The sequence below is a fragment of the Trujillonella endophytica genome (genome assembly GCF_900110555.1).
Taxonomy (GTDB): Bacteria; Actinomycetota; Actinomycetes; order Mycobacteriales; family Geodermatophilaceae; genus Trujillonella; species Trujillonella endophytica.
In genome coordinates this window covers 55,389-112,499 of sequence record NZ_FOEE01000014.1, presented here as the reverse complement: position 1 = coordinate 112,499, position 57,111 = coordinate 55,389, and the positions used below count along the sequence as shown (strand labels likewise).

The following is a 57,111-nucleotide window of genomic DNA, read 5'->3' as shown; positions in this document are numbered from 1 at the left end:
GCTCCCGCCTCCCCGCGACGCGGAGCGGGCGCGGCTCCCGGCGAGGGAGCCGCGCCCGCCCGGGCGGGGTGAGCCCTACGGGGCCAGCCAGGCCCCGTCGAGGAGCACCGAACCGGTTCCGTAGAGCCCGACGCCCTGCAGGTCGCCGAGGACGTTCTCGCGCGTCGCGCTCCAGATGATGAACGGGTAGAGCTCGGCCACCCGCTCCTCCACCGACCGGTAGAGCTGGACGCGGGCCTCGTCGTCCGTCGCCACCCGGGCCGCGTCCAGCGCCTCGTCGATCTCCGGGTCGGAGATCTTGGAGAAGTTGAGGAACGACGTCGAGTACAGGCCCGAGTACAGCTGCGGCTCGGGGTCGACGAACTGCAGGCCGGCGATGCTGGCCTGGAACTGGCCACCGGTCAGCGCACCCTGGGCGCCGGCGAAGTCGCGGTTGTCGATCTCCATGGTGACGTTGTCGAACGCCGCCAGCTGCGACTGCATGGACTGGGCGACGGCCAGGGACTCCGTGGTCGGGAAGGTGACCATGGTGAACTCGACCGGACTGCCCTCGTCGGCGAGCTCGTCGAACAGCTCCTGCGCCCGCTCGGGGTCGGCGCCCGAGAGGTACTCCCCGGTGTAGAACGGCGAGTCCTCGCCGAACAGCGACAGCGGCACGGTGCCCTCGCCGTTGAAGACCGCGCTCTGGACGACGTCGAGGTCGATCGCCTTGTAGACCGCCTCCCGCGCGCGGGGGTCGTCGAACGGGGCGACCTGCGTCTGGAAGACGACGGTGCTGCCACCGTTGGGCCGGCTCGGCACCGCGACCGTGATGCCGGCCTCCTCGGCACGCTGGGTGATCACCGGGCTGTTGTTGAGAATGGCGTCCACCTGGTCGCTCTGCAGCGTGTTGAACCGCTGCTGCGCGTCGTTCTGCGCGGTGAGCGTCAGGCCGTCGAGGTAGGGCTTGGGCGCATCCCAGTAGGCGTCGTTCCTGACCAGCTCCATCGCGCCGCCACGACTCCAGCTCTCGAGGACGAACGGACCCCCGCCGATGGGAGCCGCGTCGAACGAGGCCTGGTCGCCCTCGAGCGCCGCAGGCGAGGCGATCCAGTTGAGCGCGCTGGTGGCGACCGTCTGGTCGAACGCGAGCGTCGGCGTGTTGAGCGTGAACTCCAGCGTCCGGGGGTCCACCACCGTCGTCGTCCTGATGTTGATCGCGACCGCGATGACCGGCGCCCGGAGCTCGATGCTGCGGTCGCGGTCCCAGTTGGCCTGCACCGCCGCCGCGTCCAGCGGGGTGCCGTCGGAGAACGTCAGCCCCTCCTGGAGCACCAACCGGTACGTCGTCCCCCCGTCGGTCGTCTCCACGCTCTCCGCCATCGACGGGCTGACCTCGCCGGTCACGGGGTCGTTGGTGACCAGCGCGCCGTAGAGCGCGTTGCCGACGAGCGAGTTGGTCGTCAGGTTGTTGCTCAGGTAGGCGGGGTCCAGCGTCCGCGGCTCGCTGACCATGCCGATGGCCGCGGTGCCGCCGGCCACCGGTTCACCGGAGCCCGAGCCGGCGGAGCCGCCTCCGTCGTCGTCCCCGCCGCCGCAGGCGGTGAGCGCCAGTGCCGCGGTGACGGCCAGTGCAACCAGGGAGTTCCGTCTGCGGTGCATCGCGGGACCTCTTCGATCGGGGACGGGGGTACGGGCAGGGCGTCATCCGCGGAACTGCGCGGCCGGCCCGGCGAGTGCTCGATTGAGCGGGCGTTCACAGAAGTGTGACGTGGCACCGGTGAGGCACGCCACAGCCAAACTAGTAATGATGGTAACTATTGCGTAACAGCGGTGCCGGGCCCGCGCGGCGCCCGGGCAGGCGTCCGCGTCCCGTGGCGGGTCGGCTCAGTCGCCGGCCGTGCGGTCGAACCGGGCGCGCAGCGAGTCGCCGATCTGGTTGAGGGCGAACACCGTGAGGAAGACGACCACCGCCGGCACGAGCACCAGGTACGCGGCGTCGTCGAGGGAGTCCTTGCCGTCGGCGATCATCCCGCCCCAGCTGGGCGTGGGAGCCGGGATGCCGAGCCCCAGGAAGCTCAGCGAGCCCTCGGCGACGATCAGGGACGCGATCACCAGCGGCAGGTAGGAGGCCACCGTCGGCAGCACGTTGGGCAGGATCTCGCGCCGGATGATCCGGGGGCTGGTGGCGCCCATGTTGCGCGCCGCCCGGACGAACTCCCGGGACCGCCAGGCGATGGTGTTCGCGCGGGACAACCGGACGAACGACGGGATGACCAGGATGGTCAGCCCCACCGTGAGGGTGAACAGGCTGGGCTTGGTGACCGCCGAGATCGACAGGAGCAGGATCAGCGGGGGGAACGCGAGCAGCGCGTCGGTCACGTAGGTGATGACGGCGTCCACCCAGCGCCCGAAGTACCCGGCGAGCAACCCGAGGAACGTCCCGATCACGAAGGCCACGGTCCCGGCGACCAGGCCCACGACCAGGGACACCCGACCGCCGTACAGGATGCGCGAGAGGACCGAGCGGCCGAAGTTGTCGGTCCCCAGCAGCAGGTCCAGCCCGTCGCCGAAGCCGGGGGTCGTCCGCGGCGGGCCGGCCGCGATGTCGAAGTCGCTCACCGGCAGCAGCGGCACCAGGGCGGCCAGCACCACGACGAGGGCGAGCCAGGAGTAGGCAAGGCCCACCGACAGCGAGCGGCGCCGGCGCACGACCGGCACGACGGGCTCGTGGGGACCCGATTCCGCCAGCACCCCGCCGGTCTGGTCGAGGTAGTCGATCTGGGTCACGCCCTGGCCTCCTTGCGCACGCGGGGGTCGAGCAGGCCGTAGCCCACGTCGACCGCGGTGTTGAGCGCCACGTAGACGACGGCGATGAAGGCCACGACACCCTGGACCACGACCACGTCCCGCGAGGTGATGGAGTTGACGACGAGCGAGCCCAGCCCCGGCAGGGAGAACAGCGTCTCCACGATGACCGTGCCGCCCAGCAGCCGGCCGGTGCTGATGGCCAGCAGCGTGATGAGCGAGAAGGACGACGGCCGCAGCGCGTGCCGCAGCATCACGAAGGTCGGCGACATGCCCTTCGCGCGGGCGGCCGCGATGTAGTCCTCGCGGAGCGTGCTGACGAGGTCGGTCCGCAGCAGCCGCTGGAACGCCGCGATCTCCGCCAGGGCGATGGCGAACGCCGGGAGCAGCGCGCTCTCCAGGTTGGGGCCGATCCCCTCGGAGAGGTCGTTCCAGCCGGAGACCGGGAAGAGGTCCAGCTGCAGGGCCAGGAAGTAGACGAGGATCGGCGCCGCCACGAACGCGGGGATCGAGAGCGAGGCCGAGGAGATCGCGCTGGTGAACCGGTCGACCACGCTGCCCGGACGCGCCGCCGCCGCGATCGCCAGCGGGACGGCGATCCCGAGGGCGATGACCTGCGCCAGGAGGGCCAGCTCGAGGGTGACGGGGAGGCGCTCCCAGATCGTCTCCGTCACCGGCAGGTCGGTGAGCAGGGACGTGCCGAGGTCGCCGTGCAGCGCGTTGGTCAGCCAGTCCCAGTACTGCACGAACACGGAGTCGTTCAGGCCGAGCTCCTCGTTGAGCGCGGCGACGGACTCCGGGGTGGCGGCGGGGCCGAGGATGACCGTGGCCACGGAGCCGGGAGCCAGGCTCAGCAGCGCCACGACCATGAAGGTCACGAGCAGGACGACGAGCAGGCTGCGCGCCACCTTGCGGAGCGTGCCGAGGAGGGTCACGCGGTGCTCCTCGCGGGGACGGGGACGGGGACGGGGATCGGGAGCGCGGCATCGCCGGAGCCCGTCGGGACCTCCGGGACGGGCAGCGGGTGGTGGCAGGCGGCGAACTGCCCCGGGCGCACCTCGGCCACCTGGGGTTCCTCGCTCGCGCACAGCTCGTCCGCCCGGGGACACCGGGTGCGGAACCGGCAGCCCGTCGGCGGGGACAGCGGGGAGGGCAGATCCCCCTCGAGAGCGGGTCCGGAGAAGCCGTCGACGGCGTCGGGCTGCGGCACGGAGTCCAGCAGGGCTCGCGTGTAGGGGTGGGCGGGGTACGCGTACACGGCCTCGGGCGTACCGAACTCGCAGAGTTTCCCGAGGTACATGACCAGCACCCGGTCGCTGACCGTCCGGACGACGTTCAGGTCGTGGGCGATGAAGACCACCGTCAGGCCGAGGTCCCGCTTGAGGTCCTCGACCAGGTTGAGGATCTGGGCCTGGACGGAGACGTCGAGCGCCGACACCGGCTCGTCGCAGATCAGCAGCTGCGGCTCCACGGCGAGTGCGCGGGCGATGGCCACGCGCTGGGCCTGACCTCCGGAGAGGCGGCGGGGCAGCAGGTCGCGGAACCGCTCGTCGGACAGCCCGACCGCCGCCAGGACCCGGCCGGCCGCCGCCTCCTGCTCCTTCCTGGAGGCGCCGGCGATGTCGAGGCCCTCGACGACGAGCTCGCGGACCGGACGACGCGGGTTCAACGACCCGACCGGGTCCTGGAAGATCATCTGCATCTCCCGGCGTAGCGCCCGCATCTCGCGCTCGTCGAGGTCCTCGATGGCGCGCTCGCGGAAGCGGATCCTCCCCGAGGTGACCGTGTCGAGGCGGAGCACCGCCCGGCCGGTCGTCGACTTGCCGCAGCCGGACTCGCCGACGATCCCCAGCGTCTCCCCGGGCAGGACGTCGAAGCTGACCTTCGACACCGCCTGGACGACGCCGGCCGACGTCCGGTACTCGACGACCAGGTCCTCGACGCGCAGCAGCGCCTCGTCCCCGCGCAGGTGCGCGACCCCGCTACCGGCCATCGTGCGCACCACCCGCGCCCACCAGGTGCGAGGTGACGACCGGGTTCAGGCAGGCGATCCGGTGGTCCACGCCGACCGACTCCATCTCGATCGGGCCGCCGGCACAGCCCTCCACGGCGGCGGTGCACCGCTGGTGGAACCGGCAGCCCGGTGGCGGCGCCGTGGGATCGGGCAGGCTGCCCTCGATCACGCGCAGGCGGGCGTGCCGCTCCTGGTGGAGCGTCGGCGTCGCGTCGAGGAGCGCGTGCGTGTAGCGGTGGCGGGGCGCGGCGAAGACCTCGCGCGTGGCCCCGGTCTCCGCGAGCCTGCCGGCGTACATGACGGCGACGCGGTCCGTGCGCCCGGCGACGACCGAGAGGTCGTGGCTGATGAGCATCATCGCCATGCCCCGGCTGCGCTGCACCCGGCGGAGCAGGTCGAGGATCTGCCGCTGGATGGTCACGTCGAGCGCGGTCGTCGGCTCGTCGGCGATGAGCAGGTCCGGCTCGCAGGCCAGGGCGATCGCCAGCATGACGCGCTGCCGCATGCCCCCGGACATCTGGTGCGGGTAGTTGCCCAGCCGGCGTTCGGGATCGGGGACACCGACCTCGTCCAGGAGCGTCACGGCGCGGGTGCGCGCCTCCGCGCGACCGACGCCGAGGTGTCGCCGCATGCCCTCGGTGAGCTGTCGCTCGACCCGGACGACGGGGTTCAGGGAGCGGCCCGGGTCCTGGAACACCATGCCGATCCGCTTGCCCCACAGGTCACGCTGCTGCTTGACCGGCAGCGCCATCAGGTCGCGACCCTCGAAGAGGATCGAGCCCGACCGGACGGCGCGCGGAGGGAGCAGGCCCATGATGGCCCGGGCGAGCATCGACTTGCCCGAGCCGGACTCGCCGACCACCCCGAGCGCCTGACCGGCGCCGATGGCGAGCGAGACGTCGTCCACCGCGCGCACCGCGCCGCGGGCGCTGCCGATGTGCATGTGCAGGTGGGAGACCAGGAGCAGCGGCTCGGTCATCGGACGGGTTCCTCCGTGTCGCCGTTCGGGAGTGCTCCGGTGCGCGGTGGTCCCCCGGGAGGTGCGGGGAGGACCCGGGTCGCCGGGGAGCTGCGACGTGGGTCACAGCATTGAACACGGCTTCACGACTGTCAACGCTAAAGCAGTAATGATTGACAAACGGGCGGGAGGCGCCCGGCCCCGACGAGCGGGCAGCTCGACTCCGGGGCGCCCGGCTACCGCGGGGCGGCGAAGGAGTCCCGCACGAAGGCGCGGAACTCGTCGTCGTCCACGACCACCGACGTACCGAGCAGGGTCGGGTCCATGCCGTGGTGGGCCGTCACCAGCGCCGACAGCAGGCGGACGAGGACCAGGGGGTCCCCGGCCCGGATGCTGCCCTGCCGCTGCCCGCGGGCGATGAGCTCGACGACCGGGGCGAGCGCCTCGTCGCGCCGCTCCGCGAACACCCCGAGCTGACGGGGGAACTCCTCGGCTCCCCCGGGCGCCACCATGCGGGCCGACAGCTGGCCGAAGCCGGGATGCTGCCGGTGGAAGCCGATGACGACGTCGACCCAGTCGACGAGGACGTCGATCGCCGGCCCGGCCCGCTCCGCGCACGCGCTGGTCAGCTCGGCCAGCCGCCCCCCGCGCCGGCGGAGCACCTCGGCGAACAGGTCCTCCTTGTTGGTGAAGAACAGGTACACCGCCCCGACCGAGAACCCGCACCGCTGGGCGACCTGCTGGAGGCTGGTGCCGCGGTAGCCCCGCGCACCGAACAACTCCTCGGCGGTGTCGAGCACCTCGTCCCGGCTGGCCTCGATCCGCGGACGCCGGTCGGGGCGCGGCACGTCCCCGGAGGCGCCGTCCGGGAGAGGCGTGGCCATGCGGCCAGGATCGCACGCGCCCGGTCCCCCGGACCCCGGATCAGGTCGACACCAGCGCGCGGATGCCCTCCACGCTGACCTTGAGCGAGCCGGTGCGCGGGAGCCGGTCGACGACACGGACCCGGGTCGGGACGCAGTAGGCCGGCAGCCGGTCCCGGACGAACTGCTTGAGCTCCTCCTCCGTCGGCGGCTCCGCTCCGTCGACGAGTTCCACGGCGGCGAAGGGCACCTCCCCCAACCGTTCGTCCGGGGTGCCCACGACGCCGGCGTCCTGCACCGCGGGGTGCTCGACCAGCGTCGAGATCACCGTCTCGGGCAGCACCTTGAAGCCGCCGCGGTTGATCGCCCCGTCGGCCCGCCCGTGCAGGTAGAAGAAGCCGTCCTCGTCCCGCGAGGCGAAGTCGTTGGTGCGGATCCAGTCCGGGCCGAGCATCTCGACCGCGGCCTCCAGGATCCCCCGCTCCCCGATCGGCACCTCCGCACCGGTGGCCGGGTCGACGATGCGCACCTGCACGCCGGGGTACGGCTTGCCCGAGCTGGCTCGCTTCGCCGCGCCGAACTGCTGGTACAGGTCCCAGGTCCAGGTGAGCACCCCGCCGGCGAACTCGGTGGCGCCGTAGGACCACAGCACCGGGATGCCGTACTCCTCCTCGAACCGCTGCTTGAGCTCCGGCTCCAGCGGTCCGGCACCGCCCATGTACAGCTGGACCGACGCAAGGTCCTCGCGCGGCACGCCGGCGCCGAGGATCATCCGGATCACCGCCGGCGGGCCGCCGAGCGCCTTGAGCCCGAACCGCTTGACGTTGCTCACCAGCTCCTCGACGGAGAACTTCTCCAGCAGCACCGTGCGCCCGCCGGAGAACGGCACCGCGATGAGGCTGCACACCCCGCTGATCCCGCCGAACGGCGCGAACAGCACCGACGGCGTCGGCTCTCCCGCAGGGCGGGCCATCAGGGCGCTCTGGGCGGCTCGCTCGAGCACCGGCATCCGGATGGCGATCCGCTTCGGGGGGCCCGTCGTGCCGCTGGTCAGCACCTGGACCGACGGCTCGGGCGGCGGCTCGGCGAACGGGCCGGGGCCGAGGACGTCCAGCCCGTCGACGACCGTGACCCGCTCGCCGTCCAGCGTCAGCGCGATCCCCACGGTCCCGCAGCGGCGGGCCGCCTCGACCACGGGCGGCGTCCAGTCCGCACGGTCGGCGACGAGCACCGCCGGCCGCAGCCGGTCGACGTCGCGGGCCATCGCCTCGGCCGACTGGAAGGCGTAGACGAGGGCGAACGAGCGCGCGGCGCCGACCAGCCCGATCATCGCCGCGGCGTGCGGGACCCGGTTGCGGACGACGAGGGCGACCGGCGCGTCCTCCGGCACCCCCGCGGCGCGGGCGAGCTCCTCGATCCGGGAGCTGATGCCGGCCAGGTCCTCGCCGGTGTACCAGACCCCCTCGAACTCGATCACCGGGTCGGCGCCGTAACCGGCGAGCCGTTCGCGGATGAGGGTGCTGAAGTCGGTGGCGGTGCTGCTCTCCACGCGGGGACCTCCTCGTCGCCTTGTGGGTGCAATCTAGCCAATGATGGTGAAGATGGGCAGTGGGCGGCGACGCCGATCCGCCCCGGCCCTACGCTGGCGGGATGGCCGATCCGTCGTCCGCCGGGAGCGCGCCCGCGGAGGGACTGCCCACCACCGCCTACACGGTGCTGGGCATCCTGGCGACGCTCGACGAGGAGCTGACGGCCGCGGAGATCAAGAAGCGCTGCGACTACACGCTGCGCTGGTTCTACTGGTCGCCGGCGGTCAGCCACATCCGCCGCGAGCTGTTCCGGCTGCGGGACCTCGGCCTGGTCACCGAGCGGGAGGTCCCCCTGGGGCGCCTGCGCCGCAGCGTCGTCTACCGCACCACCGGGCCGGGCGAGGAGCTGGTCCGCCGCTGGGCGGCCGCGCCCGCGGTCGACGAGCCGGCGGTGCTCAAGGACCCGGCGCTGCTGCGGGTGTACTTCGGGCACTTCACGCAGCCGCACGAGCTCGTCGGCATGCTCGACCGCCGGCTGGCGCAGCTCGAGGAGCAGATCGCCGACCTCGTGTGGAGCCGGCGCCGCACCCACGAGCTGGGCCTGGACGCCGAGCCCGACCTGCGGCACCGCCTCGCCCTGGGCGACTACCTGCTGCGTGCCGCGCACTTCGAGCAGGGCAACGTCCGCCAGCTGCGGGACGCCATCGCCGACGCCGACCCCGAACGACCCGGCCTGCGGGTCACCCGCCCCCGCGGCGAGCTCCGCCGCCGCCCGCCCCGCGAGGAGTAGCCGCGGGTCGAGCCGCGCCGGCACCCGGCCGCGGGTCGAGCCGCGCCGGCACCCGGCCGCGGGTCGAGCCGCGCCGGCGACCGTGGAGCCGCGCCACGACGCGGCTCCACGGTCGGCCGCGCGGGTCAACACCCGGCAGGCCGGGCGAGTCCTCAGTTCTCGTCGGAGACGACGCCCAGGTAGGTGCCGTAGGCGGCCATCGGCCGGCCGTCGTGCGCGTACCGCGCCAGCAGCCGGCTGCGGGAGGAGACCTCCTCGTCGTCGGCCACCAGGTCGAAGCGGACGTGCACCGAGCGCGATCCCGCCGGGTCGGTGAACTCGATCGTCACCGCGACCGTGCCCGCGGCCTCGTCGGGCACCGCCGCGGTGATCCGGTGCCGGGAGGTGAGCTCCAGGAAGGTCTGCGGGCCGGCCAGCTCGACGGTCACCGGGGCGCACAGCTCCCCGGGCCGCGGCGGCACGCAGAGGGTGGTCGGCAGCAGGGGCGCGCTCATCCGGTCACAGCCCCGCCGGCCGGGTGCCGACGACGCCGGCCTCGGCCAGCCGCGCCAGCTCGCCCGCGTCGAGCCCGAGCTCCCCGCCGAGGACGTCGTCGTTGTGCTGGCCGAGCGTCGGCGCCGCCGCGGTGATCCACGGGCCCGGCAGGCCGGCGAACCGGAAGGGCATCGCCGTCGTCGCGAAGGTGCCGAGCACCGGGTGCTCGACCTCCTCCCAGAACCCGCGCGCCGCCAGCTGCGGGTCGGCGACCAGGTCCGCCGGCGCGGCCACCCGCGCCGCCGCGATGCCGGCCGAGCGCAGGCAGGACTCGGCGTCGGCGACCTCCCGACCCGCGGCCCACGCCCGGAGCACCCCGTCGAGCTCGTCGGCGGCCGCGCGCCGGCCGGCCTCGGTGGCCAGGTCCGCGCGGGCGGCCAGGTCCTCCCGGCCCAGGACGGCGGCCAGTCGCGGCCACGCCGCGTCGTCCAGCACCGCGACCGCCACCCACTCGTCGTCGCCGGCGCAGCGGTAGACCCCCTGCGGCGCGGCGCCGGGGCCGCGGTTGCCGTCGCGCCGTGGCTCGGCGCCGAGCTGCGCCGCCAGGAAGGCCTCGACGGCGACGGTGAGAGCCGTCTCGACCATCGTCGCCTCCACCTGCATGCCGGCGCCGGTGGCGTCGCGGACCTCGAGCGCGACGATCGCCGCGAACGCGGCGTGCAGCCCGGCCAGCGGGTCGCACACCCCGCGCGGGATCAGCGGCAGCCCGTCGGCGCGGCCGGTCATCCACGCCATGCCGCTGGCCTGCTCCATGGTCTGGGCGAAGCCGACCCGGTCCCGCCACGGCCCGTCCAGCCCGAAGGCCGGCATCCGGACGACGACGGCGCGCGGGTTGGCCGCCCGGATGTCGTCGTACTCCAGCCCGAGATTGCCCAGCACTCGCGGCGAGAAGTTCTCCATCACCAGGTCGGCGCCGGCCATCAGCCGCAGCGCGAGCTCCCGCGCCTCGTTCCGACCGAGCTCCAGGGTGACCCCGCGCTTGCCGCTGTTGGAGGCCTGGAACAGGTGCCCGGTCTCCCACCACAGGTCCTCGGTGGCCGGCCGGGTGCCGGAGAACCGCATGCCGTCGGGGCGCGCCAGGCCCTCGACCTTGACGACGTCGGCGCCGAGCGCGGCCAGCGTGTGCGTGCCGGCCGGACCGGCCCAGAAGGCGGTGAGATCGACGACCCGGAGTCCGGCGAGCGGCCGGTCCGGCGCGGCGTCGGCCACCGGCCGGGGCCGCGCCGGCCAGTCCGGCAGGTCCCCACCCACCGCCGGGACCTCCCCCGGCGGCACCGTCGCGAAGGCGTCACTGCGGTAGGGCACCCGCGGCTGCAGCAGCCCCTCGCGGTTGCGCACGAACACGCCCCGCTCGCGGAAGTGGTCGATGCCGGCCACGGTGGCCGGCGTGCCGATGGGCGCCACCGGGATCCGCAGCGCGCCGGCGAACTCGACGATCTCCGCGGTGGTGCGGGTCGCCGCCCAGTCCTCGACCATCGGCAGGAACTCGTGCCGCCGGGCCACCCGCGAGCCGAACGACGCCAGCCCCGGGTCCCCGATCAGCTCGGGCCGGCCGATCAGCACGAGGAAGTCGGCGAACTGCTGCGCGGTGACGGTGCAGAAGCCGACCAGCCCGTCGGCGGTCGGCACGATGCTGGGCAGCTCGAGCATCCGCGGGGACGGCGCCAGGTCGGGACCGAGCAGCTGCCCTTGGACGGCGCCGAGCCCGCCCATCGTGACGACCATCGCCTCGAACGCCGACACGTCGACGGCGTCGCCCCGCCCGGTCCGCCGGGCCCGGCGCAGCGCGGCCGCGCCGGCGACCGCGGCGTAGACGCCGGCCACCCACTCGCCGATCCGCCCGCCCGCCTGCAGCGGCTCCTCCCCCGGCCAGCCGCGGGTGCCGAGCGAGCCGCACATCGCCTGGAGCACGAACTCGTTGACGGGCAGGCCCGCGTAGGGCCCGGTCGTCCCGAACGGCGTCACCGAGACGACCGTCGTCGCCGGGTGGCGGCGCAGGTCGACGTCCGCGACCAGCTCGCCGTGCGACCCGTCCGTGAGGACCACGTCGACGTCGGCCAGCAGCTCCGCCGTCCCCGGGCCGGCCGACACCGACCGCTTGCCGGCGGCCAGGAACCCGAACAGCGGGCCGCGCGCCCGCAGCGGCGAGCCGCCGAGCGGCTCGACCAGGACCACGTCGGCGCCCGCGTCGGCGAACAGCCGCCCGCCGTAGGCCGCGGAGACCCCGGCGGAGAACTCGACGACGCGGACGCCGGCCAGCGGCACCGGCCGGGCCGCGGTCACTTCCCGGCGGCGGCCTTCGCGGCCGCCTCCGCGGCGGCCTTGGCGGCCTGGCCCACCTGGGTCATCCGGCCCCACGCCTCGAGGTCGCGCTCGCCGGCCTCCCGGCCGACCCGGGTGACGACGTCGACGTCGGTGGCCTGGCTGCGCAGGTAGCCGGCGGTGGCCTGCTCCCTCGGGATGTAGCGGAACGGGTCGAAGGAGTAGGCCTTCATCGCGTTCAGGTGCGTGATCTTGTCGATCTGCTCGTCGGCGAGGAAGCCCATGGTCTCGATGACGTCCTCCGGCGCGAACGGCCAGCTCGTGTCCGAGTGCGGGTAGTCCGACTCCCAGCACAGGGCGTCCTCGTTGAACCAGTCGAGCAGCCGGACGCCGACCTTGTCGCTGATGAAGCACGTGTAGAAGTGCCTGCGGAACACGTCGGCGGGGCCCGAGTAGCCGGGCGGGAACTCGTGCTTGGTCCACCCCGAGTGCCGGTCGTGCACGTGCTCGGCGCGCCACAGGAAGTAGGGGATCCAGCCGACGTCCCCCTCGGTGAGGGAGAACTTGAGGTCGGGGAAGTCCTTGTAGAACCCGGCCCACAGCATCTCGACCAGCGTGAACATGCTCATCATCGACGACGACGCCATGCCGACGCTGGGCGGCGCGTCGTGCGACACCGCCGGCGTGCGCGACGACGAGCCGACGTGCGTGCACAGCACCGTGTTCGTCTCCGACGCCGCGGCGAACAGCGGGTACCAGTAGTCGGTGTGGATGCTCGGCATGTTCAGCGCCTGCGGGTTCTCCGAGAAGGTGACCGCGTGGCAGCCCTTGTCCGCCAGCCGCCGCACCTCCTTCGCCGCCTCCTCGACGTCGAACAGCGGGAGGATGCCGCAGGGGATGAACCGGCCCGGGTAGGCGCCGCACCACTCGTCGACGTGCCAGTCGTTGTAGGCCCGGATCATCACGAGGTTGGTGTCGCGGTCGGGGCCCTGGTTGAGCACCTGGCCGGAGAAGCCGGTCCAGTTGGGGAAGTTGAGGCCGGCGAGCTGGCCGCCGGCGTTCATGTCGCGGACGCGCTCGTCGACGTTGAAGCAGCCCGGCCGCATCTCGTCGTAGCGCAGGACGTCGACGTTGAACATCTCCCGCGGCTTGCCGGCGACCGCGTTGAGGCCGAGGTTGCGGCCCTTCAGGTCGCCGTAGAACCACTGCTGCGTGCCGTCCTCCTGCACGACCACCCGCGGCGCCCGGTCCCGGTACGCGGCCGGCACGTGCGCGTCGAACATGTCCGCGGGCTCGGAGATGTGGTCGTCGACGCTGACCAGGATGAGGTCGTCCTTGTTCACGGCGGGGTCTCCTCGGAGGGTGCGGGGGCGAAGTACGGGAGCGTGAGGTCGCCCGGGACGGCGACGAAGCGGACGGCGACCGGCATGCCGGCGGCGATCTCTTCCGGGGCGACGTCGACCAGGTTGGTGAGCAGCTGGAAGCCCTCGGCGACGTCGACGATCGCGGGTGCGTAGGGCACCTCGAACGCGGGCGTCGCGGGCCGGTGCACGACCGTCCAGCTGTAGACGGTCCCGCGGCCGGAGCTGACCGCCCAGACGAGGTCGGCGGCGAGGCACTCTCTGCAGTGCTCGGCGGGCGGGAACTGCACCGCGGCGCACGAGCGGCAGCGCTGGAACCGCAGCTCGCCCGCGGCGCAGCCGGCCCAGAAGGGGGCGCTCACCCCGCCCGGCGGCGCGTGCGGCAGGGCGTGGCGCTGGGGGTGCAGGGTCATGCCCGGTCCGTCCCGAGCAGGACGACGGTGGTGAACAGCGCACCCGCGCCGCCGCCGCTGCACAGCGCCACCCGGGCGCCGGGCACCTGGTTCGGCCCGGCCTGCCCGCGCAGCTGCTGCACGCCGCGGACCACCCGCTGGAACATCTGCGGCGCCGCGCCGGCATGGCTGAAGGCCATCGTGCCGCCGTCGGTGGTCACGGGGGTGCGCCCGGTGAGCTCGATGTGGCCGTCCTCGACGTAGGGGCCGCCCTCGCCGGGGCCGCAGAACCCGAAGGCCTCCAGCTGGCGGATCACCTCGAAGGAGAACGGGTCGTAGAGCTCGAGCACGTCGACGTCGGCCCGGTCCAGACCGGCGCTCGCGAAGGCGCGCCCGACCGCCCGCTCGCCGATGCGGCCGAGCACCGGCCCGCCGCGCCGTCCGGCGAGGTCCCAGGCCGGGGGGTTCCGGTAGGAGGGGCCCATGTGGTCCGAGCCCGAGCCGAGGACGTGCACCGGCGGCTGGGGGGCGTCGGCGAGGCGGTCCGCCGCCGCGATCACCAGCGCGCACCCGCCCTCGCTGGTCATCGAGCAGTCCAGCAGGTGGAAGGGGTCGGCGATCATCCGCGAGGCCAGGACGTCCTCGGCCGTGACGGTGCCCCGGCCGGCGTAGACCGCGCCCGGGGTGGTCGAGCCGTGGGTGCGGATGGTCGCCGCGACCCGCGCCAGCTGCTCGGGCGTGGTGCCGTAGGTGATCATGTGCCGGCGGGCGATCAGCGCGAACTCGGCGGCGGTGAACAGCCCGAAGGGCACGACGAACTCGTTCTCCGGCCGGGTCCAGGGGGCCGTGGCGGACCGGTCGGTGTAGCCGCCCGCCTCCGCCGCGACGACGAGGACGACGTCGGCCTCACCCGCCTCGACGGCGTGCACCGCCTCGGTGACCGCCTGGATGCCGAACTGGCGGCCCAGCCAGGCCGGGCCGAGGCGGAGGTCGTAGAGGAGCGCCGCGGCGGTCGCGTCCCCGCTGATCCCGTCGACGTCGTCGAGGGTCAGGCCGGCGTCGTCGAGCGCGGCGAGCGCGGCGGAGACGGCCAGCCCGCGGGAGGTCGCCCCCTCCAGGCGGCGGGCCTGGGCGGTGTTCGCCACGCCGACGATCGCTGCCCGGCGGTCCGTCCCCGGCATGCACGACCCCCAGCGACGAGTGACCCAGCTCTCGAACGGACGAGACTATTAGAACTATGTTTCACCGCCCGGTCAAGAGCGCCGCCGCACTGGACGGCGGGACAAGCCCGTACCAAGGCCGCGGACGATTGGACTAATAGTCCGACCGAACACGTCGGGATGGCCACGGCGGACCCGACCGTCAGTCAGCGTCGTGGAGCAGCGAGTCGGCGATCCGCTCGCCGATCATGAGGCAGGTCAGGTTCGTCGGAGAGCTGACCTGCAGCGGTATCAGCGAGGCGTCGGCGATCCGCAGTCCCGGCACCCCGAAGACCCGCCCCTCCTGGTCGGTGACGACGTCGGGACCGGGCTCGGCCCCCATCCGCGCCGTCCCCACCGGGTGGAACCCGCTGCCGCAGTTCGCCCGCGCGTGGGCGAGGAGCGCGTCGTCGTCGTCGATCACCGCTGCAACGGCCGGCGAGACCTCCTTGACCAGGGGGCACAGGTGCTCGCCGTGCAGGGCGGCCCAGGCGGCCCGGGCCCCGGCACGGATGTCGGCCTGGTCCTGCGGGTGGGAGAGGAAGTCCAGGTCGATGACCGGCTGCACCTGCGGGTCCCGGCCGGCCAGGGTCACCGTTCCGCGCGAGTGCGGACGGGCGAGGCCGGCGGAGATGGCGATGACCGGGTCCGCGGACGGGTCGCCGTAGAACGAGCCGAGCGCCTGCGGGCTGAACAGCGCGAGCAGGGCCAGGAACCACGGCTCGGTCTCGCTGCGCGAGTAGAAGGCGAAGTAGTTGTCGGGGTCCTGCTCGACGCCCGGCCGGGCGAGGGCGGTGACGAAGGCGCCGGTGTGGTCCTGCAGGTTGCGGCCGACGGCGGGGACGTCGAGGACGACGGGGATCCCCAGCCCGCGCAGGTCGTCGGCCGGGCCGATCCCCGAGCGGAGCAGGATCGGCGGCGTGGCCACCGCGCCGGCCGCGAGGGTCACGCGGGCGCCCTCGAACCGCTCGGTGCGGCCCTCGCCGGTCAGGGCCTCCACGCCCACGACCCGGTCGCCGTCGAGCAGCAACCGGTCGACGAGCACTCCGGCGCGGATCGTCAGGTTGGACCGGCTCCGGGCGGGCTCCAGGTAGGCCGAGGCGGTCGACCACCGGATGCCGTCGCGGACGTTGTGCGCGGTCGGCCCGGCGCCCACGACACGGTGGTCGTTGTGGTCCTCGATGACCGGGTGCCCGGTCGCGGCCATCTCCTCGGCGAACGCGCGGGTGATCGGCTGCCAGCCGTCCCGGGGCTGGCGGCGGATCGGGATCGGCCCCCCGGTCCCGTGCACCGCCGGGTCACCGGCGGGATCGGACTCCAGGCGTCGGAAGTACGGCAGGCACGCCTCGAGGCTCCAGTCGGGCGCACCGGCCCGCACCCAGCGGTCCAGGTCGCCGGGGGTCGGGCGCATGGCGACGGCGGCGTTGACCGCGGTCGACCCACCGAGGGTCCTGCCGCGGGGGTAGGGCAGCACGCGCTCGGGGGTCATGTTCGCCGTCCAGCCCCAGTCGGCACCGGTGAAGGTGACGAAGGGGTCGCGCAGCGGCTCGGGCAGCGCGTCGACGGACCCGAAGTCGGGGCCGGCCTCCAGCAGCAGCACCGAGCGGGTGCCGTCCTCGCTCAGCCGGGCGGCGACCACCGCTCCCCCGGCCCCGGAACCGACCACGATCTCGTCGTACGCCACAGCGCGTCCCCCACCCCTAAGTGTCAATCTTTACCAGTGCAGCCTCCCGCGGATGTGGCCCACCTCGCAACGGCGCAGCGCACCGGCCCGAGTCCTGCGTTCTCGTGGCCATCGAGCCGCGATCACCACGAGTTCGCGCGGGTCGGCGCCGCCGCCGCCCGAGGAGCCCGCGCGTGCCCGGCGTCGGCTCACGCGTGGGTCGAGCGCCGGGACCGGATCCGCCACCCCTCGGGCGTGCGGACGAGCTCGTCGGTGTAGCGCCCGGTCACGACGGTCTGCCCGTCGTCCCCGGCGCGCAGGAGATCGTTGCGCTTGGCCGCGGTGCCGGTGGCCATGTCGCCGTCGACCGTCACCGCCACGTCGACCACCCGGTGGACCGTGCGGGCGACGTCGGCGTGCGAATCGCGCATGAACGCGACCAGCGCCGGGAGCCCGACGATGCGCTCGTGTCCGGGGTAGCCGGCGACGACGTCGGCGGTGAACACCCGGTCGAGCCGGTCGAACTCGCGCCGGTCGAGCGCGTCGGCGTAGGTGCGGTGCAGCGCGACGACCGCGCGGACGTCGGCGTCGGCGCACGGCGGGGGCGCCGGCGCGCCGACGCGGGCGAGGACCCGCTCCCCCACCTCGGCCAGCCGGTCGGTGACCTCGGCGACCGACCTCCCGCGCACACCGAGGGAGAGCCAGGTGACCCCGATGTCGGCCAGCCGCTGCACGCTGTCGAGATAGCGCTCCGGATCGGCGATCGGGTCGGCGTCGGTCACCATGTAGAGCACGTCGGCCGGGGCGAGGCGGCCGAGCTGCTCCCGCTCCTCCTGCAGCTCGCGGATCCACCCGGCGAGCCGGTCGAGCGACTCCAGCGGGGCGGTCCTGCGCCGCAGCACCTGTGCGGGGCTCGTCGGCACCGGCGCCCAGCCCTCGGCCAGGGCCGCGACCCGCCGCCGGGTGAGCCGGGAGTTGCCGCCGATCCAGACCGGCGGCCGAGGGGTGGCGACCGGTGTCGGGCGGCTGACGGCGCCGTCGGCGGTGAAGGAGCGGCCCTGCCAGTCGACCGGCTCGCCGGTCCAGGCCAGCCGCAGCACCTCCAGCGCCTCGTCGAACAGCGCGTTGCGCTCGCCGAAGTCGACACCGAGGGCGGCGAACTCGCCCTCCAGGTACCCGGTACCCACGCCGAGGGTCAGCCGCCCGCCGGAGAGCCGGTCCAGCGTCGCCGTCGTCTTGGCCAGCAGGAACGGGTTCCGGTACGGCAGGACGGCCAGGAAGGTCAGCAACCGCAGGCCGGCGGTGGCCGTCGCCGCCACGGTCAGCGCGAGGAACGGGTCGACCGAGTCGTGCCCGGCGCCGTCCCGCCAGCTCTGCGGGGTCGCCGGGTGCTCGGGGAACCCGATCCCGGCGAAGCCGGCCTCCTCCGCGGCCGCCGCGATCGACGCCAGGCCCTCGGCGGTCAGCAGCTCCGCCGGCGGGTCGAGCATCACCGTCGGGTAGGTCAGCGAGAACCGCACGGTCCGTCCTCCTCGTCGGGGTCAGGTCAGGTCAGGGGCTCCCACTTCGGCTCGCGCTTCTCCACGAAGGCCAGCGGCCCCTCGTTCTGGTCGGGGTGGCCCCACACGCCGACGAGGTGCTGGGCGCCCACCCGGCAGGCGTCGGTCAGGCCCATCTCCAGGGCCCCCCACAGCGCCTTCTTCGTGGCGGCCATGGCCACCGGCGAGTTGCGGGCCACCTTCTCGGCGAGCTCCTGCGCGGCCTCCCGCAGCCGCTCCGGCGGGTCGACGACCTCGCTGACCAGGCCGAGCTCGTAGGCGCGCTGGGCGCTCATCCGCTCGTGCCGGCCGACCAGGGCCATCCGCATGACCGCCTCGAAGGGGATCTTCTTCGCCAGGCCGATGGCCTCGATCGCGGTGACCTGGCCGACGCTCACGTGCGGGTCGAGGAAGGTGGCGTTCGAGGCGGCGATGCAGATGTCGGCGTCGGCCACGAAGTGCAGGCCACCGCCGGCCGCCGTCCCGTTGATCGCCGCGATGACCGGCTTGGCGACGTTCTGGTGCCACGACGTGAAGTGGAGGGTGAAGTCCATCATGTCGTCGCGGTAGCGCTCCATGCCGACGCCGTCGCCGGCGATCTCGGTCATGTCGGCGCCGGTCTGGAACGCCCGGCCGTTGCCGGTGTTGACGATCACCCGCACCGAGGGGTCGCGGTCGAGCTCCAGCCAGGCGTCGGCGAGCTCGTCGCGCATCGCGTTGTTCATGGCGTTGAGCTGGTCGGGTCGGTCGAAGATCAACCAGCCGACGCGCCCCTCGCGGCGGAGCTCGAGGTGCTCGTACGAGGTCATGGGCCCTTCCCCTCAGTCGATCTCGGTCGCGAGGACGTCGGCCAGCGCGGCCACGTGGTCGCCCGGGGCGCCCAGCAGCTGTGCGCTGGTCCGCGCCCGCTTGAAGTACAGGTGGGCGTCGTGCTCCCAGGTGAAGCCGATGCCGCCGTGCAGCTGGATGTTCTGCGCGGAGATGGAGGTGTAGGCCTCGGTGGCCAGCAGCGCGGCCACCCGGCTGTCACGGGCCAGGTCGCGACCGGTGGACCGGGCGGCGGCCTGGACGGCGGAGCGTGCGGACTCGATCTGCACCAGGGCGTCGGCCAGGCGCTGCTTGATCGCCTGGAAGGAGCCGATCGGGCGGGCGAACTGGATCCGCCGGCCGGCGTAGCCGACCACCATGTCCAGGCAGCGCTGCGCCCCACCGACCTGCTCGGCGGCCAGCAGGAGCCGGGCGACGTCGGACGCGGCCTCGACGGCCGCCCCGGCGTCCCCGCCCACGCGGACGGCGGGTACCCCGTCGAGGGTCAGTCGCGCCATCCGCCGGGTGAGGTCGAGGGTCACCAGCGCGGTGCGACCCAGCCCGCCGGCGCCGCCTTCGACGGCGAAGGCGCCGAGCCCGCCGTCCGGCGTCCGGGCGAGGACCAGCAGCAACCCCGCGTCGGCGCCGTCCACCACGAGGTGCTTGCCGCCGGTGAGCCGCCAGCCGTTGCCGTCGGGAAGCGCCCGGGCGGTGACGGCGGCCGGGGACCAGGCGCCGTCGTCCTCGGCCAGCGCGACGGTGGCGGTCAGCTCGCCGGACGCGATCGCCGGCCCGTACCGGGCGAGCGCGTCGGCGTCGCCCAGCGCAACGAGCAGCGGGACGGCGAGGGCGGCGGTGCCGAACAGCGGCCCCGGCAGCAGCGCGCGGCCGGCCTCCTCGAAGGCGACGACGGCCTCGACCGTCGTCAGCCCGCCGCCGCCGTGCTCCTCGGGCAGCAGCATGCCGGGCAGCTCCAGCTGACCGGCCAGGACTGCCCAGGCCCGCGGGTCGGGGTCGGCGAACAAGGCGTCGCGCACCTGCTCCGAGCCGCTGAGCGTGGCCAGCGCCGCGCGGATGCTCGCGCCGAACTCGGCCAGCTCGGCGAGCGAGGTCTGGGAGGTCTCGGTCGTCATGTCCGGGCGAAGTGCGCGACGGCCGCCTCGAGGGTGCCGTCCAGCGTCGTGGCGCCACCCATCGGCGCGGGCAGCACGACCGGGCCGTGCTCGCGGCTGGGCAGCAGCACGGAGGCGGTGACCGGCGCGGTCACCTCGCCCCGCTGGTTGGTCACCGCGAGCTCTAGGTCGACGGCGGGGTGCACGCCGTGCGCGTCCTCGGCGAGGTGCTTGCCGACGACGCTGCCGGTGATCCACTGCGCGTCACCGACGAAGTTGAACTTCCGGAACTCCACCCGCAGCTTCCACAGCCACGCGTCGTCGCCCATCCAGTCGGTGAGGGCGTGGATCGCCCAGACCTCGCGCATGCGCCCGTAGTCGTAGGTGGTCGGGTTACCGGCCCGGCGGGCGTACTCCGGGTCCCAGTGCACCCGCTGCATCGCGTCGGGCACGCCCTGGGGGTCGCGGTGGTAGAAGCGCGGCACGCGCTGCCGGTTCCGGTGGGCCAGGCGCAGCGGGGCGACGCCGTACATCCCCATGCCCATGCCGACGTGCCAGCAGACCATGTCGGTGACCGTCAGCGGCCCCTTGACCATGGGGCGGAGCTGCTCGCCCACCTCGACGTCCTCGAACCAGCGCGGCTCGGCACCCCGCGGCCCCTCAGCGGCGTAGGTCGCGTCGACCTCGGCGAGCTGCTCCTCGGTCCACTGCGCCGCCTCGAACACCTTGTCCTTGTTCCGCTTGCGCGACTCCGACCGCACGGTGCGGATCATCAGCCGGTACTGGCCGGCCAACGGGGTCCCGTCGGCGTCGGCGAAGACGTTGGCGTTCCACTCGTGCACCGCCCGGCCGCTGAACTCGCTCGGCTTGTCCAGCACGCCGACCAGGGCATTGCGCCGGCGCACCGCCGTGTCGGCGCGCAGCGGGGCCCACCACTCGCGCTGCGAGGCGGAGTAGAAGGCGTGGACGCCGCGCAGCGGGTCGCCCTTCAGCTCGCCCTGCCGGGCCAGCTCCGCCTCGGTCAGCACGTCCTCGCCGATGATGCTGTCGCCGCCGATCAGCGGCGGCGGCGCGATCGGGCCACCCCAGCGGGAGGCCGCCGCGTACTCCGGGTCCGCCCACAGCGGGTTGTCGTCGCCGTAGGACCAGGCCACCGTGCGGAAGGCGTCGGTGCCGGGACGCAGGTAGTGCGGAGGTACCGGGTTGGCCTGCGGGATGCCGATCCGCTGCCGGAGCCGCGCGATCCCCTCGTCGGTGATCTGCGGCTCGGTCTTCTCGGCCGGGGCCCCTACAACGCTGTCCGGCATGACGCCCTTCCGATTGTGCTGCGTACGTTGCTATCTTATACAAGAAAGCGGACCGGGCGTCGAGGGGCGGCGATGGGCACGGTGACCCCTGGGTACGCGACCCTCGCGGTCGAGCGGCGCGGGCCGGTGGGCTGGCTGGTGTTCGACCGGCCCCGGGTCGGCAACGCCATGGACGCGGTGATGATGGCGGAGCTCCCCTCGGCCTGGCGGGAGCTCGACGCCGATCCCGCGGTCCGCTGCATCGTCGTGACCGGCCGCGGGCGCGCCTTCCAGACCGGCCTGGACGTCGTAGCCCTGGCGCGGGACCGCGCGGGCCTGCGCGAGCAGAGCCGCCGGACCCGCGACGCCGACCTGGCCCTGACCGGCTGGCACCTGGGCGTGGAGACGCCGGTCGTGGTCGCGGTCAACGGCATCTGCGCCGGGGGCGGTCTGCACTTCGTCGTCGATGCCGACGTCGCGATCGCCTCCACCGCCGCGTCGTTCACCGATCCGCACGTCAGCGTCGGGCAGGCGAGCAACTGGGAGGCGGTCGGGATGGTGCACCGCATGCCCGCGCAGATCGCCGCCCGGCTGGCCCTGCTGGGGGCGCACGAGCGGATGGACGCCGCGAGCGCCCTGCGGTACGGCCTGGTCGGTCAGGTCGTCGCCCCGGAAGAGCTCGAGACCGCGGCCCAGGAACTCGCCGAACGCATCGCCGAGGCCGACCCGGCCGCCACCCGTGCCCGCAAGCGCGCACTGTGGCGCAGCGAGGAGCTCGGCCTCACCGCCGCCCTGGACGCCACACGGCCGGTCCACCCCGTCGTCCCCCCGGAGGCCTCCCCGTGACCGACCCGACGCTCGCCGGGCTCGCCGGCCGCGACACCGCACCCGAGGCCGCGGCGGACGCCGCCCGGCGGTTCGTGGCCGACGCCATCCCGGCGGCCTGGCGCGAGGCGGCGGAGCGGGGCGGCCCCCGGGCGGTCCGCACCGTCCGGACACCGGCGGACTACCGCGAGTGGTATCCGGCGTTCGGGCACTCCGGCCTGGTGGCACCGACCTGGGCCGTGGAGCACGGCGGGCTCGGCTGGAGCCGGTCCGCGGCCGCGGCGGCCGAGGCCGTCCTGCGGCCCTACCACCTACCGCGGCTCAACCCGCTCGGTCTGAACCTGGCCGCGCCGGTGCTGTTCGCCCACGGCACCGAGGACCAGCGGCGGCGGTTCCTGCCGCCGATCGTGCGGGCCGAGGAGCTGTGGTGCCAGCTGCTGAGCGAACCCGGTGCGGGCAGCGACCTCGCGTCCCTGGCCACCCGCGCCGAGCGGGACGGCGACGGGTGGGTGGTCGACGGCCAGAAGGTGTGGACGACGTGGGCCGACCAGGCCTCCTTCGCCGTGCTGCTCGCCCGCACCGACCCCGACGTCGCCAAGCACGCCGGCCTCACCTTCTTCTTCCTGCCGATGCACCAGCCGGGCGTGACGGTCCGGCCACTCCCCCACATCGGCGGGGAGACGGACTTCTTCGAGACGTTCATGGACGGCGCCCGCATCCCCGACGACCACCGGATCGGCGAGGTGGGCGACGGCTGGGCGATCACCCAGACGATGCTCAACGCCGAGCGCCAGATGGTGACCGGTGCGGGCGTGGGCGGGGTCGAGCGCATCGGCGGCACGGGGCCCACCCACCTGGTGCGGCTGGCGCGCCGGCGGTCCGCCGAGGGGCGGCCGGGCGGCTGGGACGACCCAGCGGTGCGCGACCGCATCGTCCGGCTGTGGGCCGAGGACCAGGCGCGCCGGTGGACCAACCAGCGCATCCGGTCGACCATCGCCGAGGGGCGGACCCTGGGCCCCGAGGCCTCGATCGGCAAGGTGCAGGGCACCGACCTCAACCAGCGGATCCAGTCGCTGGCCGCCGAGCTGCTCGGCCCGGACGGGATCGCCTGGGACGGCGCGGTGCGCTCGCCGCAGGAGTTCTGGGAGAGCGCGCCGGCCGAGGTGCGCGGGATGCTCCGCAGCCGGGCGAACACCATCGAGGGCGGCACCACCGAGGTCAACAAGAACGTCATCGCCGAGCGGGTGCTCGGACTGCCCAAGGAGGCCGACCCCTACAAGGGCCGGCCGTGGCGGGAGCTCCCGCGCAGCTGAGGCGTCTCCTCCCGGCGAGGGAGGCGCCCGCTCGCCGTGACGGATCCCCGCGCTCCCGCCATTAGACTGGCTAACAGTGCAATCGTTGGGAGAGAGACCGTGAGACAGCTGCGCCAGCCGAGGCTCGCCGAGATCGTCGCCGCGAGCCTGCGCGACGACATCCTGAGCGGAAAGCTCAAGGAGGGCGACAGCCTCCCCCGCCAGGAGCAGCTGTTCACCCAGTTCCGCGTCAGCCTGCCCGCTGTCCGCGAGGCCATGCGGATCCTCGAGACCGAGGGCCTCATCTCCGTGCGGCGCGGCAACGTCGGCGGCGCGGTCGTGCACCTGCCGACCAGCCAGCGCATCGCCCGGATGATCAGCATGGTGCTGCAGGTCCGCAGCACCACCCTCGGCGACGTCAGCGGCGCTCTGCTGCACCTGGAGCCCGCCTGCGCGGCGCTGTGCGCGGCCCGTCCCGACCGCGCCGAGACCGTCGTCCCGAAGCTGCGCGAGGTGATCGAGGCGCAGCAGGCCGCGTTCGACGACCCGTCGCAGTACCCGGCCCTGGCGCGCCGGTTCCACGAGACGCTGGTCAGCCAGTGCGGCAACGAGACGATGATCGTGATCATCGGGTCGCTGGAGACCGTCTGGACGGCGCACGAGTCCACCGCCTGGGCCGAGGTGTCGGCCCCGGACGGCGAGCTCGACGAGTCCTCCCCGCTGGCCCGCAAGTCCCGCCGGGCGGCGCTGCGCGACCACGAGAAGCTGCTCGCGGCGATCGAGGCCGGCGACGTCGACCGCGCCGTCGCCCTGGCGTCCGGTCACCTCGCGGCCGCCCGCGCCTCCAGCCCGAACCTCACGCGCGGCGTGAGCACCAGCGTCCTCGACGGCGCGGAGCTGGGGCTCGGCGCCGACCGCGCTCCGGCCGACGCCCGCGACGCCTGAGCCACCCGACTCCACCAGCAGCGCTCCCGCCGGGAGTTCCCGCACCGGGAGCGGCTGCTCCTCTGCCGGCCCCCGAAGTCCGCCCTCGGCCTCGGGCACGACCCCGCGCCGGGCTCCTCCCTGCCCGCTCACCGGACCTGCCGCAGCCGCCGGACCTGACGTGGCCACGCGACCCGACCTGCCGCGGTCACCGGACCTGACGTGGCCACGCGACCCGGCGTGGGACGTCCGGCCGGAGGACTCCCTCGGCACGAACGCCGGCCGCGTCGACGCGGTCGGCGAGGAGTGACTCGGCGTCGTGGTGCCCCGCGCTCCGCCGGGGATCCATCTTCGTATATTGGATAAAAAGGCTCCTCCAGGCCTATCGGGCGGGTAGTGGCCTGTGCCACAGTCGGTTCGACGAACGAGCCCCCCGGTCCTGTCCGGCCGGATCCGCGACCCGCCGTCGCCGCCCCGACCCGACCCGACGACCGGTGTCGACCTGCGTCCCGCCCCGCCCCGTCCCGACGGTGACCGGCGCCCCGAGCCGGTCGACAGGAGTGCCCAGCGATGACCGACACCGCGCCGCTGCTCGACCCCGCCCGGGTGCGCGAGCTCTTCGACCTCCGGGGCAGCTACATGGCCCGGATGGGGGGCGGCTACGAGGGCGACCCGTACCCGCTCTGGGGACGGCTGCGCGAGCAGGCACCCGTCCACGAGGGAGCCCTGCACGACCTGTCGGACTTCCCCGGCGACTACTTCTTCCAGGGCCTGCCCGAGCCCGACCGGCCGCACTACACCGCGTTCGGCTACGCCGCCTGCAATGACATCTACCGGGACGCCGAGCTGTTCGCCTCGAACGCCGACGCCATCGACCTCACCCAGGCGAGCCCCAACAACACCCTGCTGAACATGGGCGGCCAGCAGCACCGCCGCTACCGGGCGCTCGTCCAGCCGAGGTTCGCCCCCAAGCAGGTGGAGTGGTGGATCCGGAAGTCGATCGACGAGATCGTGCACGCCCTCGTCGACCATGTGCAGGACCGGGGCCGGGCCGAGCTCAACGTCGACTTCTGCGCCGCCATCCCCCTCCTGACCATCACCGGGGCCTTCGGTATCCCGGTCGCCCAGGCGCTCGACCTGCGGGCGGCCAACGACCCGATGCAGACCATCCAGATCATCGCGCCGCTCGTGGCGGCACGTCGTGAGGAGCCCGGCGACGACCTGCTCACCGTGCTGGTGCAGGCCGAGCTCACGGAGGAGGACGGCACCGTGCACCGCCTCTCGGACCCCGAGATCTACTCCTTCTGCATGCTCCTGCTCGCGGCCGGCTCCGGGACGACGTGGAAGCAGATGGGCATCACCCTCACCGCACTGCTGCAGCGACCGGAGGCACTGGCGGCGGTCCGCGCGGACCGCGCCCTGCTGCGTCCGGCGATCGAGGAGGCCCTGCGCTGGCAGCCGACGGACCCGTGCTTCGCCCGGTTCGTCACCCGCGACACGGAGTTCCACGGCGTGCCGGTGCCCCGGGGTGCGGTCATGCACATCAACCTCGGCGCGGCCAACCGCGACCCGGCGCGCTTCGAGCGACCCGACGAGTTCGACATCCACCGCCCGCCCCGTCCGATGCTGTCCTTCGGCGGTGGCCCGCACATCTGCCTGGGCATGCACGTCGCGCGCGCCGAGATGCTGGTCGGCATCGGCGCCCTGCTCGACCGGCTCCCGGGCCTGCGCCTGGACCCCGACGCGGAGGCCCCGCGGTACGTGGGCTTCTACGAGCGCGGCGCCACGGCCATCCCCGTCCTCTTCGACAGCTGACCGGCCCCGATCGACCCACCCGACGAGACGAGCCCCCGGTCGTGAGGAGATCCAGTCCCGTGACGTCGTCCGGGCGCCCGCTGCCCGTGCCCGACCCACTGTCGGCACCCTTCTGGGAGGCCGCCGCCCGGCACGTGCTGACCCTGTCGCGGTGCTCGGACTGCGGCACGCTCACCCACCCGCCCGACGTCGTCTGCGACGCCTGCGGCAGCACCGACCCGCGGTTCACCGCCACCCCGGTCGACGGTCGCGGGGCGGTGCGGTCGTGGACGGTCGTCCGGCAGTCGTTCCTGCCCGGCTTCGCCGACCTGGTGCCGTTCGTGCTGGTCGACGTCCAGCTGGTGGACCCGGCGCTGGCCGGGCAGCCCGACGTGCGCCTCGTCGGGCGGCTGCTGGACGGCGTCGACGCTCCGCTGGCGGCCGGTGCCGCGGTCCGGGTGGCGTTCGAGCAGCTATCCCCGGACCTCGCCGTCCCCGCCTTCGAGCTGGCCGCGTCGTGAGCGGCCGTTTCCGCGCCCGGGACCAGGTCGCGATCGTCGGCTACGCGCAGAGCCCGGTCACCCGGCACGCCGACCGCAGCCTCGGCGCGCTCACCGTGGAGACCGCCCGCGCCGCCATCGCCGACGCCGGGCTCACCCCCGAGCAGGTCGACGGGTTCGTGACCGCCACCCTGTTCCCCACCTCGGGTGCGCACGCGGTCGTCGACGGGGTGAGCGTGGTGTCCGCCGACTGGCTGGCCGCCCGGCTGAACCCGAACCCGCGGTACGCGGCCGGCTTCTCCGGGCTCGGCCAGATCCCCGGGTCGATGGCGCTGGCGGTCAACGCGGTGGCCGGCGGCGCGGCCGAGCACGTGCTGGTGCACCGGGCCCTGTACAACCCGGCCGGCAGCTACCACGACACCGGCGCGGCGGAGTTCCGCGGCGGCCTGCAGTGGACGGCCCCCCAGGGGTTCTTCGGCCCCCTGGCGATGATGGGGATGACCTACACCGAGTACGTGCAGCGGTACGGGGCCTCCCGCGAGGCGCTGGCCGAGGTCGTCGTCGAGGCCCGCAAGAACGGCGCCCGGCTGCCCTGGTCCCACTGGTCCGGCCGGCCGCTGTCGGTCGAGCAGTACCTGGCCGAGCCGATGCTCGCCGATCCGATCGGCCGCCTCGACTGCGACATCCCCGTCGACGGCGCGGCGGCCTTCGTCCTGACCACGGCCGAGCGCGCCCGCGACCTGCCGCACCGGCCGGTGCACGTCTCCGGCTACGCGACCGGCGCGCCCCCGCGGCGGCGGCTGCCGGCCCACTGGCCGCTCGACGACCTCATGGCCGCGGGGGCCACGACGGCCGAGCGGCTGTGGGCCAGTGCCGGCATGGGGCTGGACGACATCGACCTCGTGCAGGTCTACGACGGCTTCTCCCCGCTGGTCTACCTCTGGCTGGAGGCGCTCGGGCGCTGCCCGGTCGGCGAGGCGCACCGGTACGTCCGCGACGGCGGCATCGACAGCGACCGGCCCGGCGCCGACCCCGTGCTGCTCTCCGGCGGCTCCCTCGGCAACGGCCGCATGCACGGCGTCCCGCAACTGCTCGAGTGCTACCTGCAGGTCTCCGGCCGCGCCGGCGACCGTCAGCGACCGGGCGTCACCACCGCCCTTTCCTGCCACTCCTCCCCCCATCTCGGCGGCGCACTCGTCTACAGCGCGCAGCCGGGGGCCGGCGTGTGACCCGCCGGCCCCCACCCACGAGACCCACCCCCACGAGTCGAGGACGTGATCGGCGATGAGCCAGCACCCGCGGACCGAGCAGCCGGCGGAGGTGGCGGCATGAGCGCGGGAACCGAGGCGGCCGTCGCGTCGCCGCCCATCCCGGGGACATTGGCCGAGGCGCTGTCGCCGGCCTGGCTCACCGCGGCGCTGCGCACCCGGTTCCCGGACGTCGAGGTGCACGAGGTCGAGGCGGGCCCGGTGATCAGCCGCGTGTCGACCAACGCCCGGTTCCGCATCGGCTGCACGGGGGTCTCCGAGGCGGACCTGCCCCGCGACCTGTACGTGAAGGGGTACTTCACCGATGCCGGCGACGGCTCGGCCGACCCGGTGGGCATGTCCGAGGCGCTGTTCTACGGCTCCGTCGCCGACCGCACGGGGGTCCGCACCCTGCGGTCGGTCTACGCCGACGCCGACGTGGCGACCCGGGCGAGCATCGTCGTCACCGTCGACGTCGAGGCCCAGGGCGGGTCCTTCCTGGACCCGTTGGCCGACTACACCCCGGACCAGGTCGCGCAGAGCCTGGAGCAGTACGCCCAGCTGCACGCCGCGACCTGGCTGGACCCCGACCTCGAGCACCGGCGCTGGCTGGACACCTGGCTGCCCACCGTGCTGCACGGGCGGGGGGTCCCGGTGATCCGGGGGAACTTCGACGGGCCGATCGGGGCCGGGGTTCCGGCCCCGACCCGCGACGCGCAGCGCCTGCAGGACGCCTACGCCCTCGTCGCGGGCGAGGCGGCCACCGCGTCGCCGTGGGCGGTGGTCCACGGCGACGCGCACGTGGGCAACCTGTTCCTGGACGCCGAGGGGCGGTCCTGCCTCGTCGACTGGCAGATCGTCCAGCGCGGGCCCTGGTACCTCGACGTCGGCTACCACATCGCCTCGTCGCTGCCGGCCGAGCAGCGGCGCGGGGCCGAGCGCGACCTGCTGCGGCACTACCTCGACGCGCTGGCCTCCCACGGCGTGGACCCGCCTGCGGAGGACGAGGCCCGGCGCCTGGTCCGGCGGGGCATCGTGCACGGCTTCTACCTCTGGGCGATCACCCTCAAGGTGGCGCCGCCGATCACGACCGAGCTGCTGACCCGCCTGGGGACCGCGGCCGACGACCATGACGCGCTCTCGCCCGCGTCGCTGTGACGGGGGCCCACCGGAGCCCGCCCGAGGGGTCGGCGACCCGCGGTTCCACCGGGCCGGGGTCCCGTACATTGTCGCGGTCGGCGGACGGGACGGGCGGTCGTCGCCCGGCGCCGACCCGAGCGGATGCGAGGACCGATGACCGAGGAGCCGTACGCCGCCTGGAGCGGGTGGGACGACGGCAGCACCCCCGGCAGCCTCCGGCAGACCACGTCGCAGCGCGTCGCGCTGGCCATCCGTCGGCTGATCTTCGAGGGCACGCTGCCCGCCGGGGAGCGGATCCGGCAGGAGGAGCTGGCCGAGCAGCTGGGGGTCAGCCGCGTCCCCATCCGCGAGGCGATCATCGCGCTCGACCGCGAGGGCTGGGTGCGCATCGAGGCGCACCGCGGCGCGTACGTGAACGGCCTGGACGAGAACTCGATCCGGGACCACTACGAGCTGATCGGGGTCTTCTACGCCTTCGCCGCGCGCCGGCTGACCGAGCGGCAGGCCGACGTGACGTCGCTCGAATCGCTCAACCGGGCGGTCCAGGAAGCCACGGACCCCGACGACTTCTGGCGGGCCAACACGGCCTTCTTCCGGGGGCTGGTCGCGGCGGCGCGGTCCTCGCGGCTGTCCGCCGTGAGCCGCCTGATGAGCGGCACGCTGATCCCGAACAACTACTTCGTCGAGATCCCCGAGGCGACGCCGGCCCAGAAGGCGGTCGTGCAGAAGCTCTACGACGCCGTCGTGCGCGGCGACGGGGAGGGCGCCGAACGCATCCTGACCAAGACCTACCGCAGGGCCGCCGAGGCGGCTGTCGAGCTCTTCGCCGAACGGGGCCTGATCACCAAGGACCCCGGCCGGTAGGCGGTCCGCTCCCGGGGTCGGTCGTCGATGACCGCCCCTGACGCGCGTGCCGTCCCCGCCGGGCCGCGGCCGCGCATCGGGCTCGTCGCCCCCGGGGACGCGGCCCTGGTGCGCGAGGCGGAGACGCTCGGCGCCGACTCCCTCTGGGTCGGTGGCCACCTCGCCTCGGTCAACGCCGGGGTGGAACCGCTGGCCTGGCTGCACCGGCTGGCCGGCCAGACCGAGCGGGTGGCCATCGGGTCCGCCGTCCTGCTGCTGCCGCTCTATCCGCCCGCGCTCGTCGCCAAGCAGCTCGCCGACCTCGACCGGATCACCGGCGGTCGGGTGGTGCTCGGAATCGGCGTCGGCGGGGAGTACCCCGCGGAGTTCTCCGCGGTCCAGGTACCCCTCGCCGAGCGCGGCCGGCGGACGGACGAGGCGATCCCGCTGATGCGGCGGCTGTGGTCGGGGTTCCCGGTCGACCACGCGGGGCCGGCCTTCCCGATGACCGGGGTGAGGCTGCAGCCGCCGCCGGTCACGCCAGGCGGCCCGCCGATCGTCGTCGCCGGGCGGCAGGCTCCGGCGATGCGCCGCGCCGCACTACTCGGCGACGGCTGGATCCCGTACATGTATTCCCCACGCCGGTACGCCGAGTCGGTCGCCGCGATCCGGCGGGTGGCGGAGGAGGCCGGCCGCGAGCTCACCGGGTTCCGCTGGCTCGCGTACGTGCCGGTGTGCGTGGACGACGACGCGCAGCGGGCCCGACGCGACGCCGCGGCCTTCCTCGGGGGCACCTACCGGCAGGACCTCGATCCGATGCTCGACCGGATCGCGGCCGTGGGCACGCCGGCGCAGGTTGCGGCCCGGCTGCGCGAGTACGTCGCCGCCGGGGCCGACGAGCTGGTGCTGCTCCCCTGCCGCCGCGACGCCGACCATCTGCGGGCGCTGCTGACGACGGTCGCCCCGGCCGTCCGCTCCGCGCCCGGACGCGGCACGCGCCGGTGACCCTTGCCACCCGCTTCCGTATACAGTATCCAATGCAGTGTGATCCACGGAACACGTCGGTCGACGTGCCCAGTGCCTCCGGCACCCCCGCCGTGGGCCTCGCCGTAGGCCGGGCGGCTCCGGTCGCCCCGTCGTCGGCTCCCCCCGCGCGCCCCGGCTCCGATCCGTCCTGACCCGTTCCCCCACCGCGGTCCCGCGAGCCGACCCGCCCCGGGCCCAGCCCGTGCACCACCCGCGCCGTCCACCCGGGACGGCGCCGGACCATGAGCGACCGAGGAGTGCCCGCCCATGCGGACCCAGGCAGCCGTCCTCTTCGAACAGCCCGGGAAGTGGGAGGTGGTCGACCTCGACCTCGAACCGCCGCGACAGGGCAAGCTGCTGGTGGAGATGGCCGCAGCGGGCCTCTGCCACTCCGACGACCACATGGCCACCGGCGACCTCGTCCTCCCGCCCGGCGCCCTGCCGATGGCCGGCGGGCACGAGGCGGCCGGCGTGGTCCAGGAGGTCGGCCCGCACACGCCGGGGTGGTCGGTCGGCGACCGCGTCGTCATGAGCTTCCTGCCCGCCTGCGGGATGTGCCGCTGGTGCGCCTCGGGCAGGCAGAACCTGTGCGACAACGGCGCGCTCGTGCTGGCCGGGGTCCGGCCGGACGGGACGCGGCGGCTGTCGCTCGACGGCGCGCCGGTCGGGCAGGCGGCGGGGGTCGCCGCGTTCAGCCGGCACTCCACCGTGTCGGTGCAGTCCGCCGTGAAGATCCCGGACGACGTCCCGCTCGAGGTCGCCGCCCTGCTGGGCTGCGGCGTCCCGACCGGCTGGGGCTCGGCCGTGCGGTCGGCGGACGTGCGGCCCGGGGACGTGGTGATCGTCATGGGCGTCGGCGGCATCGGGATGAACGCCGTCCAGGGTGCGGCGCACGCGGGGGCGTCCGTGGTGATCGCCACCGACCCCGTCGACGCGAAGCGGGAGGTCGCGGGCTCGTTCGGCGCGACCCACGGTGCCGCGACCATGGAGGAGGCGACGGCGATCGCCCGCGGCTACACGAACGGGCAGGGCGCCGACTCCTGCGTCGTGTGCGTCGGCATCGTCACCGGCGAGCAGGTCGCGCAGGCGGTCGACTCCATCCGCAAGGCCGGCACCGTCGTCCTCACCGGCCTCCCCCGGGCCGCCGACGACCACAGCCTCCCCGTGTCCACCCGGCACCTCACGCTCTTCCAGAAGCGCATCCAGGGCTCGCTGTTCGGGGAGTCCAACTTCTCGCGGGACATCCCGGCGCTGCTCCAGATGTACCGCCAGGGGCACCTGAAGCTCGACGAGCTGATCACCGCCCGCTACACGCTGGACACCCTCGACCAGGGCTTCGCCGACATGCGCGCGGGTCGCAACATCCGCGGGGTCGTCGTCCACGGCTGACCGCCGCGCGCTGATCCGTTCCCCCGCCGTCCACGCATCGACGGCGTCGCTCGATCCCGGCGGGACGCCGGGCAGCACCCCGGCCGAGGCGCAGCCCCGGGCGGCCCCCTCTCGCAGAAGACGAGGATCCCGATGCACCGCAGATGGCACCGCCCCCTGGCCCTGCTGGCCGCCGCTGCCCTGGCGCTCAGCGCCTGCGGCGGGGGGAACGACGACGAGGGCGGCTCGGCCGGCGCACCCGTCGGCGACCCGGTGGCGGGCGGCACCGCCATGATCGGGCTGGTGTCCGAGCCGCGGACGCTGGACCCAGCCTTCCTGGGCAACAACCTGACCACCAACTCCCTGGTGGGCAGTGCGCTGTTCGGGGCGCTGTTCACCCAGGATCCGGTCACCGGCGAGCTCAGCCCCTCCATGGCGGAGAGCCTGGAGACCACCGACGGCGGCAGCACCTACCGGATGACGCTCCGGGAGGGGCTGACGTTCTCCGACGGCAGCCCGCTGGACGCCGAGGCCGTGCGGGCCAACTGGGCCCGGGCCAAGGACATCGGCCTGCGCGCCCCGGTCCTCGCGGTCGGTCTCAGCCTCGGGGACCTGACGGCGGTGGACGCGCTGACCTTCGAGTTCACGCTCAACCGGCCGACGCCGAACTTCGGCGGGGCCATCACCACCAGCGCGCTCAACTGGATCGGCTCGCCGGCGGCGCTGACGCAGGGGCAGGCCGCGTTCGACGCGAACCCGATCGGAGCGGGGCCCTTCGTGCTGGAGAACTGGACCCGCGGCGGCGAGCTGCGCCTAGTTCGGAACGACGCGTACTGGGACGCACCCAAGCCCTACCTCGACGGGCTCACGCTGAGCGTGGCCAACGACGCCGACCAGCGGTACAACGGCCTGCAGAGCGGCGCCACCGACGCGATCCTCAACGGCAGCACGCAGATCACCGCGCGTGCCGAGGAGGCCGGCTTCGGCATCGCCGCCGAGAACACGCCCAACGGCGGCACCGAGTTCCTGTTCAACACGACCGTCGCGCCCTTCGACGACGCGCGTGCGCGGGAGGCGGTCTACAAGGCCATCGACCTCGAGGCGGTCAGCCAGGCGGTCTGGGAGGGGCAGGCGACGGTCCCGACCTCCTGGTTCGGCGAGGACTCGCCCTTCCACACCGGCGACCACCTGCCCGGCCCGGACCCCGAGCGGGCCGAGGAGCTCTTCGCCGAACTGGCCGCCGAGGGCACCCCGGTGTCCTTCAGCATCGTCACCTTCCCGACCCCCGACTCCACCGGGATCGCGCAGGCCTTCCAGACGCAGCTCAGCGCCTACGACGACGTGACGGTGGAGATCGACAACCGCGACTTCGCGGGGGCCACCGGAGCGCTGACCGGCAAGTCGCACCAGGCGATCACCGCCGGCGTCCAGTTCGTCGACCCCGAGCCGCAGTGGTGGGCACACCTGCACTCGTCGTCTTTCTCCAACTACAGCGGCATCGAGGACGCCGAGCTGGACGAGGCGCTCGACGCCGCTCGGGCGGCCACCGACGAGGCCGAGCGCCGGGATGCCTACCAGCGGGCCGAGGAGCGGACGGCGGAGATCTACCCGGTGCTGCTCGTCGCCGTGACCGAGGAGACCGTCATCACCCGCGAGGACCGTCTGCAGGGGGTGGTCGTCTCCGGCGCCGGGACGGTGCTCGTCGACGGGATGTGGCTGAACGAGTGACGCGTCACCCGTGACGGGGGGCGGGTGCGGCCTCCGGTGGTCGCGCCCGCCCCGACCCGCGCCGCCCGGGTGGTCACCGCGGCAGTGTGCCCGTGCGCCAGGGCCCGGCGGGCGCCTTTCCACGTCGAGCCGGCGGCAGACCCGCGGGCGACACGTCGACATGGGGACGTGTCGCCAGGGGCACCTGTCGCCACGGCGATGTGTCGCCTCGGGCGCAGCCGTCCGGTGCGCGTGCGACTCCTCGACCGGGCTCCCGGTTGATCCGGCGGTGGGTCAGAAGGGCGCGGGGTCGGCGTCGGGCGGGGTGTCGGGTCCGCGGGGCTCGGGCTTCTTCCATCTCTTGATCAGTTCCCCGGTGCTCAGCGGGCGGGCCCTGCCTGGCGGTCGGCTTCCATCGCCGGCCGATTGCCCCTGCTCACCGTGTTCGGTCTCGGGGTCCGCGGCGGGTGGTTCAGGTAGTGGCCGCATCGCCGGGGGGCGGGTGGTGCGGGTGATCCCGGTCGGGGTGGTCACGGTCAGCACACCGTCGGGGCTCATCTGGAAGTGCCAGCCGCGGGCGAAGGTCTTGAGCCGGTGGTGGCTGCGGCACAGGCAGCACAGATTGGTGCAGTCGGTCGGTCCGTCGCAGGCGTGCGGGACCACGTGGTCCAGGTCGGCCCAGCCGACCCGCTGCCCGCAGTTGGGGAACCGGCAGGTGCGGTCGCGGGTGCGCACGAACCGGTCCTGCGCCGCACTCGGGCTGTACCGGTCCACCGCCGCCGGCCGCGCCAGCACAGGGCACCCGCAGCCACCCGGCTCGCCGCCCCCGGTTCCGGTTCCCGTGCTGCCGCTGCTGTCACCGCTGCCGCCAGAGCCGCCAGAGCCGCCAGGGCCGCCGGTGCCGCCGGCGTCGGGGCGATCGGGGTGTTGCGGGCAGCCGCGGCGGGCCAGCCGGCGCAGCTCCTCCAGCGTGGCGGTGGCCAGCAGCGCCCCCTCCTCGTCGGTGACCCCGACGGTGACCGATCCGCCTTCGGGCGGCCGCACCCCGAGCGCGTCCAACCGGCGGAGCAGGTCGCGTACGTGGCCGGCGGTGATGGCCGACCCGTTCACCTCCCCCGCCTGCGTCGACGTGCCGGCCAGCGCCGACAGCGCCGCCCACACGTGCAGCTGCGCGGTCACCGCCGGCCGGGAGGTGTCCCACGGACGCAGCACCAGATCCGCCAGCACCCGGGTGCGCAGCTGCCCGATCGGCCGGTCGTCCCCGTCGGCCTTCAGCATCCGCGCCAGCTCATCGACCATCGCGTGCACCGCGGCCGCCTCGTCGGCCGGTAGCTCCACGGCCACCGTCGCCATCCCCTCCCGCGGCGAGGAATAGACCCGCACATCCGCAGCCTTCTGCGCCTGCTCCCGCCGGGCGTCCATCCCGTCGGCGTCCAGCCGGGCGAGTGCGGCGGCCGCCTTCTCCCGCAACCGGCGCAGCGACAACTCGGTCGCCTCCTGCAGCAGCTCCGCTTCCACCGCCCGCGCCACCTCCGGCGACGCCTGCTCACACACCTCCGCCAGCACCTTCGCCCGCGGCTCGTCCAGCACCCCCACCGCCAGCGCCCCCCACGTGCCCGGCAACCGGGTCCGGTAGGTGAACGCCCGGCCGATCAGCCTTGCCGCCGCGCCCCGCCCGCAGTTGAGCACCATCGACAACTCCGCCGGCAGAAACTCCGACACCCCCTCCGGCCGCGCCGCCGCCCCCCACGACCCGCGGCCACCCCGCACCCCCGGCGGCGGGTCATCGGCCTCCGGCGACAGATCCGCCAGCCCCAGCACCAACTCCGCCTTGTACGCGGCCAGCTGCGCCTCCTGCGCCACCACCCGCCCCAACTCCACCGCCAGCTGCTCCCGCGACAACAACTCCACCGGCAACCGCGGCAGGAACGCCGGCTCCCCGACCGCCCAGTCCACCAGCACGCCCTCCGCGAGCGACACCGAACCGGCGATCCGTGACATGACCCGAACATACGTTCGAGGTACGACAGTTCCAGGGTCCTCGCTAACGCGACCTGCAGATTCCTCGAAACGCAATTGTGCGGAATTGCCCAGGGGCAATTCCGCACAATTGCACGAGCAGGGAAGCCGCCGCCGCGGAATCGCAGACCGCGGCGCCCCGACGAGGCCGTCGAGTTACTGAGCCCGGCGCCCTGGCGCCGCCGCCGAGTCGCTCAGCCCGGCACCCGCGACGACCGCCGCCGAGTCGCTGAGCGCGGCGCACGCTATGAGCGCCGCCGAGCCGCTCAGCCCGGCACCCGCGACGAGCGCCGCCGGAACAGCCGCGCCGTCTGCTCGGCCACCCCGACCAGCCGGCCGTCCGACCACATCGACGCCCGGCCCACCGCCAGCCGCTCGTCGAGCGCCACCAGGCCGACGTCCAGCAGCACCCACTCCCCCACGGGCGCGCCGGTCGCACGGACCGACGCCGCGACCGTCGCCACCCCGCCGACCTCCGGCAGCGCCCGGCGCAGCAGGTAGGGCACGTGGTCGCTCAGCACAGCGAGCCGCACCTGCTCGTCGACCGGGCAGCGGAGCCGTCCCCACAGCAGCGCGGAGCTGCCGACGCGAGCGTCCACCGTCTCCCGCGCCACCCGCACGTCGAGCAGCACCGACGCGCCCGTCCCGGGCCCCGACGCGTACGTCCGCGGCGGGCAGGCGTCCGGTGGCGGGACGTCGGCGGGCGGCGAGGCGCCGGAAGGCGAATCCGGCACCGGACCCGTCAGCGCGACGGCGACCAGCACCAGCTCCCCCTCCGCGCGCGCCTCGATCCGGACCGACGCCAACGACCCCGCCGGCTCGACGACCGATGACCGGACGACGAGGTCGGCTCCCGCCGGCGCCGGCCGCAGGTAGCTGACCGCGAGGTCGCGCAGCCGCCGCCCGGTCACCTCCTGCGCGACCTCGGTGACCAGCCCGAGGAACCACCCACCGAACAGCGCACCACGCGAGTTGGCGATCTCCGGCCCGATCGGGACGGCGACCTCTCCCCCGACGACCGCCGGCAGCGGCCCGAGGGGCCAGGCAGCCGCCGCCTCAGCCACCGCCGGCTCACCCACCGACGGCGGACCGCAGCTCGCGCTTGAGCACCTTGCCGCTGGCGTTGCGCGGCAGATCATCGGCGAACTCGACCGACCGAGGCACCTTGAAGTTCGCCAGCCGTTCCTTCGCCCAGCCGATGAGCTCCTCGGCGGTGCCCTCGGCGCCGCGGCGACGCACCACGTACGCGCGCGGCACCTCGCCCAGCCGATCGTCCGGCACGCCTACCACCGCGACCTCGGACACCAGGGGGTGCCGGGCCAGCACCTGCTCGACCTCGGCCGGGGACACGTTGAACCCGCCGACGATGAACATGTCCTTGAGCCGGTCGGTGATCTTCAGGTTGCCGGTGGCGTCGAGGTGGCCGATGTCGCCGGAGTGCAGCCAGCCGTCGGCGTCGATGGCCGCCGCCGTGGCGTCGGGGTCCTCCCAGTAGCCGGGCGTGACGTTGGCGCCGCGGATCAGCACCTCGCCGGACTCCCCCGGCGGCAGGTCGCGGCCCTCGCGGTCGACCACCCGCAGCTCGACCCCGGGCACCGCGCGGCCGTTGGTGTTCGCGATGACCTCGTCGCCGTCGTCGTCCCGGCACATGGTCGCCGTCCCGATGCACTCGGTCATGCCGTAGGCCGTGACCAGCCGCTCGAACGGCAGGTCGACCCGCGACCGCTCGATCAGCGCCACCGGAACCACGGCCGCCCCGGTCGCCGCCCGGCGCAGCGACGACAGGTCGGTGGACTCCCGCCGCGGGCTCTCCAGCAGCGCGTAGTAGATCGTCGGCGAGCCGTTCATGATCGAGATCCGCTCGGTCTCGATCAGCCGCAGCGCCTCGTCGGCGTCGAACACCGCCATGGGGACGACGGTGAGCCCGTGCTGGAGGCTGACGATCATCCCGGCCTTGTTGCCGCCGGTGTGGAAGAACGGCAGGACCACGAGGTAGCGGTCGCCCTCGCGCAGGCCCCACACCTGCGCGTAGGTGGCGTAGAGGTCCAGCGCCGGCCCGTGCGGGATGAGCACGCCCTTGGGCCGGCCGGTCGTCCCCGAGGTGAAGATGATCTCGCTGAGGTCGTCCGGCTCGACCTCGGCGGCGGCCCGGCGGATCTCGTCCTCGGGAACCGTCGCGGCGCGCTCGCGCAGGTCCTCCCACCCCAGGACACCGCGCTCGACGTCGCCCCGTTCGGCGCCCAGGTCGACGACCGTCAGGTCGTCGAGGACCGACTCGTCCCCGTCCAGCGCCTCGAGCGCGGCGGTCGCGTAGTCGTAGCCGAGGAAGCCGGACTGGACGACGACGAACCGGGCGCGGACCCGGGCGAGGATCTCCCGCGCCTCGGACCCCCGGTACCGGGTGTTGAGCGGCACCACGGTCGCGCCGGCCAGGTGCAGGCCGAGCGAGGCCACCACCCAGCGGTGGGTGTTGGGGGCCCACAGGCCCACCCGGTCGCCCCGCCGGACGCCGAGCGCCAGGGCGCCGCGGCCGAACTCCAGCGCCCGGTCCCGCAGCTGCGCGTAGGTCAGCCGGACGTCCCCGTCGGCCACCGCCAGGGAGTCGGCGTACCGCTCCGCGCCGGCGAAGAGCATCTGCGGGATGGTCCGCTCCGTCGCGGTCAGCGCGTCCATGTCGCCCCTCTCAGCGGTGGTCATCGGCCGGTGAACTCCGGCGGGCGCTTGCCGACGAACGCGGCCAGGCCCTCTTTGAAGTCGGGGCTGCGCGAGGACAGCTCCAGCGAGAGGCCCTCCGCGGCCAGCTGCGCGGCCAGCGTCGAGTCGGCGGCGGAGTTGATCAGCGCCTTCGTCAGCCCGAGGGCCACCGTCGGCCCGGCGGCGAGCTCGGTGGCCAGCGCCGTGCCGCGCTCGACCGCCTCGCCGGCCGGCACGGCCTCGTGCACGATCCCCCACTCCGCGGCGGTGTCGGCGTCCAGCCGGCGGCCGAGCAGCAGCAGCTGCCGCGCGCGCAGCGGCCCCACAGCGCGGGTGGTCAGCCAGGTGGCGCCGGCGTCGGGGGTCATCCCGCGGCTGACGAACGGCTGCCAGAACGTCGCCGTCGCATCGGCGACGACGAAGTCGCTGGCCAGCGCGAGCTGCATGCCCAGGCCCACCGCGTAGCCGGCGACGGCGCTGACCACCGGCACCTGCAGCGCGCACAGCTGCGGGATCAGCCGGTGGGCCTGCGACGGCAGCCGGCGCTGGATGGCCCCGACCCGCGGGCGCCCCCCGTCACCGGAGTTGCGGCCGACGATGTCGAAGCCGCTGCAGAAGTCGCCGCCCTCGCCGCTGAGCAGCACCGCGCCCACCGACTCGTCGTTCTGCGTCGCCTCGAGCAGGTCGACGAACCCCCGCATGGAGGTGTCGGTGAGGGCGTTGCGCCGCCGCGGGTTGCTCAGCTGCACGTGCAGCACCCGACCGGAGCGCGTGACCGTCAGGCCGTCGACAGGAGAGGAGGTCACGCAACGTATTAAAGATGAACGGATTGCCGGTGACCAGCGCCGCGCTCAGGTCATGTACGCGCCGCCGTTGAGCTGGATCGTCTGACCGGTGATCCAGGCCGCCCGGTCCGACGCCAGGAACCCGACCGTCCAGCCGACGTCCTCCGGCGTCCCGAAGCGGCCCACGGGGATGGCGGCGGCGTGCTCGGGCGGCGCCGGCTCTCCGCGCAGGTGGGACATCGTGCCGAGGGCGATCGCGTTCACGGTGATGCCGCTGGGCGCGGACTCCAGCCCGACGTGCCGGGTGAAGGACTCCAGGCCCGCCTTCGCCGCCCCGTACACGGCGAGCCCGTTGCGGCTGGCCGCCCGCGACGCGTACGAGGAGATCGAGAGCACCCGGCCCCAGCCGCGCTCCCGCATGCCCGGCAGGACGGCGTGCGCGGCCTGCATCGGCGCGTACAGGTTGAGGTCGATCCAGGCGTCCCACTCGGCGCGGTCGGTGTCGACGAACTGCCCGTTCGCCGCGCCCACGGGGATGCCCGCCGCGTTGACCAGGACGTCGACCGGGCCCAGCCGCGTCGCGACCTCGGCGACCATCGCCCGGACGCCGGCGTCGTCGGTGACGTCCGCGGGCACGGCAACCGCCTCGCCGCCCCGGCCCCGGATGCCCGCCGCCGCCGCCTCGGCGGAGGCCGGGTCGAGGTCGTTGACCGCCACCCGCGCGCCGAGGCCGGCGAGGACCTCCGCGATGCCCAGCCCCACCGTCCGCCCCGCCCCGGTCACCAGTGCCACCCGCCCGGACAGGTCCAGGCCGTTCCTCGTCATCACTCCGCCGCCTCCCTTGACCATCAATCATTGGCAGGATAGGCAGGGGTGTGCCTCCCTTCCCCGATGCCGAGCTCGGCGCCCTGAGCCGGCGCTACGCCGCCGCCGCCGACAACGGGGACGCCGCCGCCTTCGCCGCGGTCTTCACGCCCGACGGCCGGCTGGCCGTGCACTACCCCGCCGACGGCGACCGGCCGTCGACCGACCTGCGGGGCACCGGGGCGCTGACCGCGGTGCCCGGCCGGCTCGCGGAGCGCTTCGACCGCACGTTCCACCTGCTCGGCCAGGTGGGCACGGAGCCCGACGGCGACGAGGCGACCGGCCTCGTCTACTGCCTGGCCCACCACCTGTCCCGGTCCGCCGGCACGGACCTGGTGATGTTCCTCCGCTACCGGGACCGCTACCGCCGGGGGGACGACGGCGCCTGGCGGATCGCCGAGCGGGTGGGCCGGATCGAGTGGACCGAGACCCGGCCGGTCGACGCGCTCCCCGGTGGCGTCGCATGAGCGGCGCGCTGGACGGCCGGCGGGCCATCGTCGTCGGCGGCGGCAGCGGCCTGGGCCTCGCCAGCGCCCGGCTGCTCGCCCGCGACGGCGCGACGGTCACCCTGGCGGGACGGACCGCCACGAAGCTCGAGGCCGCCCGCGAGGAGCTCGCCGGCGAGGGGCTCGAGGTCGCGACCGTCGTCTGCGACGCGATGGACGCCGGCTCGGTCCGGAACGCGGTCGCCGCGGCGGCCGACGACGCGGGCGCGCTGCACATCGCCGTCGTCGTCCCCGGGACGGCGCGGATGTCCTCGGTCCTGCTCTACGGCGACCAGGAGTTCAGCGCCGACGTCGACGGCAACGTGCGGCCGGTCTTCCTGCTGCTGAAGTACGCCGGGCAGGCCATGCTGCGCGCCGGGTCGGGCTCCTTCGTGGCCATCTCCTCGACCGCCGCCGCGTTCTCCGCGCGCTACCTGGCCGGGTACAGCGCCGGCAAGGCCGCCGTCGACCAGCTGGTGCGGGTGGCCGCCGACGAGCTGGGCCGTTACGGCATCCGGGTCAACGCGGTGCGGCCGGGGATGACCCGCACGCCGTCGACCGCGCGGTCGTTCGCGAACGAGCCGCTGATGGCGTCCTTCCTGGAGCAGCAACCGATCGCACGGCACGGCGAGCCGGACGACGTCGCCGCCGCGGTCCGCTACTTCGCCGGCCCCGAGTCGTCGTGGACCACCGGCCAGCTGCTGGCCGTCGACGGTGGCAACACCCTGCGCTCGTTCGTCGACTACGAGGGGCTGATCCCCCTGACCGATCCCCGCGACGCGATCCTCGGCGGGGACCCCGCATGACCCAGCTGTCGATCACGCTCCCCTCCTACGCCGCCGAGCCACCCGGCGACTGGGAGCACCTGCTCGCCGTCGCGCGCGCGGCCGACGTCACGGGCGTCGACCGGGTGGTGCTGTCCGACCACGTCGTCTTCGGGGAGAACCTCGAGGAGTACGGCCGCCCGGAGATCGGCGGCGCCGCCGGGGGCACCCAGCCGACCGGCCCCGACGGGCTGTGGCTGGAACCGCTGACCACGCTCTCGGTGGTCGCCGGGATGACGGGCTCCGTCCGGCTGGGCACGAACATCATCGTGGCCGCGCTCCGCCGGCCGGTCGTGCTGGCCAAGTCGACGTCGACGCTCGACGTCCTCTCCCGCGGGCGGCTGGACCTCGGGGTCGGCGCCGGCTGGCAGCGCGAGGAGTACGAGGCCGCCGGGCTGCCGTTCGAGGGTCGCGGAAAGCTGCTCGACCACACCCTCGACGTCGTCACGACGCTCTGGCGGGACCAGCGGGCCTCGCACTCCTCGGCCCACCTGTCGTTCGAGGGCATCCACCAGATGCCCAAGCCCGTGCAGCCCGGCGGTGTGCCCATCTGGGTCAGCGGCACCCTGCACGGCGCCGTGCTGCGCCGGATCGCGCGGTACGGCACCGGCTGGATCCCCTGGGGCCCGGACGCCGCCGACCCCGCCGCGATCGGGCGGATGCGGGAGGGCGTGGCCGCGCTCGGCCGCGACCCGGCGGGCCTGCAGGTGGTCGGCACGCTGCCCACCGTGGCGACGGCGGACGGGCGGGTGGACGTGCCGGCCACCGTCGACGCGATCGGGCCGCTGGCCGAGGCCGGCTACACGGACCTGCGCGGCAAGGTGCCGCTCCCCGCGGGGGGTCAGGCCGCGGTCGAGGAGGTCCTCGGCCCGCTGGTGGCGGCATTCCGGCAGGCGGTCGGCCGGTGAGTCGGGCGGTCGGCCGACGGGTCAGGCGGTCGGGTCGTCGATCAGCGCCTGCAACGCGCGGGCGTAGACCTGGAGGACCTCGGCCGTCGGCCGGCCGGCCAGCCCGGCGTCCGGGCGGCCGCGCAGGTCGAAGAGCAGGCCGTTGACCTGGGTCGCGACGAGGCGGGCCCGCAGGTGCCGGTCGGGACCGGTCAGCCGCTCGGCCAGCGGACGCACCACGTGCCGGTCGGCCGATGCCTCCAGGTAGCTGCGCACCTCGGGACGGTCGATCGCCCCGATCAGGGCGGCGTAGGTGCTGACCGCCGCGCCTCCGCGGACGGTGAGCAGCCGCTCGAGGATGAGCCGCCCGAGCTCCTCCAGCGGCCCCTCGACCAGCCCGCGGAAGGACTCGTCGACGGTCATCGTCTGCAGGAAGAGGGCCTCCTTGGAGCCGAAGTGCCGGATCACCAGCGAGGGGTCCACCCCGGCCGCCGCGGCGACCTCGCGCACCGAGACGCCGCCGTAGCTCTTGGCGGAGAACAGCCGCCGCGCGGCCACCCGGATCGCCTCCTGGGCGTGCGTCGACGGCGGGCGCCCCGGCCCGCGGCGCACCGTCGTCGGGGCGTCGGTCTCGGTCACGGACCCGAGTATGCCCTTTCTGCCAACGGCGTTGACTCAATCAACCATCATCACCATGATGGGGGTCACAACGGCGCGCACCGCGCGCCATCCGCCGGAGGCGGCCCCGCCGGGCCGCCGAGGACGACTGGGGCGAGCATGACCGCGACGATGGCCGGCACCGACCGGGTCGAGATCGACTTCTCCGTGTACAACCCGTTCACACCGGAGTTCTCCACGGACCCGTGGCCGGTCCTCGACCGGCTCCTGCGCGAGTACCCGGTCGCCTACCACCGCGACATGGGCATGTGGTTCGTGACCTCCCACGAGCACGCCCAGGAGGTGCTGCGCAGCCCACGGTTCAGCACGAGGATGACGGACTGGAACAACGCCCCGGCATCCACGCCGGAGTCCGAGTGGACGCTCTACGAGAAGGTCCAGCAGCACTCGATGCTCAACGTCTCCCCGGCCGAGCACCAGCGGCTGCGCCGGCTCACCGCCCCGGCGTTCTCCCGCCGCGTGATGGACCAGATCGAGGCGCGCATCCGGGACAACATCGGCGAGGTCTTCGACGAGCTCCCCGACCAGACCGCGTTCGACGCGGCGACCGGCATCGCGGACAAGATCCCGATCCGGGCCATCGCCCGCATGGTCGGCGTCCCCGCCGAGGCGGAGTCGCTGTTCGTGCACGGCCTGGGCTGGAACGCCGTCCGTGCCACCAACCCCATGTACGCCGCCGACCGGGACACCTACATCCAGGGCACCATCCCGGGCCTCGAGTACCTGTTCGAGAGCGTCGCCGAGCACCGCGCCGCCGCCGAGGCGGGCAGGGGCAGCGACGACTTCATCGGCACGCTCGTCGCCACCGAGGTCGACGGTCAGCGGCTGTCGGACGCGGAGATCGTGTCCGTGGTCATCGCCGTGGTCGTCGCCGGCGCCGACACCGCCGTCGACCTGCACACGCTGGCCCTGCAGGCGTTCCTGACCCACCCCGACCAGTGGGCCCTGCTCGGCGAGCGCCCCGAGCTCATGGAGGACGCGATCCTCGAGGTGCTGCGCTGGGGCGCCCACGGCAAGTTCGGCGGCATCCCGCGGTTCCCGCTGGAGGACGTCGAGCTGGGCGGCCAGGTCATGGAGAAGGGCTCCTTCGTGATGCCCCTGTTCGCCACCGCGTTCATCGACGGGCGCAAGTGGGCCGAGCCCCGCCGCTTCGACATCACCCGCAGCCACGCCGGCAACCTCGTCTTCGGCGCCGGCCCCCACCTGTGCATCGGCCTCAACCTGGTCAAGGTGCAGGGCAAGCTCATGCTCGACGAGTTCCGCCGCCGCTTCGGCGACACCGCGCGGATCGACGGCGAGGTCGAGTACGACTCCGGACACTGGAACGCCCGGCGCATCACCCGCCTGCCCATCCGCACGGGCGCGTGACGGCGGTGCGCGTCGAGGTCCACCGCGACCGGTGCCTGGCGACGGGGGCCTGCGTCTACACCGCCCCCGGCGTCTTCGCCGTGGGGGACGACGCGGTCGTCGCGGTGATCGGCGATCCGGAGGCGGATCCGGAGGCGGTGCGCAACGCCGTCGCGGAGTGCCCGGTGGCGGCACTGGAGCTGGCGGAGGGCTGAGCCGGGGCGGGGCCCGCCCGGGCCCCACCCCGGCTCAGCCGTGGACGAGCTCGGCGATGGCGGCCAGCTGCGAGACGTCCGCCGAGACCGTCATGGTGGTGAGCAGGGACTCCCGCCAGACGGTGAGCTCCTCGGCGATCTTGGCGCGCGGGCCGACCAGGGCCACGCGCTCGACCATCGTCGTCGTCACGGCCGCCGCCGCCTCGTCCCTGCGGCCGGCCAGGTAGTGCTCCTGGATGCCCGCGCACTCGGCCTCGAACCCCATCCGGGCGAAGACCTCGTAGTGGAAGTTGGCGCCGCGGGCACCCATCCCGCCGATGTAGAGGGCCAGGTACGGCCGTACCCGGTCGGCCGCGGCCTCGACGTCGTCGTCGATCACGACGTTCACCCGGCAGAAGACCTCGAAGTCCTCGGCGGACCGCCGCGCACCCTCCCGGGCGAAGCCCTCGGCCAGCGCCGCCCGGTAGAGGGCGTCGTCGTAGGGGCTGTAGAACATCGCGAGCCAGCCGTCGGCGATCTCCGCGGCCAGGGCCACGTTCCTCGGCCCCTCGGCGGCCAGCACGATCGGCAGGTCGGCACGCAGCGGGTGCAGCGTCGAGCGCAACGGCTTGCCCAGCCCCGTGCCGCCCGGCACCGGCAGGGTGAAGTGCTCGCCGGTGAACTCCGACCGGCCGCGGGCCACCAGCGTGCGCACGATCTGCACGTACTCGCGGGTGCGCGCCAGGGGCCTGGGATAGGGCTGGCCGTACCAGCCCTCCGTGACCTGCGGACCGGAGGCGCCCAGACCGAGGACGAAGCGGCCACCGGAGAGGTGGTCCAGCGTCATGGCCGCCATCGCCGTCGCGGCGGGGGTGCGGGCCGCCATCTGCGCGATCGAGGTGCCCAGCCGCACCCGCGTCGTCCCGGCGCCGAGCCAGGCCAGCGGGGTCAGGGCATCCGAGCCGTAGGCCTCCGCGGCCCAGATCGAGTCGTACCCCAGCCGCTCGGCCTCGGCGACGAGGTCCGCCACGCCCGGCGGCGGACCGGCGTCCCAGTAACCCAGGGCCACCCCCAGCTGCAACCCCATGCCCGCTCCTCCTCCGGGTGCGCCGGCCGGACCTCCCCACGACCTTTCTTGTATATCATTGCCTGGGAAGACCAATCGGGTGCCCAGGAGGAGCGAACCGGCATGGACGTCGTCTACGGCACCCCCTACCACGGTGCCCCGGTGCCGGCGTGGCTCTACGACGGCGCCGCGATCGGCCGGCTGGCCGCCGTGGCCGAGGCGGCCGGCTTCGCCGGGTTCACGATGACCGACCACCCGGCGCCGTCCCAGGCGTGGCGGGAGCACGGCGGTCACGACACGGTGGACCCGTTCCTCGGCCTGGCCTTCGCGGCCGCCGCGACCAGCCGGATCCGGCTGTTCACCTACCTCGTGGTGCTCCCCTACCGGAACCCGTTCCACCTGGCCAAGACCACGGCGTCGCTGGACGCGATGTCCGGCGGCCGGCTCGACCTCGGCGTGGGGGCGGGCTACCTCAAGGCGGAGTTCCACGCCCTCGGCGTCGACTGGGACGAGCGCAACGCACTGTTCGACGAGGCGGTCACGGTGCTGCGGCAGGCCTGGACCGGCGAGCCGGTCACCCACGCGGGGCTGCACTTCTCCGCGCGGGGCACGGTCACCGTGCCGCCGTCCCCCCAGCCGGGCGGGCCGCCGCTGTGGATCGGGGGGAACAGCAGGCTGAGCCTGCGCCGGGTGGTGGACCTCGGCGCCGGGTGGCTGCCCATGCCGAACCCGAGCGACTCCTCGGCGGCGCTGCGGTCACGCGCCCTCGACGGCCTGGACGACTTCGCCGGCTACGTGGGGCAGCTGCGGGCGTACGCGGACGAGCGGGGCCGACCCGCACCGGACCGGATCATGTACTCGATGCCCGGAGCGGGCTCGGCCGAGGAGATGGACGCGCACGTGCCGCTGGCCGGGGAGCTGGCGGCCTGCGGCGCGACCCAGCTGGTGGTCAACGCCCCGACGACGGCGACGCTCGCCGGGGCCGAGGAGTGGATCGCCCGCTACGCCGACCGGGTGCTGACCCGGCTCTGAGCGACCAGCCCGCGCGCGGTCACCAGCGGCAGCCGATCGGCCGTGACCAGCCCGGGCGCGGCCGCCACCACCGCGGGGATCGCGTTGACGGCCGGGTCGGCGGTGCTGGCCCCGTAGTCGGCGAGGTCGGCGCTCTCCGCCGAGACCCGCAGGTGCACGTCCGGAACGCCGTCCACGTCGATGACGTAGCCGCGCTCGACCGGCCAGTCCGGCTCCATGTCGTATCCGAGCCGCCACAGCAGGCCGAGCTCGATGACCGCCCGGCCGCCGGACACCCCGGACCAGCGGCCCTTCAGCCCGCACACGGTGCCCCGCGGGAATTGCATCCAGCCGAGGTCGACGTCGGTGGTGGCGGTGGCGAACTCGACGTCGAAGCGCACGTCCTCGAGCTCCACGGCCAGGGCGCCGGCCATCATCTCCACGGCGTCGAGGAAGACGAGCATCCGCTGCCGCACCTTCTCGACCAGGCCGGGGGCGTCGGGCGGCCCGCCGAAGCCGAGGGAGACCCAGGTGTCCTTCGAGGCGTAGTGGGTGGCGTCGACGGACTCGAGCACCGAGATCCGGTCGACCCGGCGGCAGAACGCGGCGGCGGCCAGCCCGAGGGTGTTCGCCATGCCCGGGTTGGCGCCGGTGCCGTACAGCGACACCCCGCCGCGCCGGGCCGCGGCGTCCAGGCGCGCCATCTCCTCGTCGCCGTAGGACCGGCCGGTGATGAAGTTGGCCGTGGAGACGACGTTGATGCCGGCCTCCAGCAGCCGGACCATGTGGTCGGTCTCCCACTGCAGCGGCATGTAGAGGACGCAGTCCGGCCGCAGGGCGATCAGGGCGCCGACGTCGTCGTTCGCGGCGACGCCGATCGGGTCGATGCCGGCGAGCACGCCGAGGTCCTGGCCGGCCTTGTCGGCGCTCCAGGCGTAGCCGCCGACCAGGTCCAGGTCGGGGTGGGCGAGGACGGCCTTGACGGCGTTGCGGCCCACGAGGCCGGTGGTCCACTGCACGATCCGGAGCGTCACGCGTTCGGTGTCCGTCCTGTCCGGGGCGTCGGGACCTGCGCCACGACGCGGAAGCCAATCTTATATAGGATAGACCCGTCGACGACGGTGGAGGAAGCGATGCAGATCGGCCTGGACCCGGAGCAGCGCGCGTTCGCGCGGGCCTCCGGCGCGCTCGCCGCCGACCTGGCCGCCGGCTGGGACCGGGGCCGGGGCCCGCACGACGTCGGGTCGCCCGAGCCGTCCGAGAAGGACTGGGCGCGGATCGCCGACGCCGGCTGGCCCGCGCTGCGGCTGCGCGAGGAGAACGGCGGCCTGGGCGCCGGCACGGTCGACGTCGCCGTCCTGGTGGAGCAGCTGGGGCGGCACGCGGTCGCCGCACCCGTGCTCGGCACCCTCGTCGCCGCCGAGCAGCTGCAGACCCTCGGCGCCCCGGCCGCGACCCTCGAGGCGATCGCCGCGGGCGAGCTGCGGGTGGCGCCGCTGCTGGACGCCCGCCTGCTCGACTTCGCCCCCTCGGCCGACGGCGCCCTCGCCTGGGACTCGGCCGGCGCCACGGTGGCCTTCGCCCCCGACGGCTCGGCCCACGCGCTGGGCGAGCCGCTGCCCGCCGCCGACGTCACCCGTGCGGTCCGCCGTCCCACGTCGCCGGTCCCGGCCGCGGCCCTGGAGCTGCGCCCGCCCACCGACGACGACCGCGACCGGCTGCACGCCTTCGTGCTCACGCTGCTGGTCGCGGACCTGCTCGGCACGATGTCGGCGGCGCTGGACGCGGCGGTCGAGCACGCGCGCTCGCGCACCCAGTTCGGCAGGCCGATCGGCTCGTTCCAGGCGGTGCAGCAGCTCGCGGCCGAGGACCTCGTCTCGGTCGAGGCGACCCGCAGCGCCGTGTACCACTCCGCGTGGGCGGTCGACGCGCTGCCGGCCGCGGAGGCGCTGCGGGCGGCGCGGGTCGCCAAGGCGTTCGCCTCCCGGGCCGGGGTCGCGGTGTGCGAGGACGTCGTCCAGCTCTTCGGCGGCATCGGCATGACCTGGGAGTCGCCGGTCCACGTGTGGCTGCGGCGGGCGCAGACCGACCGGACCTCGTTCGGCGACGAGCACACCCACCAGGCCGTGCTGGCCGACCTCGACCTCGCTCCGGGAGCCTGACCGTGGACTTCTCCGACTCCCCCGAGGTCGCCGAGTTCCGGGCCGACCTGCGCGCCTGGCTGGCCGAGCACCTGGCCGAGCACGCCGACGGCGTCTCCTACGACAGCGCCGAGGGCGTCGAGGCCACCCACCGCTGGCACCGGGCACTCGCCGCTGCGGGGTACGTCGCGGTGTCGCTGGACCCGCGGTACGGCGGGCGCGGCCTGTCCGATCTGTACGAGGCGGTGATCAACGAGGAGCTCGCCGCCGCGGCCGCCCCTCCCCCGCCGCCGATCGGCCACATCGCGCACGCCGTCGCCGACTTCGCGTCCGACGACCTGAAGGGCCGGGTGCTGCCGGGCCTGCTCGGCTGCACGGAGAGCTGGTGCCAGGGGTTCAGCGAGCCCGGCGCCGGCTCCGACCTGGCCGGGCTCTCCACCACGGCGGCCGCGACCGACGGCGGCTTCGTCGTCAACGGCCAGAAGATCTGGACCAGCTGGGCGATGTGGGCCGACCGCTGCCTCCTGCTGTGCCGCACCGAGCCCGACCAGCCGCGCCACCGCGGGCTGTCGATGCTCGTCGTCGACATGGACACCCCGGGCATCACCCGGCGGGAGATCACGCTGGCCAACGGCAGCCGCGAGTTCGCCGAGGTCTTCTTCGACGACGTCCGGGTGCCCGCCGCGAACCTGGTCGGCGAGCGCGGGCAGGGCTGGAAGATCGCCCAGCACATGCTCACCTACGAGCGCGGTCCCGCCGACATGGGCTGGACCGGGCGGCTGGGCAATGTGCTGGCCGCCGCCCAGGAGGCCGTGCGCAGCGGTCGCCTCCCCGCCGACGACGTGCTGCGCCGCCGGCTGGCCGCGGTCGCCGTCGACGCGCAGGTGCTGTCGTGGCACGTCGCCCGCTCCCTGGTCGACCGGGAGTCGGCCGACCCCGGCTCCAGCGGCTCGATCGACAAGCTGCTGACCACGCGGGTCGAGCAGGAGCTCTACCACGTGGTCGACGACCTGCTCGGCGCCGCGGTCGTCGTGGGCGACCAGCGACCGTTCTCCGAGTACCTGTGGTCCCGGGCGCAGTCGATCTACGGCGGCACCCAGCAGATCCAGCGGCAGATCGTCGCCCAGCGCCTGCTCGGCCTCCCTCGCGGCTGACCCGGCGCGCGACCGCCGGGGGTCGGCCACCGTGCCGGTGGGTTCCGGACGTTGCCGGGCAGATCGCGCCGGCAACGTCCGGAAAGCGCCCGCAGGGTGCGACCCTGCGGGCGCCCTCAGACCGCGGGCACCCCGTCGATCACGTCGAGCACGACCTCCGGCGTCAGCGGCTGCACGTTCGGCAGCCCCCCGAAGGGGGCCAGCGCATCGCGGACGGCGTTGATCAGCGCCGGCGGCGAGCAGATCGCCCCGCCCTCGCCCATCGGCTTGAACCCGCCCGGTGTGTTGGACGGCGTGATGACGTGACCGATCTCGATGTCGGGGACGTCGGCCGCGGTCGGCAGCAGGTAGTCCAGGAACGTCGTCGTCAGCGGGTTGCCGTCGCCGTCGTAGACGAAGTGCTCGTAGAACACCCCGCCGATGCCCTGCACCACGCCGCCGGTGATCTGCCCCTCGACGACCATCGGGTTGATCATGTTGCCGCAGTCCTCGCTGACCACGTACCGCTTGATCTCCACCGCGCCGGTGTCCCGGTCGATCTCGACGATCGCCGCGTGGCAGGCGTTGGAGAACATCAGCGGGGGGTTGCGGATCCGGTGCTTGGCCTCCAGACCGGGCTCCATGTCGGCGGGCAGCATCGTGTGGCCGGCGTAGGCCATGGCCGCGATCTGCTCCATGCCGATGGCGGCGCCCGGGGTGCCCTTGACCGATACCACACCGTCGGTGATCTCCAGGTCGTCCGGGGAGGCCTCCAGGGCGACCGCCGCCACCTGCAGGATCTTCTCCTTCAGCTTCTGGCCGGCGATCCGGGCGGCCCCACCGAAGGTGGTCGCCGTGCGACTGCCCGCGGTGCCGGTGCCGTAGGGCGAGGAGATCGTGTCGCCCTGGACGATCCGGACGTCGTCGATGTCGATGCCGAGTTCCTCGGCCACGACCTGCGCCATCGTCGTCTCGACGCTCTGCCCGTGGCTGCCGCTGCCCATGAACACCAGTGCCTGGCCGGCCATGTCCATCCGGACCGTGACCTGCTCCGCGCCGGCGGCGCCGAAGGCCGGCGAGCCCTCGATGTAGGAGGCGATGCCGATGCCGAGGATCCGGCCCTCGGCGCGCGCGGCGGCCTGTTCCTTCCGGAAGTCCGCGTAGCCGATCATCTCCGTCGCCTGGTCGAGGGTCTCGATCGGCGTGATCGTCTCGAGCACCAGTCCGGTGGGCGTGGTGAACGGCAGCTGGTCGGGCCGGATCATGTTCCGCCGGCGGAACTCGACCGGGTCGATGCCCAGCCGAGCGGCGGTGATGTCGATCAGCTGCTCGCGGGCGACGGTCTCCATGAGGAACGGCCCCCGGTAGGGGGTCATCCCGCAGGTGTTGGAGAAGACCGCCTCGGCCGAGTAGAAGTACTGCCCGACGTCGTAGGGCCCGGGCAGCATCATCATCGCGAGGCCGGCGTTGCCGCCCACCCCGTAGGTCGGGAAGGCGCCGACGTCCTCGACGTGGTGGCCCTTGATGCCGAGGATCTTCCCGTCGGCGTCGGTCGCCAGGGAGACGGTCAGGTCCTCGGTCCGCGAGTGCCCGCCCGCGACGAGGTTCTCGTTGCGGTCCTCGATCCAGGCGACGGCGCACTGCTGCGAGTAGGCGGCCGCGGCCACGGCGAGCTCCTCGGAGTCGACGAAGCACTTCAGCCCGAAGGCGCCGCCGACGTCCTCGGCGCGCGCGTGCACCTGCACGTCGCTGAGTCCCAGCAGGCGCGAGACGGTGGACCGGACCTCGTGCACGTTCTGCGTCGAGGAGACGATCTCCAGCAGGTCGCGGGCGGGGTCCCAGCGGGCCTGGATGCCGCGGGTCTCCATCGGCACGCAGATGTAGCGGTGCTGGTGGAACGTCTCCTCGACGACGTGCGGCGCCGAGGCGAGCACCTCCTCCAGGGCCGGGTTCGAGTCGGGCATCCCCGGATAGGGCAGGGTCGAGGCGACGTTGCTGCCGTACTCGGGGTGCACGAGCTCGCCGTCCTTCGCGGCACCCCACCGGCCGCGGTGGTCGGACACGATCGCCGGCTGCGTCTCGATGTCGAGGTCGATGAGCTCCAGGGCGTCCTCGGCGAGGTAGCGGGACTCGGCCAGCACCATGGCGATCGGTTCCCCGGCGTAGCGGACGTCGTCGGCGGCCAGCAGCCGGCGCGGCGGCTGCGGCGAGTCCTTGCCCATGGCGGTCTGCCACCACGACTTCACCAGCGGGTCGAGGTCGGCGCCGGTCAGCACCGCGCGCACGCCGGGCAGCGCGCGGGCGGCCTTGACGTCCAGCGTGCTGATCCGGCCGCGGGCGACCGGGCTGCGGAGGAAGGCCACGTGCCAGGCGTCGGGCCAGAGCACGTCCTCGAGGTAGCGGCCGTGCCCGGTGACGAGCCGGGCGTCCTCGCGGCGCTTGACCGACTGCCCGAGGAAGCGGCCGACACCCGACCCGGGGGCGGCCTGCGTCGCGGTCACGGGGCGCTCGGCAGCGTGGTGACGGCGTGCCCGGCGACCGTCGGCACGCCCTCGGTCGGCGGCCCGCCGGCCCGTTCCCGGACCACCTGGCGGACGGCGTTGACGATGCCCGCGTACCCGGTGCAGCGGCACAGGTTGCCCGACAGCCCCGAGCGGATCTCCTCATCGGTCGGCGCGGGGTTCGCGTCGAGGAAGGCGTGGATGGAGACGACGAAGCCGGGGGTGCAGAAGCCGCACTGCAGGCCGTGGCAGTCGCGGAAGGCGGCCTGCACGTCGCTGAGCTCGCCGGGTGCCGGCGCCAGCCCCTCGACGGTCGTCACCTCGGCGCCGTCGGCCTGCACCCCGAAGACGAGGCAGGAGCGGACGGCGCTGCCGTCGAGCAGGACGGTGCAGGCGCCGCAGACGCCGTGCTCGCAGGCCAGGTGGGTGCCGGTGAGCCGCAGGTCTTCGCGGAGGACGTCGGCGAGGGTCTTGCGCGGCTCGACGATCGCCGACCGGGCCTGGCCGTTGACCGTGATCGTGATGGGGTGCGGATCGCTCACGCTGTCGCCTCCTGCAGAGCTGATTCGAGGGCGCGGGCCACGAGCCGGGACGCCACGCGGGTGCGGTAGCGGCCGGACGCGTGGACGTCGGACGGGGGGTCGACGCCGGCGACGGCCGCCGCGCCGACGGCGGTCAGGTCGAGGCCGGCGGTAGCGGCCCCGACGAGGTGGGACTCGGCGTCGCGGGCACGCAGCGGCACGGGTCCCATGCCGAACAGGGAGATCGCCGCACGGGTGATCCGCCCGTCGGCGACGGTCACGCCGACGACGGTGCCGGCGGTGGCGAAGTCGCCCTCGCGGCGGGCCATCTCGCGCACGGCGAAGCCACTGCGCGGGCCCCAGACCGGGAAGGAGACCGCGGCGAGGATCTCGTCGTCGGCGAGCGTCGTCGTCATCGGCCCGTCGTAGAGGTCCGCGGCGGCCAACTGCCGCGTGCCCGAGGGCCCGGCGACCGTCACCGTCGCGTCCAGGGCGGTGACCACGGCGGGGTACTCCGCGGCCGGGTCGCCGTGCGCGATCGAGCCGCCGAGCGTGCCGCGGTTGCGGATCTGGAAGTGCCCGATCAACCGGGTCGCCTCGGCGAGCACCGGCACCGCCCGGCGGACCAGGGGATCGGCCTCGACCGTGGCCTGCCGGGTCATCGCGCCGACGACGACGGCGCCGTCGTCCTCCCGCACGTAGGCGAGCTCGTCGACCCGGTTCAGGTCCACCAGCGCCTCGAAGCGGGCCAGCCTCAACGCGAGGACGGGGACGAGGCTCTGGCCCCCGGCGAGGACCTTGGCCTCGTCGCCGTAGCGGCCGAGGACGTCGACGGCCTCACCGAGCGTCGTCGGCGCCTCGTAGGTGAACGGAGCAGGCTTCACTGGCTCTCCAGTTCGTGAGGGGTCCGCGAACGCACTACGGCCCCGTGCGGAACACGGGGCCGTGGTGGAAGGCGGTGGAACGTGGACCGGCTCAGGCGGTCGCGGCCTGGGCCTGCGCGGGCTCGGCGGTGCCCGGCCAGTGGTGGTCGGAGATGTCGAAGGCGACCGTGCCGTCGGGGGTCTTCATCTTGACCTCCCACGTGGCGCCGGCGGCCGCCGCTTCCTCGCGGGACATGTTGCCGGTCATGCTCACCGCGCCCAGGGACTCCGCCCGGGCGACCGCGGCGTCGACGTCGTCGACGACGAAGCCGATGTGGTTGATGCCCTCCGGCTTGGCGTTGGGGTAGTCGGCGTGCACCTTGATCAGGGCCACGTTGACGATGCCGTCGCTGAGGTACACCGCGCCCTGGCTGTCGTCGCCGGGAGGGCCGACGCGGCTGACGAAGTCCATCTCGAACAGCTCCGAGTAGAACTTCGCGCCCCAGTCGAGGTCGTCGCACCGGATCGCAACATGCCGCAGCTTCGCCATCGCACTTCCCGTCTCACACGTCGACCGAGGGTCGACCCCACTCGCACTGAACCGCGCTCAGTCGAGGCTATCATTGCGAGGAGAGACGCTCAACACACTCGCGGCTCAGGCGGTCGGGTTCTCTGCGATCCCCGGCAGCATCCGCCGCAGCACGGCCAGCGCGGCATCGACGACGACGGCGGCCTCGGCCTCGGTCGCGCAGGCGGCCACCGCCCGGCAGGCCCCGCCCATCGCCGCCGACGCCATCTCCACCAGCACCTGTGTCGCGGTGCCCTCCGGGAGCTCCAGCAGCTCGGCGTGCACGCGCAGCCACGACCGGCTCAATGCCCGGTCCTCGGCCGAGAACCCCGGCGGCAGGTCGCCGTTGAGGGCCATGTGCACGATGTCGCGCGCCTGCCAGCAGTGCGAGAGGTAGGCGCGGGTACCGACCAGGAACAGCGCGCCCCCGTCGTCCTCCCCCGACTGCCGCGCGGCCTCGATCGCCTGCCGGGTGTCCGCCCACTGCCGCTGCTGGTAGTCGGTCCAGACGGCCCGGTACAGGCCCTCCTTGTTGGCGAAGTGGTAGTAGAGGAGGCCGACGCTGACGCCGGCCTCCTCCGCGATGCGCGCCACGCTCGCCCGGTGGAAACCGCGCTCGGCGAAGGCGGCCCGCGCGACCGAGAGGATGGTCCGCGCGGTGCCGTCGACGACCGGGGGTGCGTCCCCGGCGTACGCCGGGGGCGGGACGGCGGGCGTCCCGTCGTTGCGGACTGTGGGCACGCGGACCGTCCTGGGCATCGGCTGTGGGGCAGCCCAGGGTAGGTGGCGGGCCGGCCCCGCGTCGCCGGCCGGTTCCCGTGCCGGTGTCAGACTCCTGAACGACACTCAGCACCGCGCCGCCCGACGACCCCGCCAGGAGGAGCAGCACCCATGCGGATCACCGGGCTCGGCCACGCCGGCCTGCGCATCGACACCGCCGCGGGCAGCGTGCTCGTCGACCCGTGGACGACGCCGGCGTACCTGGGCGCCTGGACGCCGTTCCCCGACAATGCCGGCCTGGACTGGGCGCGGCTGGCCGACACCGACCACCTCGTCGTCACCTCCGTCGCCCCCGATCACCTGGACCTGGAGCTGCTGCGCCGGCACGTGCGCCGCGACGTCTCCGTCCTCCTGCCCGACCTCCCCACGACCGAGCTCCGCGACCGGCTGGCCGGCGCCGGGTTCACCCGGTTCGTCGAGACCCGCGCCGGCGTGGTCACCGACCTCGGCGGCCTCCGCGTCGGAATCGACGCTCAGACCCGCCCCACCGACGGCCCGTCGGGCCAGGCGGTCGTGTGGCTCTCCGACGGCACGGCCACCGTGCTCGTCCAGGGCGAGGCGCAGCCGCGGGACCTGCGGCTGTTCACCGCCCTCGGGCCGGTCGACGTCCACCTGCTGCAGGCGACCCCGGCGGGCTGGTCGCCGATGGCGTACGACCTGCCCGAGCAGGCGAGACGCGCCATCGCGGACGACCTGCGCGCCCACGCGTTCCGCACCGCCCGCCGGTACGTCAGCGAGGTGGGCGCGGCCTACGTCGTCCCCATCGGGGGCCCGCCGGCCTTCCGGGACGACGGCCTCGCGCACCTCAACCGGCTCGGTGAGGACGGCGGGAGCACCCACCTCGACCCGACCGAGTTCCGCGACTGGATGGCCGAGCGGGGCTACGACAACGTCCGGCTGCTCCTGCCCGGGTCGACGGCGGACCCGCGCGAGGCCGGCATGCCGGTGACCCACGCGCTCCCGGCCGGCGAGGCCGTGTACGCGGACAAGGCGGCGCTCCTGCGGGGAACGGACCGCGCCCCGTGGGATGCCCCGCCCGCCCGCGACCTCGACGTCCTCGCCGAGCTGCGGGCGTGGTGGGAGCCCTTGCTGACGAGCTTCCCCGCCGTCGCCGACGGGGTGGGCACGGCCGTGCGGCTGACCGGCGCCGACGCCGGCCGCGGCGACGTCGACGTGCTGCTGGACTTCCGCGGCCGCTCGGTGCGCGCCTACGACGGCGAGAAGGTCCGCTACGAGCTGAGGGTGGACCGCGCGCTGCTCGAGCACCTCGTCGCCGTCCGGGAGACCGACTGGGTGCACAGCCTCTTCCTGTCCGGGCGCTTCACCGCCCGCCGCATCGGCCGCGAGAACGAGCTGGTCTTCCTGTTCCTCGGCAGCCTCGACCCGGTCCGGCTCGGCCGGCTGGAGTCCTGGCTGACCCACCGGCACTCCGGCGGGGACGACGTGACGATCGACGGCTGGACCGTCCAGCGGCTGTGCCCGCACCAGCAGGCCGACCTGACCGAGGTGGGGTCGGTCGAGGACGGCGTCCTGACCTGCGGCGTGCACGGGTGGCGGTGGCGGCTGGCCGACGGCGCCTGCCTCACCGTCCGCGGGATGGACCTGCGCAGCGCACCGGCGCCGACCTCCGGCTGACCGGAGCGCGCGCGGGCGGAGCCGGCCGCAAACTAACTATGTTTGCACTGATGGTGGCGGGATGGCGTCCGCCGATCCGACCGGACCCCTCACCGAGGAGGAGCCGCATGGCCCGACGCTTCGACCCCGAGCTGGCGCCGTTCGTGCCGCTGCTCCCCGACCTCGACGTCACCGACGCGACTGCCGCCCGGGCGACGCTGACCGCGATGCAGGCCGGGCGGCCGCCCTTCACGCCTCCTCCGGGCGTCACGGTGGCGCGCCGGACGGTGCCCGGCGTCGGCGGCGTCGAGGTGCCGGTGGTGGTGTTCCGCCCCGACATGCCCGGTCCCCTGCCGGCGCTGCTGTACGCCCACG

At 74.2% G+C, this 57,111-nt stretch carries 53 protein-coding genes (1 of these 53 cut by a window edge); 23 read left to right on the top strand and 30 right to left on the bottom strand.

What is annotated here, in order from left to right; all coding sequences use genetic code 11:
• Nucleotides 1–75: 75 nt before the first annotated feature.
• The 7 genes from BMY88_RS19240 to BMY88_RS19210 form a co-directional block, all read right to left on the bottom strand.
• The gene (locus tag BMY88_RS19240) at nt 76–1,641 is read right to left on the bottom strand and encodes an ABC transporter substrate-binding protein (RefSeq protein WP_091947481.1); all 1,566 of its coding nucleotides are present in this window, start codon (nt 1,639–1,641) and stop codon (nt 76–78) included.
• Nucleotides 1,642–1,866: 225 nt separating this feature from the next.
• Nucleotides 1,867–2,769 (bottom strand): ABC transporter permease, encoded by a 903-nt coding sequence (locus BMY88_RS19235; protein WP_091947475.1) that lies wholly within the window; start codon nt 2,767–2,769, stop codon nt 1,867–1,869.
• The gene (locus tag BMY88_RS19230) at nt 2,766–3,722 is read right to left on the bottom strand and encodes an ABC transporter permease (protein ID WP_211435729.1); all 957 of its coding nucleotides are present in this window, start codon (nt 3,720–3,722) and stop codon (nt 2,766–2,768) included. The genes BMY88_RS19235 and BMY88_RS19230 overlap by 4 nt, the downstream gene beginning before the upstream one ends.
• A complete protein-coding gene (locus BMY88_RS19225; protein ID WP_091947600.1) occupies nt 3,719–4,780 on the bottom strand; it encodes an ABC transporter ATP-binding protein in 1,062 nt (353 codons plus the stop codon). Before BMY88_RS19225 ends, BMY88_RS19230 begins: the two co-directional genes overlap by 4 nt.
• A complete protein-coding gene (locus BMY88_RS19220; RefSeq protein WP_091947470.1) occupies nt 4,770–5,780 on the bottom strand; it encodes an ABC transporter ATP-binding protein in 1,011 nt (336 codons plus the stop codon). The genes BMY88_RS19225 and BMY88_RS19220 overlap by 11 nt, the downstream gene beginning before the upstream one ends.
• 215 nt (nt 5,781–5,995) lie before the next feature.
• Nucleotides 5,996–6,643, bottom strand: coding sequence for a TetR/AcrR family transcriptional regulator (locus BMY88_RS19215; protein WP_091947467.1), 648 nt, complete (start codon nt 6,641–6,643; stop codon nt 5,996–5,998).
• A 40-nt stretch (nt 6,644–6,683) separates the two neighbouring features.
• Nucleotides 6,684–8,171 (bottom strand): class I adenylate-forming enzyme family protein, encoded by a 1,488-nt coding sequence (locus BMY88_RS19210; RefSeq protein ID WP_211435728.1) that lies wholly within the window; start codon nt 8,169–8,171, stop codon nt 6,684–6,686.
• A 101-nt stretch (nt 8,172–8,272) separates the two neighbouring features.
• Here BMY88_RS19210 and BMY88_RS19205 point away from each other — a divergent pair, with 101 nt between their 5' ends.
• A complete protein-coding gene (locus BMY88_RS19205; protein ID WP_139220521.1) occupies nt 8,273–8,941 on the top strand; it encodes a PadR family transcriptional regulator in 669 nt (222 codons plus the stop codon).
• A 152-nt stretch (nt 8,942–9,093) separates the two neighbouring features.
• Here the strand turns inward: BMY88_RS19205 and BMY88_RS19200 are convergent, their stop codons facing one another.
• The 10 genes from BMY88_RS19200 to BMY88_RS19155 all read right to left on the bottom strand — a co-directional run bounded on the left by BMY88_RS19200 (nt 9,094) and on the right by BMY88_RS19155 (nt 21,116).
• A complete protein-coding gene (locus BMY88_RS19200) occupies nt 9,094–9,435 on the bottom strand; it encodes a hypothetical protein (RefSeq protein ID WP_211435727.1) in 342 nt (113 codons plus the stop codon).
• A gap of 4 nt (nt 9,436–9,439) precedes the next feature.
• Nucleotides 9,440–11,758, bottom strand: a complete 2,319-nt coding sequence (locus BMY88_RS19195; protein ID WP_211435726.1) for a CaiB/BaiF CoA-transferase family protein — start codon at nt 11,756–11,758, stop codon at nt 9,440–9,442.
• Nucleotides 11,755–13,080, bottom strand: coding sequence for an amidohydrolase family protein (locus BMY88_RS19190; RefSeq protein WP_091947458.1), 1,326 nt, complete (start codon nt 13,078–13,080; stop codon nt 11,755–11,757). Before BMY88_RS19190 ends, BMY88_RS19195 begins: the two co-directional genes overlap by 4 nt.
• Nucleotides 13,077–13,511, bottom strand: a complete 435-nt coding sequence (locus tag BMY88_RS19185) for a Zn-ribbon domain-containing OB-fold protein (RefSeq protein ID WP_091947455.1) — start codon at nt 13,509–13,511, stop codon at nt 13,077–13,079. The genes BMY88_RS19190 and BMY88_RS19185 overlap by 4 nt, the downstream gene beginning before the upstream one ends.
• On the bottom strand, nt 13,508–14,671 hold the full coding sequence (locus tag BMY88_RS19180; protein WP_091947452.1) for a thiolase family protein: 1,164 nt from the start codon (nt 14,669–14,671) through the stop codon (nt 13,508–13,510). The genes BMY88_RS19185 and BMY88_RS19180 overlap by 4 nt, the downstream gene beginning before the upstream one ends.
• A 181-nt stretch (nt 14,672–14,852) precedes the next feature.
• A complete protein-coding gene (locus tag BMY88_RS19175; RefSeq protein ID WP_170861189.1) occupies nt 14,853–16,373 on the bottom strand; it encodes a GMC family oxidoreductase in 1,521 nt (506 codons plus the stop codon).
• A 188-nt stretch (nt 16,374–16,561) separates the two neighbouring features.
• The gene (locus BMY88_RS19170) at nt 16,562–17,872 is read right to left on the bottom strand and encodes a TIGR03619 family F420-dependent LLM class oxidoreductase (RefSeq protein ID WP_091947441.1); all 1,311 of its coding nucleotides are present in this window, start codon (nt 17,870–17,872) and stop codon (nt 16,562–16,564) included.
• A gap of 26 nt (nt 17,873–17,898) precedes the next feature.
• A complete protein-coding gene (locus tag BMY88_RS19165; protein ID WP_091947438.1) occupies nt 17,899–18,699 on the bottom strand; it encodes an enoyl-CoA hydratase/isomerase family protein in 801 nt (266 codons plus the stop codon).
• A gap of 12 nt (nt 18,700–18,711) precedes the next feature.
• A complete protein-coding gene (locus BMY88_RS19160; RefSeq protein WP_091947434.1) occupies nt 18,712–19,830 on the bottom strand; it encodes an acyl-CoA dehydrogenase family protein in 1,119 nt (372 codons plus the stop codon).
• Entirely contained in the window at nt 19,827–21,116 is a 1,290-nt protein-coding gene (locus tag BMY88_RS19155) for a hotdog family protein (RefSeq protein WP_091947431.1), read from the bottom strand. Before BMY88_RS19155 ends, BMY88_RS19160 begins: the two co-directional genes overlap by 4 nt.
• A 72-nt stretch (nt 21,117–21,188) precedes the next feature.
• On the opposite strand from BMY88_RS19155, the gene BMY88_RS19150 reads away from it, so the two are divergent.
• From BMY88_RS19150 to BMY88_RS19100, 12 genes are all read left to right on the top strand, one after another.
• Nucleotides 21,189–21,941, top strand: coding sequence for an enoyl-CoA hydratase/isomerase family protein (locus BMY88_RS19150; RefSeq protein WP_091947430.1), 753 nt, complete (start codon nt 21,189–21,191; stop codon nt 21,939–21,941).
• Complete coding sequence (locus tag BMY88_RS19145; RefSeq protein WP_091947427.1) at nt 21,938–23,233, top strand: acyl-CoA dehydrogenase family protein; 1,296 nt, start codon at nt 21,938–21,940, stop codon at nt 23,231–23,233. Before BMY88_RS19150 ends, BMY88_RS19145 begins: the two co-directional genes overlap by 4 nt.
• Nucleotides 23,234–23,332: 99 nt before the next feature.
• Nucleotides 23,333–24,157 (top strand): FadR/GntR family transcriptional regulator, encoded by an 825-nt coding sequence (locus tag BMY88_RS19140; protein ID WP_091947424.1) that lies wholly within the window; start codon nt 23,333–23,335, stop codon nt 24,155–24,157.
• A 160-nt stretch (nt 24,158–24,317) separates the two neighbouring features.
• The gene (locus BMY88_RS24730) at nt 24,318–24,446 is read left to right on the top strand and encodes a hypothetical protein (RefSeq protein WP_280138744.1); all 129 of its coding nucleotides are present in this window, start codon (nt 24,318–24,320) and stop codon (nt 24,444–24,446) included.
• A 260-nt stretch (nt 24,447–24,706) separates the two neighbouring features.
• The gene (locus BMY88_RS19135) at nt 24,707–25,951 is read left to right on the top strand and encodes a cytochrome P450 (protein WP_091947420.1); all 1,245 of its coding nucleotides are present in this window, start codon (nt 24,707–24,709) and stop codon (nt 25,949–25,951) included.
• Nucleotides 25,952–26,010: 59 nt separating this feature from the next.
• Nucleotides 26,011–26,451 carry a Zn-ribbon domain-containing OB-fold protein gene (locus tag BMY88_RS19130; protein WP_211435725.1) on the top strand — a complete coding sequence of 147 codons (441 nt, stop codon included), beginning with the start codon at nt 26,011–26,013 and terminating at the stop codon, nt 26,449–26,451.
• Nucleotides 26,448–27,659, top strand: coding sequence for a thiolase family protein (locus BMY88_RS19125; protein ID WP_091947418.1), 1,212 nt, complete (start codon nt 26,448–26,450; stop codon nt 27,657–27,659). The genes BMY88_RS19130 and BMY88_RS19125 overlap by 4 nt, the downstream gene beginning before the upstream one ends.
• Nucleotides 27,660–27,758: 99 nt before the next feature.
• Complete coding sequence (locus tag BMY88_RS19120) at nt 27,759–28,835, top strand: aminoglycoside phosphotransferase family protein (protein ID WP_091947415.1); 1,077 nt, start codon at nt 27,759–27,761, stop codon at nt 28,833–28,835.
• 135 nt (nt 28,836–28,970) lie between these two features.
• Entirely contained in the window at nt 28,971–29,681 is a 711-nt protein-coding gene (locus BMY88_RS19115) for a GntR family transcriptional regulator (protein WP_170861188.1), read from the top strand.
• A gap of 27 nt (nt 29,682–29,708) precedes the next feature.
• Nucleotides 29,709–30,665: an LLM class flavin-dependent oxidoreductase gene (locus tag BMY88_RS19110; protein ID WP_091947409.1), complete on the top strand. Its 957-nt coding sequence runs from the start codon at nt 29,709–29,711 to the stop codon at nt 30,663–30,665.
• Nucleotides 30,666–30,953: 288 nt separating this feature from the next.
• The gene (locus tag BMY88_RS19105; RefSeq protein WP_091947406.1) at nt 30,954–32,075 is read left to right on the top strand and encodes an NDMA-dependent alcohol dehydrogenase; all 1,122 of its coding nucleotides are present in this window, start codon (nt 30,954–30,956) and stop codon (nt 32,073–32,075) included.
• 132 nt (nt 32,076–32,207) lie between these two features.
• On the top strand, nt 32,208–33,782 hold the full coding sequence (locus tag BMY88_RS19100; RefSeq protein ID WP_091947403.1) for an ABC transporter substrate-binding protein: 1,575 nt from the start codon (nt 32,208–32,210) through the stop codon (nt 33,780–33,782).
• Nucleotides 33,783–34,055: 273 nt separating this feature from the next.
• Here BMY88_RS19100 and BMY88_RS19095 read toward each other — a convergent pair whose 3' ends face one another.
• From BMY88_RS19095 to BMY88_RS19075, 5 genes are all read right to left on the bottom strand, one after another.
• Nucleotides 34,056–35,762 carry an HNH endonuclease signature motif containing protein gene (locus tag BMY88_RS19095; RefSeq protein ID WP_091947400.1) on the bottom strand — a complete coding sequence of 569 codons (1,707 nt, stop codon included), beginning with the start codon at nt 35,760–35,762 and terminating at the stop codon, nt 34,056–34,058.
• A gap of 284 nt (nt 35,763–36,046) precedes the next feature.
• Entirely contained in the window at nt 36,047–36,844 is a 798-nt protein-coding gene (locus BMY88_RS19090; RefSeq protein ID WP_170861187.1) for an acyl-CoA thioesterase domain-containing protein, read from the bottom strand.
• A gap of 7 nt (nt 36,845–36,851) precedes the next feature.
• A complete protein-coding gene (locus BMY88_RS19085; RefSeq protein ID WP_211435724.1) occupies nt 36,852–38,477 on the bottom strand; it encodes a FadD3 family acyl-CoA ligase in 1,626 nt (541 codons plus the stop codon).
• Entirely contained in the window at nt 38,474–39,280 is an 807-nt protein-coding gene (locus BMY88_RS19080; protein WP_091947391.1) for an enoyl-CoA hydratase/isomerase family protein, read from the bottom strand. The genes BMY88_RS19085 and BMY88_RS19080 overlap by 4 nt, the downstream gene beginning before the upstream one ends.
• A 45-nt stretch (nt 39,281–39,325) precedes the next feature.
• On the bottom strand, nt 39,326–40,084 hold the full coding sequence (locus BMY88_RS19075) for an SDR family NAD(P)-dependent oxidoreductase (protein ID WP_091947388.1): 759 nt from the start codon (nt 40,082–40,084) through the stop codon (nt 39,326–39,328).
• Nucleotides 40,085–40,134: 50 nt separating this feature from the next.
• Here BMY88_RS19075 and BMY88_RS19070 point away from each other — a divergent pair, with 50 nt between their 5' ends.
• From BMY88_RS19070 to BMY88_RS19060, 3 genes are read left to right on the top strand one after another with little or no spacing between them, the layout of a single operon-like run.
• Nucleotides 40,135–40,590 (top strand): nuclear transport factor 2 family protein, encoded by a 456-nt coding sequence (locus BMY88_RS19070; protein ID WP_170861186.1) that lies wholly within the window; start codon nt 40,135–40,137, stop codon nt 40,588–40,590.
• Complete coding sequence (locus tag BMY88_RS19065; protein ID WP_091947381.1) at nt 40,587–41,414, top strand: SDR family NAD(P)-dependent oxidoreductase; 828 nt, start codon at nt 40,587–40,589, stop codon at nt 41,412–41,414. Before BMY88_RS19070 ends, BMY88_RS19065 begins: the two co-directional genes overlap by 4 nt.
• Nucleotides 41,411–42,340, top strand: a complete 930-nt coding sequence (locus tag BMY88_RS19060) for a TIGR03619 family F420-dependent LLM class oxidoreductase (protein WP_091947378.1) — start codon at nt 41,411–41,413, stop codon at nt 42,338–42,340. Before BMY88_RS19065 ends, BMY88_RS19060 begins: the two co-directional genes overlap by 4 nt.
• Before the next feature lie 21 nt (nt 42,341–42,361).
• Here the strand turns inward: BMY88_RS19060 and BMY88_RS19055 are convergent, their stop codons facing one another.
• The gene (locus BMY88_RS19055; RefSeq protein ID WP_170861185.1) at nt 42,362–42,958 is read right to left on the bottom strand and encodes a TetR/AcrR family transcriptional regulator; all 597 of its coding nucleotides are present in this window, start codon (nt 42,956–42,958) and stop codon (nt 42,362–42,364) included.
• A gap of 138 nt (nt 42,959–43,096) precedes the next feature.
• Between BMY88_RS19055 and BMY88_RS19050 the strand changes: the two genes are divergently transcribed.
• Nucleotides 43,097–44,365 (top strand): cytochrome P450, encoded by a 1,269-nt coding sequence (locus BMY88_RS19050; RefSeq protein WP_091947372.1) that lies wholly within the window; start codon nt 43,097–43,099, stop codon nt 44,363–44,365.
• Nucleotides 44,362–44,559: a ferredoxin gene (locus BMY88_RS19045; protein WP_211435723.1), complete on the top strand. Its 198-nt coding sequence runs from the start codon at nt 44,362–44,364 to the stop codon at nt 44,557–44,559. The genes BMY88_RS19050 and BMY88_RS19045 overlap by 4 nt, the downstream gene beginning before the upstream one ends.
• A 34-nt stretch (nt 44,560–44,593) precedes the next feature.
• Here the strand turns inward: BMY88_RS19045 and BMY88_RS19040 are convergent, their stop codons facing one another.
• Entirely contained in the window at nt 44,594–45,625 is a 1,032-nt protein-coding gene (locus BMY88_RS19040; RefSeq protein WP_211435722.1) for an LLM class F420-dependent oxidoreductase, read from the bottom strand.
• Between the two features lie 102 nt (nt 45,626–45,727).
• On the opposite strand from BMY88_RS19040, the gene BMY88_RS19035 reads away from it, so the two are divergent.
• Complete coding sequence (locus BMY88_RS19035) at nt 45,728–46,636, top strand: TIGR03619 family F420-dependent LLM class oxidoreductase (protein WP_091947367.1); 909 nt, start codon at nt 45,728–45,730, stop codon at nt 46,634–46,636.
• Here BMY88_RS19035 and BMY88_RS19030 read toward each other — a convergent pair.
• On the bottom strand, nt 46,606–47,649 hold the full coding sequence (locus BMY88_RS19030) for an NAD(P)H-dependent amine dehydrogenase family protein (protein WP_091947364.1): 1,044 nt from the start codon (nt 47,647–47,649) through the stop codon (nt 46,606–46,608). The two genes, BMY88_RS19035 and BMY88_RS19030, sit on opposite strands and share 31 nt — an antisense overlap.
• A gap of 99 nt (nt 47,650–47,748) precedes the next feature.
• Between BMY88_RS19030 and BMY88_RS19025 the strand changes: the two genes are divergently transcribed.
• Nucleotides 47,749–48,777 carry an acyl-CoA dehydrogenase family protein gene (locus BMY88_RS19025; protein ID WP_091947361.1) on the top strand — a complete coding sequence of 343 codons (1,029 nt, stop codon included), beginning with the start codon at nt 47,749–47,751 and terminating at the stop codon, nt 48,775–48,777.
• A 2-nt stretch (nt 48,778–48,779) separates the two neighbouring features.
• The gene (locus tag BMY88_RS19020; protein WP_091947358.1) at nt 48,780–49,910 is read left to right on the top strand and encodes an acyl-CoA dehydrogenase family protein; all 1,131 of its coding nucleotides are present in this window, start codon (nt 48,780–48,782) and stop codon (nt 49,908–49,910) included.
• Nucleotides 49,911–50,026: 116 nt separating this feature from the next.
• Here BMY88_RS19020 and BMY88_RS19015 read toward each other — a convergent pair whose 3' ends face one another.
• The 5 genes from BMY88_RS19015 to BMY88_RS18995 form a co-directional block, all read right to left on the bottom strand.
• A complete protein-coding gene (locus BMY88_RS19015) occupies nt 50,027–52,390 on the bottom strand; it encodes a xanthine dehydrogenase family protein molybdopterin-binding subunit (RefSeq protein ID WP_170861184.1) in 2,364 nt (787 codons plus the stop codon).
• A complete protein-coding gene (locus tag BMY88_RS19010) occupies nt 52,387–52,932 on the bottom strand; it encodes a (2Fe-2S)-binding protein (protein ID WP_170861183.1) in 546 nt (181 codons plus the stop codon). Before BMY88_RS19010 ends, BMY88_RS19015 begins: the two co-directional genes overlap by 4 nt.
• Nucleotides 52,929–53,795: an FAD binding domain-containing protein gene (locus BMY88_RS19005; RefSeq protein ID WP_091947352.1), complete on the bottom strand. Its 867-nt coding sequence runs from the start codon at nt 53,793–53,795 to the stop codon at nt 52,929–52,931. Before BMY88_RS19005 ends, BMY88_RS19010 begins: the two co-directional genes overlap by 4 nt.
• A 91-nt stretch (nt 53,796–53,886) precedes the next feature.
• On the bottom strand, nt 53,887–54,324 hold the full coding sequence (locus BMY88_RS19000; protein WP_091947349.1) for a VOC family protein: 438 nt from the start codon (nt 54,322–54,324) through the stop codon (nt 53,887–53,889).
• Nucleotides 54,325–54,429: 105 nt separating this feature from the next.
• Nucleotides 54,430–55,083 carry a TetR/AcrR family transcriptional regulator gene (locus tag BMY88_RS18995; protein WP_170861182.1) on the bottom strand — a complete coding sequence of 218 codons (654 nt, stop codon included), beginning with the start codon at nt 55,081–55,083 and terminating at the stop codon, nt 54,430–54,432.
• Nucleotides 55,084–55,233: 150 nt separating this feature from the next.
• Between BMY88_RS18995 and BMY88_RS18990 the strand changes: the two genes are divergently transcribed.
• Nucleotides 55,234–56,757: a Rieske 2Fe-2S domain-containing protein gene (locus BMY88_RS18990; protein WP_091947343.1), complete on the top strand. Its 1,524-nt coding sequence runs from the start codon at nt 55,234–55,236 to the stop codon at nt 56,755–56,757.
• Nucleotides 56,758–56,864: 107 nt separating this feature from the next.
• A protein-coding gene (locus BMY88_RS18985; RefSeq protein ID WP_091947340.1) for an alpha/beta hydrolase crosses the window boundary here: on the top strand, nt 56,865–57,111 show its 5' end (the start). Its footprint extends 704 nt past the window's final position; the window shows 247 of its 951 coding nt (coding positions 1–247); its start codon is at nt 56,865–56,867; its stop codon lies beyond the right edge, outside the window.

Bases quoted from the DNA above. Each gene is read 5' to 3' on its own strand.
- BMY88_RS19035 (WP_091947367.1), top strand. From the start codon at position 45,728: ATGGACGTCGTCTACGGCACCCCCTACCACGGTGCCCCGGTGCCGGCG.
- BMY88_RS19135 (WP_091947420.1), top strand. From the start codon at position 24,707: ATGACCGACACCGCGCCGCTGCTCGACCCCGCCCGGGTGCGCGAGCTC.
- BMY88_RS19040 (WP_211435722.1), bottom strand. From the start codon at position 45,625: ATGGGGTTGCAGCTGGGGGTGGCCCTGGGTTACTGGGACGCCGGTCCG.
- BMY88_RS19185 (WP_091947455.1), bottom strand. From the start codon at position 13,511: ATGACCCTGCACCCCCAGCGCCACGCCCTGCCGCACGCGCCGCCGGGC.
- BMY88_RS19085 (WP_211435724.1), bottom strand. From the start codon at position 38,477: ATGACCACCGCTGAGAGGGGCGACATGGACGCGCTGACCGCGACGGAG.
- BMY88_RS19205 (WP_139220521.1), top strand. From the start codon at position 8,273: ATGGCCGATCCGTCGTCCGCCGGGAGCGCGCCCGCGGAGGGACTGCCC.
- BMY88_RS19060 (WP_091947378.1), top strand. From the start codon at position 41,411: ATGACCCAGCTGTCGATCACGCTCCCCTCCTACGCCGCCGAGCCACCC.
- BMY88_RS19160 (WP_091947434.1), bottom strand. From the start codon at position 19,830: ATGACGACCGAGACCTCCCAGACCTCGCTCGCCGAGCTGGCCGAGTTC.
- BMY88_RS18990 (WP_091947343.1), top strand. From the start codon at position 55,234: ATGCGGATCACCGGGCTCGGCCACGCCGGCCTGCGCATCGACACCGCC.
- BMY88_RS19110 (WP_091947409.1), top strand. From the start codon at position 29,709: ATGACCGCCCCTGACGCGCGTGCCGTCCCCGCCGGGCCGCGGCCGCGC.
- BMY88_RS19150 (WP_091947430.1), top strand. From the start codon at position 21,189: ATGGGCACGGTGACCCCTGGGTACGCGACCCTCGCGGTCGAGCGGCGC.
- BMY88_RS19025 (WP_091947361.1), top strand. From the start codon at position 47,749: ATGCAGATCGGCCTGGACCCGGAGCAGCGCGCGTTCGCGCGGGCCTCC.
- BMY88_RS19155 (WP_091947431.1), bottom strand. From the start codon at position 21,116: ATGCCGGACAGCGTTGTAGGGGCCCCGGCCGAGAAGACCGAGCCGCAG.
- BMY88_RS19120 (WP_091947415.1), top strand. From the start codon at position 27,759: ATGAGCGCGGGAACCGAGGCGGCCGTCGCGTCGCCGCCCATCCCGGGG.
- BMY88_RS19000 (WP_091947349.1), bottom strand. From the start codon at position 54,324: ATGGCGAAGCTGCGGCATGTTGCGATCCGGTGCGACGACCTCGACTGG.
- BMY88_RS19115 (WP_170861188.1), top strand. From the start codon at position 28,971: ATGACCGAGGAGCCGTACGCCGCCTGGAGCGGGTGGGACGACGGCAGC.
- BMY88_RS19095 (WP_091947400.1), bottom strand. From the start codon at position 35,762: ATGTCACGGATCGCCGGTTCGGTGTCGCTCGCGGAGGGCGTGCTGGTG.
- BMY88_RS19100 (WP_091947403.1), top strand. From the start codon at position 32,208: ATGCACCGCAGATGGCACCGCCCCCTGGCCCTGCTGGCCGCCGCTGCC.
- BMY88_RS19215 (WP_091947467.1), bottom strand. From the start codon at position 6,643: ATGGCCACGCCTCTCCCGGACGGCGCCTCCGGGGACGTGCCGCGCCCC.
- BMY88_RS19105 (WP_091947406.1), top strand. From the start codon at position 30,954: ATGCGGACCCAGGCAGCCGTCCTCTTCGAACAGCCCGGGAAGTGGGAG.
- BMY88_RS19165 (WP_091947438.1), bottom strand. From the start codon at position 18,699: ATGACCTCGTACGAGCACCTCGAGCTCCGCCGCGAGGGGCGCGTCGGC.
- BMY88_RS19240 (WP_091947481.1), bottom strand. From the start codon at position 1,641: ATGCACCGCAGACGGAACTCCCTGGTTGCACTGGCCGTCACCGCGGCA.
- BMY88_RS19220 (WP_091947470.1), bottom strand. From the start codon at position 5,780: ATGACCGAGCCGCTGCTCCTGGTCTCCCACCTGCACATGCACATCGGC.
- BMY88_RS19200 (WP_211435727.1), bottom strand. From the start codon at position 9,435: ATGAGCGCGCCCCTGCTGCCGACCACCCTCTGCGTGCCGCCGCGGCCC.
- BMY88_RS19050 (WP_091947372.1), top strand. From the start codon at position 43,097: ATGACCGCGACGATGGCCGGCACCGACCGGGTCGAGATCGACTTCTCC.
- BMY88_RS19225 (WP_091947600.1), bottom strand. From the start codon at position 4,780: ATGGCCGGTAGCGGGGTCGCGCACCTGCGCGGGGACGAGGCGCTGCTG.
- BMY88_RS19180 (WP_091947452.1), bottom strand. From the start codon at position 14,671: ATGCCGGGGACGGACCGCCGGGCAGCGATCGTCGGCGTGGCGAACACC.
- BMY88_RS19065 (WP_091947381.1), top strand. From the start codon at position 40,587: ATGAGCGGCGCGCTGGACGGCCGGCGGGCCATCGTCGTCGGCGGCGGC.
- BMY88_RS19075 (WP_091947388.1), bottom strand. From the start codon at position 40,084: ATGACGAGGAACGGCCTGGACCTGTCCGGGCGGGTGGCACTGGTGACC.